This window comes from Spirillospora sp. NPDC048819, from assembly GCF_040650055.1.
In the GTDB taxonomy this organism is placed as follows: domain Bacteria; phylum Actinomycetota; class Actinomycetes; order Streptosporangiales; family Streptosporangiaceae; genus Spirillospora.
In genome coordinates, this window is sequence record NZ_JBEZGN010000004.1 from 344,659 (window position 1) to 398,720 (window position 54,062).

Sequence of the window (54,062 nt, forward strand, 5' to 3'; positions counted from 1 at the left end):
GGCATCCTCCCCACCGACGACGAGGCGTACGTCAGGGGCTACAGCATGGCCCGCCTCGGCGACCTGATCGTCCGCGACCTGGTCTCCGAGGAGTCGCGCCGCAGCGTCCACCTCTACGAGTCGCTCGACCTGCTGTTCCACATGGTCAACGAAGGGCACAACCCGCGCGGCGCGGGCCTCACACTCGGCTCGGACGGTGAAGGACTCCGCTTCGAACCCCTCAAGTCGGACCTGTTCGACCCCGCCCGCACCCGCCTCATCGGCAAGGCCGCGATCGACCTGGACGAGGACGACCCCGACTCCACGCCCATCGACACCCGCCTCCGCAACGAGGCGCTCTACAAGGTGCTGCGCCTCCTCATGCTCGCCAAGGGCAAGCGCAAGGAACGCGGCGGCTTCATCTCGTACGCGCAACTCGGCATCAACCAGCTCGGTGCGGTGTACGAGGGGCTGATGTCGTACACGGGGTTCATCGCGAAGGAGGAGCTGTACGAGGTCGCCAAGAACGGCGATCCCAAGGACGGCTCCTGGATGATTCCCGCCTCCAAGGTCGACGACTACGAGGACGCCGTCTTCGTCCGCCGCGTTGATGAACATGGCATCAAGACCGAGGACCGCGTCCGCTACAAGCCCGGCGCGTTCGTTTACCGGCTCGCCGGCCGCGACCGCCAGACCAGCGCGTCCTACTACACGCCCGAGTCACTGACGCAGGTCACCGTGCAGCTGGCGCTTCGCGAGCGCCTCGACCAGGACGGGACGACCACCAAGGCCCGCGAGATCCTCGACTGGACGATCTGCGAACCCGCCCTCGGCTCAGGCGCGTTCCTCAACGAGGCGATCAACCAAGTCGCCGCCGAGTACCTCAAGAGGCGCCAGGCCGAGAAGAACCAGAGCCTCGAACCCGACCGCTACGCGGAAGAACTCCAGAAGGCCAAGGCATACATCGCGCTCCACAATTCATATGGGGTGGACCTCAACGAGACGGCCGTCGAACTGGCCGAGGTCTCGCTGTGGCTGAACGTCATGCACCAGGGGCTTCAAGCTCCGTGGTTCGGCCTGCACCTGCGCCGGGGCAACTCCCTCATCGGCGCGGGCCGCCGCCTGTACGAGGCGCACCACCTGAAGAAGAAGGCGTGGCTGACCACCGCACCGAAGGACCACCCGTTCCGGGACGGCCCGATCCCCGACGGCCACATTCACCACTTCCTGCTGCCCGCCCAGGGCTGGGGAGCGGTGGCGAGCGAGAAGGAAGCCAAGAACCTCGCTCCCGACGACGCCAAGCGCCTCGGCGACTGGCGCAAGGGGATGCTCAAGGACCCGTCCGCCAAAAAGAAGCAGGGACAGAAGCTCACCCAGGTCCAGCGCCTCCAGGGCCTCGCCCGCCGCGCGGAGTACCTGTGGGGCTTGGTCATCAAGCGTTTGGAGCTGTCCGAGAAGGACATCAGCCGCCGCATCAACGTGTGGGGTGCGGACGACCTGCGCGAGCCGGGGGAGGAGGTCGTATCCCGCGAGCAGATCCTCAAGGACCTGATGTATCCGGGGACGCCCTTCTGGCGTCTCAAGACCTTGATGGACGCGTGGTGCGCGCTCTGGTTCTGGCCTCTCGACAAGGTCGGCCTGCTGGACGGTTCGGACGACATCTATGAGCGGTTGAAAGACAACGTCCTCGACAGCGTTCCGCCCGCGCTCGCCGAAGTAGAGGCACCGTACCCCGACCCGGCCGGATTCCCGCAGAGCTGGGAGGCGGCATCGCTCTTCGGGGAGGCCCCTGTCCAGATCTCAATCAACCAGTCGAAGTCGCGCCCCAAGCCACCCCGCAAGCCCGCCCGCGTAGAGCGCCGCTCAGTAATCCAGCTCGCAGACCTGGACGACTGGCTCGACTTCGCCGAGGCCCTGCTCGGTAGTGCCGATAACACGGACGGCACCCTGGGCGCCCAGGACGAAACGCTGGCGAAACTCAGCGCGTTCGAGGACCAGCTTCCCGGCTGGATGGGCATGGACTCGCCTGATCGGCTTTTGGTCCGGTTCCCTTGGCTCCGAACCATCACGGACCGTGAGGCGGGAATCGCGGCGCAGCAGGGCTTCTTCCACTGGGAACTCCAGTTCGCCCAGATCTTCCGCAAGGGCGGTTTCGATCTTCAGGTGGGCAACCCACCTTGGGTCCGCCCTCGCTGGCAGGAGAACCTTGCACTTGCTGAAGTTGACCCATGGTTCGTGCTTGCCGAGCGACCAACTTCCGCCGAGTGGCGCAGCAAGAAAGACCAGATTCTATCTGATGGTCTTGGTAGATCCGGATACATCAACGACGTCGCTGCCAATTCTGCAGCCGCACAATTCTTTAGTAGTGCATCGACATTTCCATTGCTGGTAGGCACGCAGCCAGACCTATATCGTGCCTTTATGTGTCGCGTTTGGTCGAACCTTAGTCCGTCTTCCATAGCTGCATTGGTGCATCCGGATTCGCATCTTGGTGGAGCAAAGGAAGGGCATCTCCGTTCAGTCACCTACAGGCACTTGCGCTTCCATGCTCATTTTCGCAACGAGCGTAGAGTGTTTGTGGATGTCCACAACAACGTCTCATTTGGCGTTCATGTCTATGGTCGTGAAGGAGAGATTCGCTTCTCTCACTTGAGCTACCTCTTTGACTCGGCGACGCTTGTTGGTTCTCTCGATCACGATGGCAGTGGACCTCTTCCTGGAGTGAAATACAAAGGCGATTGGGATATTCGGCCACACGGCCGCCGCATTATCGAGGTGGACGAGACCTTGCTCAGGCAGTGGCAGCAACTGCTGGAGATTACAGAATCTCCGTGGGACCAAACTCCTGTGCTATACCTTTTGACTACCGCAGAAGCGCGGGCCGTCGAAGCTCTGGCTTCGTACAGTGACCGACTGGGCAAATACCATCCATACGTCAGTCGAGGTTACCCGGAGCGGCAAGCGATTACCGACGGCCTGATCAGGTGGCGGACGGCAAGGCCCGAAAGCTTGGAGGAAGTCATCCTTCAGGGGCCACACTTTGTGCAGGCAACTCCGTTTAGCAAGCAGCCCAAGGACCCGTGCAGGAGTAACAACGATTGGTATTCTTGGGATCTATCGAAGCTACCCGTTGATGCCATTCCGATAACCAACTATGAACGCGCCTGCGATAAGGCCACCTTTGCTTCGGTGCGAGAGCGCTGGGAGGGGCGTCCATTCACTGAGTATTATCGCGTGGCTTGGCGAGAGATGATTCCGTTCGATACCGAGCGTAGTCTTTTTGCGTCCCTAATTCCCCCCGGCCCGACGCATGTAAAAGCTGTGCACACGATGGCCTTGCGGAGCAATTTGGAGACGGTCTTAACTGCCGGGTTTTGGTCGACTCTGGCCCTAGATTATATCGTGCGGATTATGGGCAGGTCCACACTTTATGGCATTCGAGAAATCGGTGCTATGCCCACTGGAGCGACCTCCCATCCCCTCGCGTCCGCATTGATATGTCGAACTCTCCGGCTCAACTGCCTTACCTCGGCGTATGCACCTTTGTGGCGCGAACTGTTCAATCTGTCCTGGCGGGACGAAACCTGGGCCGTTAGGTGGAACGCAATACAAACTCTTGGTGGCGGCGAAGTCAGTGCAGTTTGGGGCCCAAGTATTCCCTTGCGCTCTGAACACGAACGCCGGGCCGCATTGGTGGAACTGGACGCCTTGGTCGGAGTCTGGCTAGGCATCTCCGCTGACGAACTAGTGGCCATCTATAAATCTCGCTATGCAATACTTGCTGACCGTGAAGAAGAAACGTGGTTCGACGCGAACGGAAGAAAGCTGGCAGCTTCTTCTCATTATTACGGCTTCGGTCAGACTAAGGAGCATTACATCCAACTAAAGGCATACTTGGATAAGATTGACGATAATGTTGTGCCGGAAGGATATGAGGCGCCGTTCTATAAGGCAGATCGGGAAGCTGAGTATCGGCAGGCCCATGCTGTGTTCTCGGAGCGGCTGGAGCGGGCGAGGGCTGAAGGGTGGACGCCCGATGGTGGAGGCTCGTCCGCATGATGCTCGACCGTCGCGCTCTGGAGGTCTTGGCAAGAGTTGGGCAGGGACCGGTGCGGGGATGCGCATCGTGGCAGGCCACGGCTACGCCATGCACGGTGAGGCGGGCGTGCCAGTCTTCGGCATGGTCCAGGCCGAACTCGGACTTCGCGAAGGCTGAGAAGTGGGGCTCCTCCTCAGCTTGGTCGCTCGGCACGTGCTGTGGCGTCCTGCGTGAGGCGGGTGCTGGGCGATGCTGAGTGTTGAGTCGCAGCGGGCCGGATCTGTGTCGTCCTTGCAAAGGCGGACAAGTCAATGTTCGGTGCGGTCCCCGTTGGAGTGGGTGGGGGTTGAGCGGCGGAAACTCGGCGGCTGGGGCTCGTCCACATGATGGCGGGGCGTTGTGCTCGGGAGCGTCCTTCGGTAGTCGCGCAGAGAGGCGTCGGACAGCGACCTGCGGCATGTCGCCTCGATGAGACGTTCCATCAGAGCGACATGCCGCTACTCCACGGGATGAGGGTCAGAGTTTGAGCCGGGCCCAGACCCACTTGCCGCCGGACGGGTCGGGGGTGTGGCCGCACTCGGCGGCGAGGGCCGCGACGATCGGGAGGCCCCGGCCGCCGTTGTCGTCCCAGTGCTCCTCGGAGACGTCCAGCGTGTCGAGCGTCATGTCCATCAGCGGGCGTACTCGGGGGGCGGTCGGACTGGCGTCCCACACAGCGATGAGGACGCCGGCGGTGTCGCGGCTGCACTGGTAGCGGATCTCCTTGCCGGGCGTGGCAGTCACGGCGTTGGTGATCAATTCCGAGGCGATCAGGAATGCATCGTCCGAAATGTGCGTACAGCCCCATTTGTCGAGTCGCGACCGCGTGAGCGTACGCGCCAGTCCGGGAGCCGCTTGCGATGCAAGAATGGGCATCAACAGGCAGTCAGGCGTTGTGATCATCGTCGAGCCTCTCGGGCGCTGTTTCTTTGTTTCTCCTCCAAGGATGGGCAGTTAGAGCTACCGTCTTGTGTATCTCCGAAAACCGGAAACACGGGAGGTTGCATGGCCCGCGTCAGAGACCCCCTCGACCCCAAGATCTCGCTCTGGCACTTTCTGGCCTATGCCCTGCGCTTTGAGCGGGAGAAGCACGGTCTCTCGCTGGCGCAGTGTGGGGAGATCATCAACGCTGCTCGTTCTACTGTTTCCAACATCGAGGCAGGCAGGCTCAAGCTCGGCGATGACCAGGCAAGAAAGCTCGATGCGCGGTACAACACCCCGCACATGTTCGAGCTGCTGATCTACTTCGCGAACGCGTCCCATGATCCGGACTGGTTCCGGCAGTACACCGAGTACGAATCGAAAGCCGAAATCATCCGGATCTACCAGGGGCAGGTCATACCCGTCCCATTGCAGACAGAAGACTACGCCCGAGCGTTCCTTGGCGTGGCGAGCGTCAAGGATGTCGACCGGGCGCTGGCGGCGCGGGTCGCTCGTCAGGACGCGATCTTCAATCGTCCGAATCCGCCCGTCCTGTTGGTCCTGCTGGATGAGGACGCGATAGATCGTCCAGTGGGCGGCTGCGACGTGATGAGGGCGCAGCTTCAGCATCTACTCGATCTGGGGGAGCGATCGGATGTGATCATCCGCGTCGTCCCCAGGAAGGTCGGCGCGCATATCGGCCTCAATGGGCCGTTCCAGGTCATGAGCCACGAGTCCGACGTCGCCTACATCGGTGCGTTTCACGGTGGGCGATTGGTCCAAGATCCTGTTGAAGTGCGGGAGCTCGCCGTAGATTTCGAGATGATCGGGGCGAAGGCGCTGAGCGAGGACGCGTCCCGGACCCTGATCACTGAGATCATGGAAGGTTTCGCATGACGATCTACTGGCGCAAGAGCTCCCGCAGCGGAAGCGCGACCGATGAAGCATGTGTCGAACTGGCTGTGCTGCCCGAAGGAGTCGGGGTCAGAGACTCCAAGGATCCGGACGGCGGACGGCTTATCGTGAACCGGACGCAACTCGGAAGCCTGATGCAGGCGATCAAGGAAGGGGCTCTCGACCGGGCCTGATGTGAACGCGGGCCGGTCTTGGGGCGGGTGGCTTGCTTCAAGATCGGCCGGCTCGGCGGGGGAGTGACGGATGGAGAGGGGTGCGGGATGAGGCCGACGTTGGCGGCCGATGAGGTTCGGCGGAATCTGACGCAGTACCTCACGACGACCTTCGCGCTGGCGGACGAGCAGATGCGCGCGGGGATGCTCCCTTCCCCATCCTGAGCAGAGCATCTCGCCGAGCTGGCCAGTGACCGTACGACGATTCAGGCAGCTGCCGCGGTTCGAACCAGGACCGGCCGGCGTAGCCCTGCGGTGTCGACCGGCCCCGGTCATCGTCGCAGCGGGCGGAGTCGCTCACCTGAACTGACCCGTCCGGCGCGCGCACTGCCCTGGTGATGGCGCGGCGTCGGCTTGGAAAGCGCGCCCCGGCCGCCGCGTCGTCCCGCGCGGCCACTGCGAGCCCCTGACCGGTCTAGCCGCGCTCATCCGAAACTGTTCCGCGCCTTCCTCCACGCCTGGGACGAACGACACGACCGGCGCTGCGGCATCCAGTCGCTGGGCCCTCGCCGAACTGGTAGCCGCAATGCCCATCCCAGCCTCTTCGCGGTCGCCGGACACCTCCTGGACCCCCACCCGAATCGCTGGGCGGAGCGAGGCGAGACGATCCGGGCCCCAATCGATCATCTCCGGGTGGCAGATGTCTTCGAGACGAAGACGCCCCCCCCGCGACGCGCCTGCGCGTCGTCGCCCGCGAGATGTTCAGCGCCCACCCCTGATGCGCCTACTGGTGCGAGCCCGGCAGGTGCGGCTCAGCACCGCGGAAACGAAGCGAGCCCGCTGCTTTTACTAGATCCTCGACGAGGAGTACAACCGCGCCCCGCCTCACCTTCACCACCGCCGTCCCTGGACGCTTACGGTCGGTCGCAGCGGGGGTGATCCTGGCATTCCTCCTCGCCGGCACCCGCGCCCGCAGAACCTCAAGCCGCTGAGCACCGTACGGGCACCTTGCCGACCGTGCCTCGGCACATCGACGCGAGAAGCGTCGAAACCGCCGTTTGCCCCAAAGACCTGGCAAGTGTGGCGTATCGGTCAAATGTCTTCTTACTCGTCTGGACAGGGGTGGTTCGCTACCATCTCCGCGTGTCTGCCTCGGAATCGACGCGCCGAAAGCTGTTCGAGCTCGGTGGCCGACGATGCGCGATGTGCCAGCGGTCCCTGGTGATCGAGGCCGCGCCCAACGGCGCCGACTACAACATCGCCGAGGCGGCGCATATCGTCGCGGAGCAGCCCGGAGGCCCCAGGGGCGCCACGGACCGTCCGGCGGACATCGACGGCATCGACAACCTGGTTCTGCTCTGTCCGTCCGACCACCGCACCATCGATAAGGGTGACGGTCCGCGGCTGTGGCCGCGCCGCAAACTCCTGCAACTCAAACGCGACCACGAGTCCTGGACGGCCGTACTCGCCGAACGGCCGTCACTTCCCGCGAACAGCCACCACGTCCGGAAGAGACCGCCGGGCCCGGGTGACGTCATCGTCGTGGACGGCGAACCGTACCGGCTGTGCGGAGAGGACGCCGTGCGCCGGGACGTCGCCGACCACGCGGAAGCCGCCTACGAGACAGCGGGGCACCCAGGCGGGTCGGGCATCTGGTATCAGGGGCACGCGTACGGGGAGGGCGGGACCCAAGGGCATGCCTGGCTGCGCAGATCAGAAGCGCCCCCGGGCACTGGCCGCCTGCGGGCCGCGCTCGCCGACGAGGCCGCGCTGCTCCTCGACCTTTCCTTCCTCCCCGGCCTGCCGTCCCTGCTGGGCGTGGAGATGACGGTGGACGCGATCACAGTGGTGACGGTGATGCCGTCGCCGGTGACGCTCCACGACCGGCTCACCCGCACCCGGCCGATCCCCTCCCACGACGAACTGACCTTGCTGGCGGGCGCCCTGCAGCCCCTCGGCGACGTGCTCGGGTCACTGCACGACCGCGGCCTGGCCCATCGGGCATTGGGCCCCGGGACGATCCTCATGCCGGAACCGGGCACCGTCCTGCTCCGCGACCTCGGCCTCGCGACCGCCTCACCTCGCGCAGGGGAGCGGGACGACCGCCACCATGCGCCCGAGCAGGCGGCGGGCGCGACGCCGCCCGGACCGCCGGCCGACGTCCACCGCCTGGCCCGCATCCTCTACGAGCTGATCACCGGGCGCCCCGCAGGCCGGCGCGGACGGCACATGGCGCCCTCCGTGCTCAACCCGGCCGTCCCCGCGGCCTGCGACGAAGTGCTCCAACGGGCGCTGGATGCCGACCCGGCGCCCAGGCCCGGGGTTCGAGCGTTCGCGGCCGCCCTGCGGACGGCGATCGAAGCCCCCGGGTACGCGCGACCCTCCCGCCACCGCCGGAACTGAAAACCCCTCACAACGCACGATGGCCGAAACGGAGTGACGCGGTGCCTGAACGCCAAGTCGACCTGCCAGGCGCGATCCATCTCATTCCCTCGCTGCGCTTCGTCGAGAAACTGGCGGAGCAGCGTGCCCGCTACCCGTTCCTGCCTGACGCGGAGGGCATCCGGCGTGATCTGGGCGTGCTCGCTTCTCGGGGACCGATACCGGCGCGGGTGGAGAGCGGGCGCGGCGGCCGCGGCGACTTTCTCAAGATCTACATCGACGGCCGCTACGTCCTGACCCTCAACGTGACCAAGCGCGGGAACGGGTACTCGGTCAGCAGCGCCTTCCCGATGGGCTTCGAGCATCACGACGAGATCGTCCGCGGCACGCTGCGCCTCCAGGCCCCGGCTTGGATCCTCCACCACCGGATCCAGGAGATGCCGTTCGACGCCGGTGCTCATTGGGACCACCTGCAAGAGCAGTGGCGGCTGGTCAACCAGGACGGGCAAGCCTCGGTCGCCGGCGAGCCCTCGCTGCCGAAGGCGCACGAAGAGTTCCTGGACGTCCTCGACGCCGTGATCGAGGAGGGCCGCCGCGTCGAACTGGCCGCCGCCCGCACCGACGGCATGATCTCCTATCGCCGGGTGGAGGCGTCCGCCGCGCGCCGCAGGTCCGCCCGGAGCGTCCACGACTTCCAGCTCATCGGAAGCCACCGCCCGCTCGTCGGCGCTCGGCTGCACGTCCGCGGTGCGCCGGACCTGCGCGGACGCGTCGACTTGTTGCGCGGGACCCTGATGACCGTCCGCTTCGAACGCCCCGTGGACCTCGACGCGGTCCCCCGGGTGGGCGCCTTCGTCGAGTCGCCCTCGACCATCCCGTTCGATCGGCAGGCGGAGGCGGTGCGGCTGCTCCGCGACGGGCAATCGGCCAACCCGCACCTGCTGGACGTCCTGGCCGGGCACCGGTTCCGTCCCTTCACCCCGCCGACGGCCGAGCCCGCCCGCGCCCTCGATGACAGTCAGCGGTCGGCGTTCCGCAAGGCACTCGCGGTGCCCGACGCAGGGCTGATCCTTGGGCCGCCGGGCACCGGCAAGACCCGCACCATCACCGAGATCGCTCGCGCCTGCGCGGCGACGGGTGAACGCGTCCTCGTCACCTCCTACACGAACCGCGCCGTCGACAACGTCCTGCAAGAACTGCCCGCCGATCTGGTGGTCCTGCGTGTGGGTCGCGAAGACGGCGTCACGCCCGGCTGCGAGCATCTGACACTGGAGGAACAGGCGGCGACGCTCCAGGGGGAGATTCTGCGCCGGACCGAGGCCGCCTTCCGCTCCTATGCGCCCGCCGAACCGGGTCGGGGTGAGGCGGCCGACTGGCTGCGGCAACTGGACGCCTCAATCGGCGTGCTCCGCGAGGCCGAGGCCGCCGAGCGGCAGGCCGCCGACGCACTCAGAAAGCGGGCCGCCCAGCTCACCGCGGGGGTGGACGAGCGGGCACGCGGCCTGACCATTGTCGCCGACCAGCATCGTCGCGAACTCGCCGACCGTGACGCCCTCCTGGCCGCCCTGGCCGACAGGCGGGACCGTGCCGAGGCCAGGACCCGCTGGCCGCTCATCGGCCCCCTGCTGCGAGGACGCGTGGACCGCCTCGCCGACGAGCATCGGCAAGACCAGCTCCAACGCGAACACCTCCAGGACACGCTCGACACCGTCCTCCAGAACCGGGAAGCCGCCCTCGACGAAGCCCGCCGGATCCGCGAATCCTCACCCGAACTGCTGAAACTCCGCAGTTCGCTGGACGACGCGAGCACTGCGGCCGGCGATAGCGCCCTCGCGGCCGCCGCGGACGCCGGAGAACTCCGCACGCTGATCTACGGTGTTCCCGTTCCCGCGATGCCCGGCCGCGGCCTGCCAGAACTCGACGCGTTCCGCGAACATGCCGCGCGGGCGCTCGACCTCATGCGCCGCCGCCTGGACCTGCTCGCCGAATGGCGCGGGCACCTTGGCAGCCGCACCGAGCAGCTCTACCCGGAACTGGCCCGCTACGCCGACGTGATCGGCGCGACATGCATCGGCGCCGCCACCACCCGTGCGCTCAACGGGCTCGACTTCGCCCTCGCCATCGTCGACGAGGCCGGGCAGATCAGCACCCCCAACGTGCTCGTCCCGCTCGTGCGCGCGCGCCGCGCGGTCCTGGTCGGCGACCACAACCAGCTCCCGCCCTTCGTCGACGGGCAGGTGGAGCGCTGGGCGCGCAACGACCCCCGCGCACGGGGCCTCGTCACGAAGAGCGCCTTCGAGTTGCTGTTCCCCGGCGTCCCCGAAGGGCACCGCGAGATCCTGCGCTACCAGCGGCGCATGCCACCGGTCATCGCGCGGTTCATCTCCCGGCAGTTCTACAACGGCTTCCTGGAGTCGGACGTCGAGCGCCCGCACCGCGACGCGCTCTTCGACTCGCCACTGGCGTTCGTCGACACCGCGGGCCTGCCGCAGCGGCAACGCCACGAGCGACGGCCCCGCCCGGACGAGCGGTGGGCCGAAAACGGCTACGCCAACGACGCCGAGGCCCGCGTCATCACCGACCTCGTCGGCCACTACGACGGGAGGGTGGCCGACTGGGCGGTGATCCTTCCCTACCAAGCCCAGGTCGGACTGGTCACCGAGATGCTCGCCGGACGTATCGGCGACGATGAGCGGGCGGCCGCCGGCGTCGGCACCGTCGACTCGTTCCAGGGCGGCGAGCGCGACCTCATCGTCTTCGGATTCACCCGCAGCAACGCCTCCGGTGCCATCGGATTCCTCAACGAACTCCGCCGCGCCAACGTCGCGTTCTCCAGGCCCCGCCGGCTGCTGATCCTTGTGGGCGACTCCACGACCCTGATACGGGCCAACGACCCCGCCTTCCGTTCCATGGCCGAGTCGCTGCTCCATCACATTCATGACAACGGCGCCGCACGCGACGTCCGCGAGATCCGGCCGCTGATCGCACGGGAGGAAGGACGATGAGGGAACCGCTCTACGACGCGGCCCGTGCCGTGGAGGACGCCGCCGCCCTCCCGGACACGCAGCCTGTGCGCCTGCACCGGATCGCGCTGCCGCTGTTCGCCGTCGAGATCGACGCGCTCATCGAGGACCGCCAGCCCTACGACCTGCTCGACCGATTCATCGGCCGCGCCATCGCCGAGGCCGGGCTGCGGACCGTCCCGGAGATAGCGGCCTTCCTCGGGCTGGACGATGCGATGGTGGACCGCGTCCTGCGCTTTCTCAGCGGGGTGGGGCACATCGCTGGACTGCCCGACGGGACGTTCGCCCTCACCGACCTCGGCGCCCGGTCCGTTCGCGACGACACCCGCTACGTGCCCAAGCGCGACAGGCAGAAGCTCTACTTCGACGGAGTTCTCGGCGCCCCTCTCCCCGCCGCGTACTACGGGCGCAAGGTCGTCGTCTGGGACACGGCGCAGGCCACCGAGCAGAAGTGGCACCGCCTGATGAGCCACGCCTGCGCCTTCCGGAACGACGCCCTGCAGCGTCTCGCGGAGCGCCCCGACCGGCGGGACTTCAACGTTCCGGACGAGCTCCGCGAAGTGACCTTCCAGGCCCTCGACAACGCCTACCTCCCTTGCTACTTGATCCGCACCCTGACCTCGCGCGGGCCGTCCCTACTGGCGTACTCCGCCGTCTCCGACGCCCGCGACGAGCATCTGGAACGCCTCTGCCTCGGCTGGCCCGCCCTCACCGGCACCCTCGACTCGGGCGACTCCGGCGACGTCCGCGCCGAGTTCGGCAGCTGGCTCGCCGAGCGCGACATCGACCCGGCCCGGCTCCAATGGACCGACGCCGGGACCCTGCGCCTCACCCTGCCCGCCGCCCGCTTCAATGCCCGTACTGCGACGGGCGGCCGCAAGGGAACGTTCTCCCTGGTCCGCCTCGGCTCCTACGTGACGTTCCGCAGCCACGTCCTGCAACTGTGGTGCGACGATCCCCGCCTGCGCCGCGAAGCCATCCTGGAACGCACGCTCAACCGTGTCACCGCGTCCCGGAAGCTCGGCGCCGACGAGGCCGAAGACTTCTTGACCCGTCTCAGCGTCCAGTTGGAGACGTCCCCCGTCACTGTGGACGACCTTCGACGTCATGCCCACCACAGCGGGGAGACACCCTTGCCCTTCTGACCGGTGATGGCCAGCGTGACCTGCTCTGACGAACGGATCCGCCACGGGCGGTCGAGCGCCTGTCACGCGGTGGACGAGGGGGTGGTGTAGATGAGGCCGACGTTGGCGGCCGATGCGGTTCGGCGGAATCTGACGCAGTACCTCACGACGACGTTCGCGCTGGCGGACGAGCAGGTCCACGACAGCTTGTAACCCATCCTCAACATGCGGGCTGGGCTGCCAGGCCGCAACAACGCGCAACGGCAGGCAGGAGGTCGCGATGGCTGCTCTACGGTTGGTCGCAATCGACCCCGGTACCGACGGCGGGCACTGCCCCGCCTTGCTCGTGGATGACGCCACCGGCGACCTGCTGTTTCAAGGGCCGCAGGTGACATCCGAGGCCGAGCTGACGGAGGTCAGCGGGCAGAGCCCCATCGGCCCGAACGAGATAATCGGACGTATCCCGGCACGTATGCGGGATGTCCTGTTGAAGGCGCTGCTGGAGGAGGCCGATGCGAACACTGGAACTGAGAAGCTTTGACGAGCTGATCAGCGGGTGCACATCGCAGGCGCTCCACCTGGAGATGCGCGATGCCTACGTGCCCTCAGACCCTTCATTCCGTGACCCCATACATCAAGTTCGAGTACGCGGTCACTGAGTCGATGAACCTTGCCGCCGGCGAGCAGGTGCGGTGGCTACCTCGCCGCCAAGCCTCGGACCTGGCGCTTCCCGGTAACGACTTCTGGTTGTTCGACGACCGTCTGATTCGTTTTCACCATTTCGCCGGCGACGGCGAACACATCGTGGACGAGCTGACCGATGACCCGGCGGCGATCAAGCTATGCGCCACGGCCTTCGAGGCCGTCTGGGAACGAGCTGTCGATCACCGGAAGTACCGGATCAGCTAGAACGCCGCGATGCGGCGTCGCAGCCGACGTGACCTTGGGCGCCCTTCTCGTGCGCCCTCACCCGCAGGAACCCTCGGCGGCGAGGCACCGCACATACCGCGCCTCGGCGGCTCTCCACCGGCCACCGGCACAGCGTCTGCACGCGGTGGCGTCGCATGCCCACTGTGGCCAGGTCTTGGCGGCGGAATCCCGGCCGACGTGTCAGATGCGCCCATTAAGCTGCGGGGATGCGCGATAAGGAAGGGAATTTAGGCGAGGCCTACCCTTGCTGCCGACGAGGTGCGGCGGAATCTGACGCAGTACCTCACGACGACGTTCGTGCTGGCGGGCGAACAGGTCCCCGACGCGGGGATGCTTCCTCTGCCATCCCGACCCGGGGGATTTGGGGTCTCGCCTGCGCATTCGCGGGCCGTAGTGGGTCGCCGACCTGGTCAGCGACCGTATGCGTGGGGCGGGGACTGGCACGGGTTTGGGTCGGGGCGGCCTGCCCTGCGGTGGCGGCTGGGGCCCGTTATCGTCGACGTGCAACCCGTTTCCGTCCGCGCCGCATCGGACGGAGGAATCCGCCCGGAGGACGTCGATGCCCCTCGAACCACGTTTCCGGCGGGTCGCCGCTCTCCACCGTTCCTTCGTGGACAGAGAGACAGTGATCGCCGCCTTCGTCGAGGTGTTAAGCGTCCGGCAGGGCTCGCCGTGCGTGTTCAACGTGGTCGGGGTGGGCGGCATCGGCAAGTCCAGGCTCCTGCGGGAGCTGGGGGAGCGCAGTGCCGAGACGCACCGGATCGCGACGCTCGACCTCCAGGTCCCTGCGATGCGGCAGCAGGAGGACGCCCTTGCTGTCCTGCGCGTCGAACTCGGCCGCCAGGGCGTCCGGTTCGACCGCTTCGACATCGCCTACGCCGTCCTATGGCAGCGACTCCACCCGCACCTGCGCCTCTCACGTAACGACCTCCCGTTCGTGGACGAGAGCGAAGCACTCTCCCAGATCCTCGACGGCGCGTCCGGCGTCCCGGTGTTCGGCACCGGCGTCGGACTGCTCCGCCTACTGGGCAAGGCCAGGAGCGGGATGCGGCAGCGGCACCGGATCAAGTCCGACGAAACGCTCAGCCAGTTGGACGACCTCACCAACGCCGAACTCGCCGACGCCGTGACCTACCTGTTCGCCGAGGACCTGCGCGACGGCTCCGACCGCCCCTACGTGATCTTCGTGGACGCCTACGAGGCGCTCGGTACGTCGTCCGCCGGTTCCGGCCGGGCGGTGTCCCAGGACGTGTGGCTCCGCGACCTGATCGTCCAGCTCGACAGCGGAGTGGCCGTCCTGGCCAGCCGGGAGCCGCTCACTTGGACGACCCACGACCCCGGCTGGGCGGACGTGATCCACCACCAGCCGGTGGACGGCCTCCCGATGGCGGCCCGCCTGGAGCTCCTGGCCGACGGCGGCATCACCGACCACTCGGCACGCCACGCGATCGCGACCGCCAGCCAGGGCCTCCCCTTCTACCTCCACCTGGCCGTGGACACTCGCACGACGGCGCGGCAGTCAGCGGTGGTCTCGTCCGAGGAGATCCTGCAACGTTTCCTGGCCCACGTAGCTCCCGATGAGATCCGCACGCTCGAACTGCTGAGCGTGGCCCGGGTCTTCGACTATGAGATCTTCCAGGCGGTGGCGGACGCGTTCGACCTGCCCCGGCACCGGATGGCCTGGGAGTCACTGACCGCTTATTCGTTCGTCTACCCGGCCGGCCCCAACGGCTGCCGCCTCCATCAGCTCATGCGTGCCGCCCTGCACCGGCGGTTGTCGCAGGGCGCCGCTCAGGACGTGCAGGCCGTCCTCCGGAGAGTCTGGGACGCCCGGGCCGCGCAGGACCACGCGGCGGAGGATGGTGTGGCCACCCGGGCACGCGCCATCCGGGAGGCGGCCTTCTGCGGCCTGCGCGCGGGCGCGCTGCGCGGCGAAGACCTCCTGGCGTACGCGGACCGGGCCATGACCTCCGGCGGCAAGCACGGCGTGGACGGCATCGCTCAAGACCTGCGCGAACACCTGGACACGGGCGCCGGAGACGCGGGTGGCGACGAGGGGGACCTGGTGCAGACCGCCCGCTGCTTGGCGGCCGAATCCGCCGTCCTCCTCGGGGACGCGGAAGCCGCCACGCGACTGACTCCGTCCATCGACTGGCCGCTGGACGACGTCCCCGGTGCGCGCCTGGCGCTGGCGGGCGCGCACGGACGCCGCATCGCCGGGGCGACCGGCGAAGCCCAGCGCCTCTTCCGTCAGGTGTGGAACCAGCACTCGGGACCCGCCCGGCTGCGCGCGGGATTCTCAATGGCGGACCTCGACATGTGCCAGGGCCGCTTCGGTGACGCGCTGTCCATCACGCAGCAGATCCTCGCCGATGCGCCTGACGACGATCTCGTGCTGCGCGGCGACGTGGCCCGTCTCCAGCACCTCGGGTACCGGTTCGGGTTCGACCTGGACGCGTCCGCCCGGTCGCTGGAGACGGCCGCCGCGTTCTACATGCGGGCCGGCGCCATCATCGGCCAGGCCGACGTCAAGACCAATCGGGCGGAGCTGCTGGCCTGGACCGACCCGTCCGGTGCTCTCGACGCCGCTGCCGACGCCATCGAGGTACAGTCCGAACTCGGCGCCCATCACGAGATCGGCAAGGCGTTCACCGCCCTGGCCATCGCGCAGTGCCGGCTCGGGCAGCACGCCCCGGCCGCCGCGTCGTTCCAATCGGCGACCGAAGCCCTCGAACGGGCTCGCTACCGTTCCGGCCGCGCCCGCGCGGAACTGTTCCGCGCCTTCCTCCACGCCCGAACGGGCGACACCACCGGCGCCGTGGCATCCACCCGATGGGCCATCGCTGAGCTGGTGGCAGCCGAGGTCTATCCCACCCTCCTCATGGTCGCCGGACACCTCCTGGACGCCCTCGACGCGGCCGATGAGCACACCGCGGCGGTCACGGAGCGCGCCCGCGCCCAGATCAGCCCGCCGAACCTGCTCGGCTTCCTTGACGACCGGGCGAAGGCACTCGTGACGGCCATGCTGGAGGACGGATGAACTGGCGGGACGTCTACGATCGCGCGCAGGCGCAGGGAGACTCCTCGGCCGGCTACTACAACGACAACATCCGCGTCGACACCCCCGACGGCCCGGTCATCGTCCGGATACCGATCCACGGCGCCGACATGATGGATCTGCGGCCCTGGCGTGAAGACCGCGTCCTTGCCGCCATCACCCCGCACGTCCGCGACGCCCCGCGGCTGCTGCACACTTCAGTCGACCCGCCCTTCCAGATCCACGAGTTCATCCCAGGGCACGTCCTCAACGACGTCGCGCCGCGCGGTGTCCCCGTACCGCCGCACGTGCTGGACGACGTCGTGCGGCTGTTCACCCAGCTCACCCGCGTTCCACGGCTTCCGGACGTCCCCGCCTCCTGGCCGGCCGACCAGGACACGACCGCCTTCGCGCGTCTCCTGTCCGACCTGACGCGGCGCGTGTACGACACCTTCCGTGACAAGTACGCCGACCTCTTCGCCGCCCTCGTGATCCCCGTCGACCCCCTCGGGCCGGTGGACGACCTATGGCGCGGGCACACCCCTCGCCCCTTCACCTGCGTCCACGCCGACGTCCACCGCCGCAACATGATCGTCGGCGACGACACGACCACATTCCTCGACTGGGAACTCACCCTCTGGGGCGATCCCGTCTACGACCTGGCCGTCCACATACACAAGATGGGGTACTTGCCGGACGAACAAATCACGCTCACCACCCGATGGCAGACCGCCATGCCGTCCGACCACATCACCGGCTGGCAAAAGGACCTGGACGCCTACCTGACCCACGAACGCATCAAGTCGGCGATCGTCGACTCCATCCGCTACTCCCAACTCTTCGCCCGGAACGGCCCGTACCCATACCCGAGGCACCAGCTCATCGACTCCCTGACCGCGAAGCTGGACGCCGCCCGCCCCTACTGGGACATTTGCGAGCCCATCAACCCCCGAATCGTCGACGAGGCCCTCCGCTCGCACTGAACGCCCGGAGCGTAATGCGACGCCGCCGACCCAACGAGAGCCCGGAAAACACATCGGTGATGCTGGGCCGGACCACGGTTGTCCAGGTGCACGGTCTGAGCGGAGTTCAGGAGGCCACCCCGGCGCGAGCCGGTTCAGCGGTGCCGCTCTGTGGTCACGCCGGTTGCGAGGTCTGAAGATCACCACCGGTCTATCTCGTGCGAGTTCTCTTCAGACAGCGCCACCACCCGCCTGACGCCCCCGACTTGCTCGGCGTGCACTCGCATGTTGGCGAACGCCTCGCCGGCCGTCTTTGCCTCCTCGGGAGGGAACTCCGGAAACGCGAACAGAGCCAGCGTGACAAGCTGTGCGATCTCAAAGCGGCTGGATCCGTATCCGGTCACGGATCTGTTGGCGAAGTTCAATTTCAGGAAATTTCCTTCAGTTGATCTCACCGCAACCCGCCGGACTTGTGCGTTCGGCCCGGCAGTGGAAATAACCTGCATGAAGTCGTCGTCACTGAAGACGTCTCTGTCGCCCTCGGACTCGCACGTCCATTTGCGGCCCTCCTCGACGAACTCAATTGTTCGGACGGGAGTTCTGTCCCTCATGAGCAGCCGTAGCCGCTGCAGGACGTGCTCCAGTGGCACGCCTGTGGATTTCTCGGTCTCCGGCAACTGGTCGGCGCTACTGTACAGGCGAAGGAGGGCTCGGCGTGTGCGGAAGGCGAGGCCGCCGTCTTCGATGGTGAAGTACGCAAACCTTTTGCCTGGTAGGTCGTTTGCTTCGGAGGTGACTGCCGCACAAGCTCGTGCTTTCAGGCGGTCGGTGTTGGCCCAGATGAGTTCCTGTAGATTTTCGGTCGGCTCTGAAAGATCCAGGCTCACCAGCTGATCGAACTTCAGCGAGTAGGCCAGATTGCGCCAGAACAGGGTGTCTCTGATCCACTCCTGTTCGAGGAGGAAGAGCAGGGCGCTGCTGTCGAGATGATCCTGCTTCACGGCCGCTGGGAATAGTGAGGCAGGCTGCCCTGAGCCTACCCAAAGAGCCTGCAGAACCTGGAGGAGCCGGTCGGTGCGATCCGGATCCAGAACCCCTGCGATTCGGTCGGCCGCGCTGGCCGTCCGTTCGGGATCACCCCGCTTCGCGGATTCGAAGCCGTCCTCGAAAAGCGTCGCGGTATCGGCGGCCTCTCCTCGGTCGACGACTCCACGTCCCCCTTGGAGGACGGCGGCGGAGGCGAGGCCCAACAGGTCGCTTTGTCGCCTTCTGTCCAGGAACTCGTCGGCGCCGGCCGCATCGGTGATGAGTACACCGTGATCTTGTGCCTCGGATGATACGAGCGAATTGTGCTCCGCTGACGCCGATACCGAACCCAGGCCGAAGAAGATGGGTTGCCGATCTGGTACGAACCCGATGTCTTCTGCAAGATGCTCGGGGTTGGTGTCGGCGCGGATGAACAGCTCGCGTGGACGCTCCTCACCTGGCCAGCTAAGTACGAGATCGGGGACAAAAGTGTTGTTGAAATAATCCGTGCTTCTGATCCGGACCCGTGCATCCAGTGCGCGGACCCGGTTGATGACTTCGTCCTTCACCGAAGAGATGGAACGTGTGAGGTCCGCGATACCCGCGTACCCCTCGGTGTCCGCCGAAACACGATGACCAGTCATGACTGACCTCGCCTCCTGCGAATCCGCTCCAGCTCGCCGAGTTCCTCCGGGGAGATGACGAGCTTCTCCTGCCGCTCCGACAATACGATGAGCCAGAGACGATCGGCTACATCTTTGATTCGGCTGTCGTTAATCAGGGTTTCGGACTTGTCGTGATCCTCGGTGCCCAGGACGCGCACTCGTTCGTGGAGAACCCCTTCCCTGACCTTTGCTGGAGAGCAAAGCTCGTTCCAGCTCGTGACGTTGAAGGGGCACCAGGTGATCCACATGAAGTTCTGCGCGTTGCCGGGGTGTTCACCTAGCGCTACGTAGCATTTCGCGAGGTAGCTGAGGTAGTGCGAGCCCTGATCGGCGGGCGTCGAGTACCCCTTCACCTCGGCGAGAAAAGACTGATGTTCCAGCCCTTCTCCCCGCAGGATGCCGCCAAGGTCGAAGGAGAAGTTCTCGTCGTCGAACGGCCACGAGAACGTCAGCCGGTCGCCCCCGAATTGATCGGTGACCAGCCAAGATGCCCGGACGCGGGTCGTGTAGTCGAGCCAGAGTCTTGCTCGTCGTGCATGGTCCGCGCCACGGACATGGAGTTCTTCCCCGGGCATGGCGGGAGCATACCGGCTCGGTCCGCAATTCTCGGGCAAGCGGCAGGAATCGCCCATCGGTTCCCAAGTGCGGGCCTCCGCAGTCGAAGGGCTGATCCGTGCTGACTCGATCGCTTGCCGCTTTCATGGAGTGGGTCAACTTTCGTGCCGACCTGGGCGATTGACCGGTGGCGGTCACGCTGGCCTGCCCCGAACGGCCGCGGGACTGTCCCCAGGCGTAGATAGCCTGTCGCAGGTGGACGAAGGGGCGGTGTAGATGAGGCCGACGCTGGCGGCCGATGAGGTTCGGCGGAACCTGACTCAATATCTGACGACGACGTTCGCGCTGGCGGACGAGCAGGTCCGCGAGGGCTTGGAACGCTTCCTCAACCATCCTGAGCAGGGCATATTCCGTGGCCCTTACCTGCGCATCCGTACTCCCTTCCGCATGGAGGGCGACGGGTGGCGGGGCCTGCTCCAGTGGGCGCCGGCCGGGTTCGTCCCGTACCGCCATCAGGCCGCCGCGTTCCGGCGCCTGACGACGTTCAACCACAGGGCGGAGCCGACGCTGATCACCACGGGGACCGGCTCCGGCAAGACCGAGTCGTTCCTGATCCCGGTGCTCGACCACTGCCGCAGGGCACGCGCGCAAGGCAAGACAGGGGTGAAGGCCGTCCTCCTGTACCCGATGAACGCCCTCGCCACCGACCAGGCCCAGCGGCTCAACGAATACCTCCAGCAGCCCGGCCTCGGCGACGTCACGGCGGGCCTCTACATCGGTGACACCCCGGAAACCGGCTACGCGCGCGTGTACACGCAGCGGGCGGAGATCCGGCGGTCGCGTCCCGACATCCTCATCACCAACTACAAGATGCTCGACCTGCTCCTCCAGCGCGCCGACGACCTGCGGCTCTGGGAGGGCGCCGACCTCGCTTTCGTCGTCGTGGACGAGTTCCACACCTACGACGGCGCGCAGGGCACTGATGTGGCGATGCTGCTCCGGCGCCTCGCGGCGGCGATCGGGCACAGCGAGCCGGGCAGGCCGCTCGGCAAGATCTGTCCAGTCGCGACGAGCGCGACGCTGGGGGAGAGCGGGGACGGGGCCGAGATCCGGCAGGTCGCCGAGGCGGTGTTCGGTACTCCATTCGACCCTGACTCGGTGATCGGGGAGGACCGGCAGAGCACCGACGAGTTCATCGAAGAGGCCGGGATCGACTACACGCTCCCCCTTCCCGACCCGCAGGAACTCGCGTCCATCCCCGACCCGCACGGCGACGACGGCGCCATGGCGCAGATCATGCAGGCCGTCACCGGGCGGGACTCGCTCACCCCGCAGGAACTCGGCAAGGTACTGCGGCAGCACATCCTCACCAGCGCCGTCCTGGAAGTCCTCGACGGGAGACCGCACACGCTCGGGGAGATCCTCGAACTCCTCCCGCGCAAGGGCGCCTACAGCTGGGGCACGGCGATACGACTGTCTCCCATGCATGCGGCGGCGGCACTCGCGCGGTTCGTCGCCCTGCTGTCCGAGGCGCGGGACCCTGACGACGCCGACCGTCCCTTCCTCCACGTCGAAACGCATCTGTGGGTGCGGTCGGTGACGCGGCTGCTGCGTGCGGTCGGTCCCCGGCCGGGGTTCGGCTGGTACGGGGAGGCCCCTCCGGTCGACGCGGAGACCACGGCCACCGGCGGCGGCAAAGAGATGCTTCCCGCCGTGTACTGCCGCCACTGCGGACGGTCCGGATGGGCGGCGATCTCCCCGGAACGCGACCCGCACGACCTGGTCACCGACCCGGCCCGCATCTACCGGTCCGGCATCTCCGAAAAGCGTCTCGTCCGGCCGCTGATCACCGCGACGCGGCGTGAGGTGGAGGCGCAGGCGGCGGGGGAGCAGGGCGGCCCGAAGGTCCTCGTCCTGGCGGCGAACGGGCAGCACGTCCGGCCGCTCGATCCCGAAAAGGACCTGGAGAACTCGACCAGGGCCGACTTCCGGGACGTGTTCGTACTCACCGACCTCTCCCACAGCAAGGAGAGCAACCGGGACGCCGAGAACGACCGCTGCCCCGCCTGCGGCATGGAACAGGGCACGCGTTTCCTCGGCTCCGGGCTGGCGGCGCTCGCCTCCGTCGCGGTGACGGAACTGTTCACCGGCGGCCAGCTCGAGAAGCAGGAACGCAAGACCCTCCTGTTCAACGACTCGGTGCAGGACGCCGCGCACCGGGCCGGGTTCGTCGCCAACCGGTCGTTCGGGTTCTCGCTTCGCCTTCTCCTCGCGTCCCAGCTGGACGGCGCCGACGGGCCGAAGCCGCTGCACGAGCTGATCTCCGACACCGTCAAGGAGGCCAGCGTCCCCGAGTACCTCCCCTCGGTGGTGCCGCCGGACCTGCACGACCGCGACGACGTGGACGCGCTCCTCGCGGGCGAATCCGAAGGGTCGGCGCGGACCTGGACGCTGATCGGGGAGCGGCTCGCGTTCGCGTCCGTCCTGGAGTTCGGCCTCCGCTCCCGGCAGGGCCGCACGCTCGAACTCACCCGGACCGTCGCCGCCGAGGTCGCCGTCGATGACATCGACCGCATCGCCGACCTCGCCCGCGACCTCCAGCTCGCCGGACCGGCCGCGCTGACCGGCCTCCCCGGCCACGACACCTACGTCGCGTACGTGCGCGGCCTGCTGGAACGCATGCGGATGCGCGGCGCCATCAAACACCACTGGCTCGACGCGTGGATCGACGGCGCCGGAACCAAGCGGTACATGACCATCTGGGGCAAGCGCCCTGACGGGATGCCCGCGTTCCCGCGCGGGCTGGCCGCGCCGCGCTTCGTGCTGGGCGCGCCGAAGAACCGCAGCGAGTTCGACGGGATCACCGGGCGGCACAGCTGGCTCCAGGACTGGACGGCCCGCTGCCTCGGCCTCGAACACGGCGCGTCCGGCCACTACCTGTCCCGGCTGCTGAACGTCCTCACCGACGAGGACGTCATCGCGCGCCGCACCGCCGGGGACGGCGCCACACCCGTCTTCGGCCTGCGGCCCGGCCACGTCCAGGTGCGCAAACTCGACGACGACCAGGTCGAGGGCGCCGGCGTGTACTGCCCCGTCTGCAACTGGCAGCAGACCGTCCACCCCGAACGCCTGCGGGAATGGGTCGAGGCGCACTGCCCGCGCTACCGCTGCATCGGACGCCTCGACACCGACACCCGCCGCAGCGACCTGTACGAGAACGACTACTACCGCCGCCTCTACCGCAGCGCCCGCCCGTTCAGCGTCATCACCGCCGAGCACACCGGTGCCCTCACCCGGCAGCAGCGCGAGACCGTCGAGCAGCAGTTCCGCGACGGCACCCGCTACAGCGACCCCAACGTCCTCGCGTGCACGCCGACGCTGGAACTCGGCATCGACATCGGTGACCTGTCCGCCGTCGTCCTCGCGTCGCTTCCACGTTCCCCGGCCAACTACGTCCAGCGGGCGGGACGGGCCGGACGCAAGACCGGCAACGCCTTCCTCCTCACCCTCATCGGGCGGAACCCGCGCGACAAGTACTACCTGACCGACCCCACCGACATGATCGCGGGCGACATCGTCCCGCCCGGCTGCCACCTGTCCGCCGTCGAGATCCTCCAGCGCCAGTACGTCGCGCACCTCGCCGACCTCGCCGCCCGCGAACGCTTCGACGGGCTGCCGCCGATGCCGCGGCTCGCGTCCGCGCTGTTCGGCGAGTCCGGATGGCTGACCGCGTTCCAGGACGCCGTCCTCGCCCAGGCCGACGCCCTCGCCGACGGGTTCCTCGCCCTGTTCGCCCAGGGCGACCCCGAGACCGGCGTCACCGAGGAGGCCGCCCTGCGGCTCCGCGACTTCGCCGCCACGGGGCTGAAGGAGGCCATCGCCGCCGCGGCCCGCGTCTGGGACGAGCGGCTCGCCGACCTGCGCGCCCGCCTGGATGTCATCGACGCCGCGATCGCCGCGATGATCGACTCCGACCAGCAGCAGCGGAACCGCCGCAACGAACTGCGCGCCGAACGCCGCGCCGTCCAGGCGCGCATCGGCGAGATCGGACGCAGCGACGCCCACGGCACCCTCGTCGAACTCGGGCTCCTGCCCAACTACTCGCTCATCGACACCGCCACCGCGCTGGAGGCCACCCTCACCTGGGAAGAGCGCGTCGGCGACGAGACCGGCGAGGGCCCCGCGCCCGCCGACCGGCAGCGGACCGACCGGGCCCGCGGCGACCGGCGCTTCCACAGCGAACTCCGCGAATACGAACGGTCCGCGTCCCTCGCCCTCACCGAACTCGCCCCCGGCAACCACTTCTACATCCGCGGCTACCGGCACGAGGTCACCGGACTCGACATCGGCACCCCGCAGCGCCCCGCCTACCAGCAGTGGCGCGTCTGCCAGGAATGCGGCTACGTCCGCACCACCGCCGCCGCCGAGGACCACAGCCCCTGCCCGCAGTGCGGCAACGAACGCATCGGCGACAGCAGCGGCCTGCACACCGTCCTCATCCCCACCCGCGTCACCGCCCACGACCTGCGCGACGACGCCCGCATCCGCGACGACCACGACGACCGGCAGCGCCGCTACTACGAGACCGCCGTCGCCGTCGACATCCCCCGCGAAGAGATCGCCCCCGGCGCCTGGCGGCACGCCAAACGGGTGTTCGGCGTCGACTTCACCCGCCGCGCCGTGATCCGCCGGTTCAACCTCGGGTCGCTGCGCATGGACCGTCCCGCAGGCGACCCGTTCGCCGGGGACCTGCGCCGGCTGAACCCGTTCTACGTGTGCCGGACGTGCGGCGGCGCCACCGCCGACGGCCCGCCCGACGGGGACGGGCGGCTCACCGGCACCAGCTCCGGGTACGACACGTCCCGCAGCCACCACCGCCCCTGGTGCCCGCAGCGGCGCGGCGGCGACGTCGAGCACGAACCCCTGATCCTCGCGCACGAGCTGCGCACCGAGGCGCTGCGGATCCTCGTCCCCATCGCCACCACGATGATCCCCGAGCGGACCGTCACGTTCGAGGCCGCCCTGATGGCCGGGATCGCCCGCAAGTACGGCGGCGACCCCGCCCACCTGCGGATCGTCACCGCCACCATGCCCGACCACCTCCACCACAGCGGGCACCGGCGGCGCTTCCTCGTCCTGCACGACACGCTGCCCGGCGGCACCGGCTACCTGCACCGCATGTCCACCGAGGCGGGCTTCCGCGAAGTCCTGCAAGAGGCGTACGAGGTCGTGTTCAACTGCCCGTGCGCCAACGAGGAGGACGGCAAGGCCGCCTGCCACCGCTGCCTTCTCCGCCACGTGCGGGGCGAGGAGTTCGACAAGGCCGACCGCGGCCTCGCCGTCGAGATGCTCGCCGACCTCCTGGAGGAGTGGGACACCGCGTCCGTCGCCAGCACCGACGACATCTCCCTCGTCAACCAGGTCGAAAGCGAACTGGAGGCCCGGTTCCTCGACGCGCTGATGCGGTGGGCGCGCAAGCCCGGCGGCGGCCGCGCTCTCAGCTCCGGCCCCCGGCTCAACGACCGCCGCACCGCCGACCTGCGCATCACGTCTGGAGACGACGTCGTCCACTGGCAGGTCATCCTGCAGAACACCATCAAGGAGACCCGGCCCGACGTCTACTTCAAACGGCTCGACGGGGCGCCTCTGGAAGTCGCCGTCTACCTCGACGGCTACAACTACCATGCCGCCCCGCACGCCAACCGGCTCGCCGGAGACGCCGCCAAACGCGCCCGGCTCCGCGCCCACGGCCGCGTCGTCTTCCAGATCACCTGGGACGACGTCGAACACTGGGAGAGCGGCCTGTTCCCCGAATCGCCCGCCTGGGTCCCGTACCAGGGCATCGCGCAGGGACGGGCACGCGAGGGCTACCTCCACGGCGGCGGCGACCCGGCCGAGCTGGCCGACCTGATCTGGGCCAACCCGATCCAGACACTGCTGGCCTTCCTGTCCGATCCCGAAGGCGACCGCTGGCGGCGCCGCGCCGAAGCGGCGGTGACCGGCCTCGTGATGCCCGGCGCGGAAATGCGGCGCGCCTCGCCCGACGGGATCGGTGACCTGCTCACCGCCGCCGTCCGCGGTCACGCCCTGCCCGAGCCGCCGCCCGGCGACCTCATGCTCGTCCGCACCGACGACGCCGCCGGCTGCCCCCTCACCGTCGTCGCGAACGCCCGCACCCGCGCCTGGACGGCCCTCGCCGTCATCGACGACCGGACCGCCGCGATCGAGGCCGACGAGGACGCCCACCGCCGCCGCTGGCACGCTTGGCTCTACTGGGGCAACCTCCTCCAGTTCCTGTCGTACGGGGAAGGCGACGGCGTCCAGCTCGCCTACACCGACCTCTCCGGCTTCGACCCCGCCGCGCTCGCCGTCACCGGTGGTGCGGGCCTGCTGCCGGCCCTCAGCCTGCTGCCGCCCGACACCGACGACCTGCCGCCCGGCAGCGTCCAGGAAATCCGGCCGGAACCCGAACCCACCCGGCCCGACCCGCAGCAGGCGAGTGCGCAGCCGGCCCCGGCGGACGCCGAGGCGTCCCCGCCGCCCGGCGCCGCCGCGCCGGGCCCCGCCTGGGCCGAAGCGCTCGACCTGCTCGACCCCGACGAACCCCACCTCGCCGACCTGGCGCGCTGCCTGATCGCGCACGGCGTCCCCGCCCCCGAGGTCGGCTACGAACTGGGCGAACAGGCATGGCAGGCCGAACTGGCCTGGTCGGACGCCAAGGTCGCCGTCGTCCTCGCGGGCAACGACGACGAGGCCACCGGCCGCTACCACGCCTACGCGAAGGCCGGCTGGGAGACCCGCTCGGCCGCCTGGTGGGACTGTGACGAACTGGCCGAACGAATCAAGGCGGCGAACCCATGACCACGCAGGGCGAGGCCACGCTGCGGCTGCTCGACAAGGCCGACAAGGAGATCCAGAAGCTGCCGCGCGTCGTCAAAGGCGCGATCTACGAATTCCAGCACGACTTCCGCAAGAACCCCGACGCGCGCGGCCTGCGGCTCAAGCAGCTTCAAGGCCACAACCGGCTGTACTCCGCCCGGATCAGCGCCGAGTACCGGGCGCTGCTGCTGCACGCCGGCAACCGCGACTACATCCTCGTCGCCGTCAGGCACCGCAAGGACGTCTACGACAACCTCGACCGCTACCAGTACAAGATCAACGATGTGACGGGCGGGATCGAGTTCGTCGACCTCGTCAGCGTCGAGGAGAACGTCTCCACGCCCCGCCCGGCCCGTCCCGCCCCGGCCGTCACGGCGCAGCCGCCCGCGGAACCGCCCGCGGAACCGGCCGCGTCCCCGCCGCTGTTCGCCGCCCTCACCGACGACCAGCTCCTGCAGCTCGGCGTCGCCACCGCCCTGCTCCCGCTCATCAGAAAGATCACCACCGAGGACGAACTGCTCGGCCTCACCGAACTCGCCCCGGCGCTCACCGAGGAAGTGCTCCTCGAACTGTATTTCGGGAAGACGTTCGACGAGGTCCTCGACAAGATCACCGCACCGGTCCAGGCCGAGGACGACGTCGACACCGAGGACTACGCCACCGCCCTCAGCCGTCCCGCCACCCGCGTCACCACGTCCGACACCGAACTGCAGGCCGTCCTCGAAGACGACTTCGGCCGCTGGAAGGTCTTCCTGCACCCCGGCCAGCGCAAGCTCGTCGAACGACGCAACAAGGGCTCCGCCCGCGTCAGCGGCGGCCCCGGAACCGGCAAGACGATCGTCGCGCTGCACCGCGTCAAACACCTCGCCGACCGGCTCCCGCCGGGCGGCAAGCCCGTCCTGCTCACCACCTACAACAAGAACCTCGCCGCCGACCTCCGCAAACGCCTCCTCGAACTCGGCGGCCCCGAAACCGTGTCCCGCGTCGAGATCGTCAACATCGACAAGCTCGCCGCCGACGTCGTCGCCCGCGCCGAACCCGGCGGCAAACGCCGCTGGATCGACGACGCCAAAGCCGTCCAGGAATGGCGCGACCTGCTCCTCGAACTCGGCGAAAGCCGCTGGGACCCCGAGTTCCTGCACGCCGAATGGACCCACGTCATCCTCGGCATGGCCGGCAACTCCCGCGCCGACTACTTCCGCACCCGCCGCCCCGGACGCGGACGCAGCATCGGCCGCGCCCAGCGCGCCGAGATCTGGCGGCTCGTCGAGAAGTTCCGGCTCCGCCTCGACGAGAAGAACCTGTGGACGTACCGGCAGGTCGCCGAACACGCCGCCCGCCTCGAACAGGAACGCGCCGAAAAGATGCGCCGGCATCAGGAGGGCAGCCTCAACGTCCACCGCGAGGACGCCTCAGTCGCCCGACTGCGCCCGCGCTACTCCCACATCGTCGTGGACGAGGCACAAGACCTCGCCGCCGCGCACTGGAAGATGCTCCGCGCCATGGTCCCCGAAGGGCCCGACGACATCTTCCTCGTCGGCGACGTCCACCAGCGGCTCTACGACAACTACGTCTCACTGAGCGTGCTCGGCATCAACATCCGCGGGCGCCGTTCGTCGCGGCTCACGCTCAGCTACCGCACCACCCACGAGATCCTCGGCTCCGCTGTCCGGCTCCTCGGCGAAGAATCGTGGGACGACCTCGACGGCGAGACCGACGAACTCACCGGCTACCGTTCCGTCCTGCGAGGCTCCCGTCCCGCACTGCACGGCGCCACGACGTGGGAGGACGAGCAGGACTACATCGCCTCCCGGGTCAGCGACCTGATCGACGGGCCCTCACCGTCCATCGCGATCAGCGTCCCGGAACGCGCCATGGTCGCCGAGATGGAGGCCCGCCTCGCCCGCGCCGGCATCCCCGCCGCCTCCATCGGGCCCGGCGGGCCGCGCGCCGACGACGTCGTCCACGTCGGCACCATGCACCGCTTCAAGGGCCTCGAATACCAGCACGTGATCGTCGCCGGTGTCTCCGACGGGCTCGTCCCGCAGGCGTACCTGCGCAAATGGGAGCAGTCCGACCCGGCCCGGTACCGGCGGGAACTCCAGCGCGCCCGCTCCCTGCTGTTCGTCGCCGCCACCCGAGCCCGCGACACCCTCCACATCACCTGGCACGGCGACCCCAGCCCCTTCCTGGGGGACCGGTGAAGATCGGCGACCGCTACACGCGCGGCAAGCCCCTCGGCATCGGCGGCATGGGAGAGATCTGGGAGGGCACCGACGACCGCCTCAACCGCAAGGTCGCCATCAAGGTCATCCGCCCCGGCCTGCTCGACCGCTCCGCCGCCCGCCGCCGCTTCTACCGGGAGGCCCGCATCCTCGCCCGCCTCCGCCACCCCGGCATCCCCGCCCTGTACGACTTCGGCGCCCACGACGACGACCTGTTCATCGTCATGGAACTCGTCCCCCGCGCCGTGAGCCTCCGCGACCTCATCGCCGAACGCGGCGACGACCTGCTCCCCGTCCCCTGGGCCGCCCTGATCGGCGCCCAGTTCTGCGCCGCGCTCGCCGCCGCGCACGCGGCCGGGCTGATCCACCGGGACCTCACCCCGTCCAACATCGTCCTCGCCCCCGACGGCACCGTGAAGATCCTCGACTTCGGCGTCGCCGCCGCCGTCGACCGCGCCGAATACTCCGCGATCACCCAGCCCGGCGAGGTTCCCGGCTCCGCCCACTACATCGCGCCCGAACTCGACGGCCACGCCGGCGCCGACGTCCGCAGCGACCTGTACTCGGCCGGCTGCGTCCTCCACGAACTCCTCACCTGCCGTCACCCCGCCGAAAGGCCCGCCGGGTTCCGCGACGACCTCCCGGAAAAGTTGGCGCACATCGTCGACGCCCTGCTCGCCGACGACCCGTCCGCCCGCCCCGCCACCGCCGCCGACGTCGTCCGCGCGCTGCTTCCGCACGCCCGCGACCTGCCCCCGCTCCCGGGCTACTACACCCCCGTCCCGGACGACCCGACCCGCCTCTACGCCACCGCCCTATCCACCCTCCCCGACTAACCGCGCGAAAGGTCAACGATGTCCGAAGGAAGGCTGCTGAGCGACGCGTCGATCGGTGCGATCGCCGACCTCGCCCGCTCCGCACCCGACGTGGAACGCGTGCTCGCCGACGTCGGCATCGCGCTGGAGGTGCTGCCACCGGTCCGAGACCACGGCGCGGTGATCGTCCCGAACGTCAGCCAACGGCTCGGCAGGACACTGAAGGCACTCGACCTGACGGACCGCTCGACGGTGAACTCGGTGCTGGCCGCCGCGACGAGGCTCGCCGAAATCTACGGAAACGCGCCGAACTCCAAGCCGGGGAGGCTCGCCCGGCTGCGCGACTGCCTGGCCGCCGACGGATACCACGTCAACAAGGCGGGCGATCCCATGGCCGCGATCCGCGCACTGGCCGACGCCGCCGGGCGGGAACTCGCGGACGCGTCCGCGATACGCGCCGAACTCACCCGCCTGGAGCGGAACCTCGACGCCGACCCGAGCCAGGACATCGGCGCGGCCAAGCGGCTCATCGAATCCACCGCCAAAATCGTCCTGGCCCGCACGGGAGTCTCCGTCGGCCGCAACCCGAACATGCGCGATCTGATCCCGAAGGCGATGGAAAGCGTGGACGCCTGGTCGGCGACCAAGCCGCCGGACGTCCAGGCGATGATGAACAGCCTCCGCGACCTCGCGTTGAAGGTGAACGCGTTCCGCAACAAGGCGGGCGACGGGCACGGCGGCGTCACCGCCGTGACGGGCATCGACGACCGGGACGGCCGCCTGGCCGTCCGCGTCGCCATCGCCTGGTGCGCCTACCTCCTGGACGCCCTCGGTGACCTGCCCGCTCAGTCCGCGGACTGAGCCTGCCCCGACTGGCGCATGTACTCGGCCCTGAGAACGGACAGGGGACGCAGCACGTCGTCGACGGGGGTATGCCAGAAGTCCCAACCGTTGGCCTTCACCCCCACGACGGCGGCCGCGGCGGCGGACGGAGACTCGTAGATCTCGCCCTCGATCTCGATGAACCCCTCGGACGTCACCAGCGCCGTCGCGTTCTCACCGTCGAGACGTCGATCGATGAGCGTTGCGCCGACCTCCAGGAGACCCCGCTCGACAAGGTCGGAGACCTGAACCCCGTGAAAGGTACGGCGGAACGGGACCTTCACCTGGCCGTCGGGGGCCGGATAGTCGGGGGAGTAGCCCGGGTCGCCGAGAAGCGCGAACCCGTCCCGGATCACCTTGGCCATTCCGGCCTGCCGCGCCGATAGGAAGTCCTGATATCCCATCTCCTCCCACCCGTCCGGCAGAGCGTGCAGCGACTGCTGCCGGAGGAGCTCGTCCTCGGTGAGGCCGGCCGCTTCGACCTCCGCGGGCCAGAAACGGGCCGGGTCGTCCTCACCGGAGGTCCTCGTCCAGTCGACGAGGGTCATGTTCGCGATGCGGTTGCTCATCTGCGTCTGCGTGATCTGACCGGTGTTCCGCAGATGTGCCCGCGGGAACAGATGATCCCGCCGGATGCCGTTCTTGCTGGTCTTTGCCGGATCGAGGACGGTGCGCACGCTCCTCCGCGAAAGAAGCACCGGCGCGTCATGGATGTTGAGGGCGGCCAGATAGGCGGACAGACTTGGCGACTTCGACGCCGATGTCGCCAGCTCGTTCGGCAGTCCGATGCTCCAGAAGTCGTTGGTCAGAGTCGAGTCGATGACCCGGTCGAGGGCGGCACAGAAAGCGTTCGCGTCACCGTCGGGAAGATCACCGAGCATCGCGAAGTCGCGTTCGGCCTGGGTCTCGAAGTTGCCCGAATAGCGGGCGGTCATGTGGGCCATGAAGAACCAGCGGGCGATCACCGCCTCCAGCCGCCGCGGCGGCACCGCGAAACGGCTCCGCCCGAACAGCCAGATCGCATACGTGAACAGCACGGCGTTGTCGCTGGAGACCATCTTCGCGCCACGAAAGCCCGCACGCTCCAGGCACTGCAGGAAATCGTGCCAGTTCCCGAGGTCGAGCACGTGGGACTGCGCCTCCGCCAGAATCGCGAACTGCTCGTCCCGGCTCAGACCCGGCCCGCCCTTGCCCCGCAGAAGCTGGTAGACCTGCTTGAGGACCGCGCGCCGGAACGCCAGCGCCACACTGACGCGGAGGAGCTGGTCCGGCTGCGGCCGCAGATACCAGTTGAACGCCGTCTCGCCGTCGAAGGTCGGCTGCCTGGCACCCCGGCAGAACTCCTCGAGATCGATGCGCCCCTTCTCCCAGAAGACGCTCATCAAGGTGAGGATGAAGTCGGCCTGGTTGAGCGTCACGCCCTCACTGTTGATCCGGACGAAGATCTCGGCGACCTGCTCCTCGTCGATCGACCTCGACAACTCCATCACCTTGAAGGAGTAGTTGCTCAGATCGCGGCAGCGGTCCAGGGATTCGGTCAGCCGGTCCTGCTCCTCCTGCGGGACCTCCCGGCGTGACGAAAGCCGCTCGATGAACTCCCGGACGACGCCATGGAATCCCCGCCCGGCCCACAGGACGCTGATATCGGGAATGAACTCGGGGTCTTTCTCGATGGCCGCGTCGGTGACCTCGAACCTGCCGTCCGCCGGACGGAACGCGATGCGGATCCGGGTCCTGTCGTAGTTCTCGCGGATGACGTCGATGCCCTTCATGACCGCGTACAGGGAAGTGAGCCGCTGCTGCCCGTCGACGATGAGGTTGCGCGGCACGGCGTCGCCGCTGCCGATCCGCCGCGCCCCGGGCTCCGCATCCGTCTCCCAGAACAGCAGGAAACCGACCGGGAAGCCCTTGTACATCGAATCGAAGAGCGACCGCACCTTGGTCGCCTTCCACACGAACGGACGCTGAATGTCGGGGAGGGCCACATCTCCGCGATCGATGGCCTCGACGAGATGGGTAACGGAATAGTCCGTAGTCCGGAACAGCATTGAAGTCACGATCACCTACCCGCTCGGCTTTCCTGGCACCACAACCCTAGGTGCGGAACCCTGTCCTTCGCCGCCGCTTCGGAGAAAGGCTTCATCCAGCACGCCAAGATGAAGATCCTTTTCTCGCGCGCGATATACCTATTCCCGGCGCCCGGCCGCCTACGGCGCCGGTTCTCTGTAATGATCGGTTCGCTTGTCACGGGCCCGGTATCCGGGTGAGGAGGGCAGGGTTCGCGCGGAGGGCGTCCAGGCCCAGGCGTTCCTGCGGAATCCGCCGGCGCGCGGACAGGAGTTCCCCGGCCGCGCCGCGCAAGACCGCAGGCAGCCACGAGCACAGGGCGTCGTGGTCGGCGGCCGCGCCGAAGTTGCTCGCGTCGGGGCGATGCCAGGCAGGCCCTCCGCCGAGGAGGTAGCTGTAGCAGCAGGTCGCCGGGCGGACGGCGGGGAGGCGGTGCGCGGCTGCCGCGCCCGCTGCACCCACGGCCGTCCGCAGGCCCGCGAGGTCGAGATCGCCGAAGTAGTGCAGCTCTCCGGGCTCGGGATCCAGCAGCGGCACACTCAGGATGCTGCGACTGAACTCACCTCCGTGGCCCCATGCGATATGGAGGTCGGGGCGCGCCTCCCGGGGAAGTTCGCGGGCGGCGGTGACGAAGGACGTGTAGGTGGCGAGGTTCTCCAGGACGAGCAACCTGGTCATCCCGGTACCGGGCACGTACTGGGAGGCGAAGGGGAGCGGCGGGGCATAGCAGGCGAGAAGCCCGAAGGTGAGGGCGCCGGAGGTGAACAGGCGCGTCTTGACATGGCGGTCGAGTGCCTTCTCGTCCCCGAACAGTTCGGCCGAGCGCTCCTGGACGGGGACGGGCGCGGGCTCCGGGTTGTCGCGTAGCCACTCGGCGATGCGTTCGAGGAGCCGATGCTCGTCCTGCCGGGTGGCGAGGCGGCCGGCCTTCTCCAATGCGTGAGGCCAGACGCGTCGTTCCGGTTTGACGCTCCGGGATGCCGGCGCCTCCGTGCGGTTCACCCACAGCGGCATCGGGGGCCGGGAGCGGGTGTCCCAGCCGGTGCGTGAGGCGGACGAGGGGAGGGTGACCTGACCGGCCGCCACGAGTTCGTCGAGGGCGTCGCGAAAGCGCGACGGGCCGGCCGGGTCGCCCAGCAGCCCGGGTTCGACGGCATGGGCACGGGCGAGGAGTTCGTCGACGCTGACACGTTTCACCTTCGCCGCGGTGAGGACGCTGCCCAGCTCAGCCGCCATGCGTGACAGTTCCGCCATCAGCCGTCCCACGGGTGATCGGTGTGCGCGACCCGGACGCCGTCCACGCCACCGTCCGTTTCTTCGCGGACGATGTAGCGGCGGCTGCGGGTCCGGCCTTCCCGGTTCTCGAGGCGGATCACGTTCGGGAACTGGATGACGGCCGCGGGGTCCTTGACCCCGGTCGTGTAGACGAGCTGGACGCCGTGGGCGGCCGCGACGTCCCGCTGGAGCCGGACGAGGGGCGCCGACGACGCGCGGCCGATCGGGTTGTCGAGCAGCAGCACGCCACCGGACCGGCCCCGCCGTCCTCCCGCGCGGAGCGCCGCGAGGGTGCAGTACAAGGCGACGCAGACGGTGAGCTTCTCACCGCCCGACCACTTCGCGAGCCGGCTGATGTCCTCGGTGGTGGAGACCTGGTCCGTGGCCGGTTTCAGAACCTTGACCGTGAACCCCCGGGGCCCGGCGGACTCGTGCAGGGCCGTCTTCAGCAGCGGCATCCCCTCAGGGCGCAGGCCCTTGCCGAGGTACTGGTCGATGACGCGCTCGGCGTAGGCGACGAGGTCGGCGTCGCCGGGACGATCGAAGGCGATCCGGAGGACCTTCTTGCCGGCCCATGATCCGTGAGACGTGGGCATGCGAGAGGCGCGCTCCGCCTTGCCCAGCATGTCGAAGCCGTCCTTGACCAGATGCGCCAGGGCCTCGGCGATGATCGTCTGATCTGCGGCGATCGCGTCGATCTCGTCGGTGAGCGTCTGGGCGCGGAGCCTCAGACGCCGGGCCAGGTCCGCTGCGTGCGGTCCGATCACCTCGGCCGGGTCGTGTGCGGCGCGATCCTTGACCGGTCCCGCGACACCGGTGAACTGCGTGGTGGTCTGGCGGAGCGCGTCGACCGCGGAGTTCAGCTCCTTTTCCCGCTTTGCGCACGCGTCGCTCGCCTCGATGAGGGCGTCTTTCATCTCGCGTGCCGCGAGCCGGCCTGCTTCGGTTTCCGCGGTGAAGGGTGCTTGCGGGCCGCCGGCGGGGGCGGGCAGCGACTCCAGCAGGATGGTGAAGTGGTCGGAGCGGTTCTCGGCGCGGCCGATCTCGGCCTCGATCCCGCCGATGACCGACTCGGCCTGCGTGACGCGCTCCTGCGCCTCCTGCCCCTGCGTTTCCTGTTCGAGGGCGAGCACGTCCGCCTCGACGGCTGTGGCGGGGACGGACGGAAGGGCGCGGCGTGGCGGCTGCCGGTGGCGTTTGTCCACCTCTTCCAGCCGGTTCTTGTAGTCGTCCAGCCTGCCGCGTGCGGCGCCGTGGTCCCCGACGGCGGCGTCCTTGTCGTGTCGAGCCTGCCCAAGGGCGACCGCCCGCAGATGCGGTTCCTGCCCTTGCGGACTCGCCAGCGCCGCTTCGGCCCGCCGCCTCTCGTCCGGGGTGATCCCGGCCAGATCGCCGCGCGCCTGTGTGACCCGGTCCGTCAGATCCCGGACGCGATCCGCCAGAACGGACTGCGCCGCGCGGTTCTCCAGCGCCCTGGCCGCGGTCTCCCACCGCCGCCGCAGCGTGTCCAGCGGGACGGTGGGGTCGTCGATGCCGTCGGCGGGCGCCAAGGACAACTCGGTCGCCTCCCGCCGGTACCGCACGGCCAGGTTCGCTGCGTCTTCGGCGTCCCTCTCGTGCCGCTGGGCGTTGAGGCGGGCCTGGGATGCCGCCTTCGCATGGTGATCGCGGCGCTGCTCCGCCTCCCGGCCGCGTGCGCGGGCGTCGTCGCGACGTTGCGTCCAAGTCCCGCGCTCGGCGAGGACGGGCAGCAGGTCATCGATCCAGTCGATGGTCCTGACCAGCCGGTCGCGCTCGTCGCCGAGTTCTTCGCGGAGGGACTCGTCCAGCAGCTCCGCATCGTCCAGCGCCCCGACTTCGTCACGGTTGCGACCTTGTTCGGCTTCGATCTCGCCGAGCCGTTCGTCGTGCGCGTCGGCCTCCGCTTGGAGCGCCTCCAGGCGGCCCGCCGGGCAGTCCCGTAGGAAGCGGTCGAGAATCCGGTGCAGCTCGCCGTCCTCCTCTTGGCGTGCGCACAGCTCCTTGTAGGCGCGCTCAAAGGCTTGGGCGCGTTCCTTGAGCAGCCGGACGGCCGCCTCGGCGTGGGCGGGGTCCACCAGCCCCGGTTCGAGCCGGCTCCACGCGGGACCGGCCGCGACGGCGGCGGTGCCGTCGGCGGCGCGGGTCAGCCGGTCCGCGTCGGCCGTGGAGTACAGGCCGACCAGCGATGTCGTGACCGCCGACTGCGAATCGAGGAGCCGGACGGCGTCTTCCATCGACGCCGTCTGGACGATCACGCCGCAGCCGAGCCGCGCGATGTGCGGGACGTCGAGGGCGGCGACGAGCCGGTCCGCCGGCAACACGTTCCGCAGATGGGACCAGCCGGACTCGGCGGCGATCCCCGCCGCGGTGAGGAGCCTCGCGACGCGCTCGGCGTCCAGGCTCGTCGGCAGGACGGCATCGCGCTGCTGCGCCTGGATCGTGCGCCGGTCCGACTCCTGTTCGGCGCGTCCCCGGACGCGTTCCTCGTCGGCGGCCAGCACGGCGTTGTCCAGGCGGCGCAGCAGGGCCGCGCCCTCACCCCACAGGTCCAGCGGCTCGTCCGCGGTGGCCTCGGCAAGGTCGCGCAGCCGGCCGGACGCCGTCAGCTCCGACAGCCGTTCCGAAAGGTCCCCATGCCGCGTCGCCGCGTCGGTGAGTGCCGTGGTCGCCTCGCTGTACTCCCTGACCAGTTCGGCATCGCGGACCGCGATCCGGTTGCGCCGCTCCCGGCGCACCGTGGCCTGTTCCTTCAGCGTTTCGAAGCGCCGGTCCAGCTCGTTCCGCCGCTGTGCGAGCGCGTCGCGATGGCCGGCGAGGTCGACGGTGACGGACGGCAGGTACCCCTTGCCGACACCGGACCGCAACCGTTCGTCCATCGTGCCGAGCTCGTGCTCCGCCTTCGTCGCGTCCGAGATGGCCTGTTGAAGGTCGGTGTTCGCTTGGCGGCACTCGCCGTCCTGCTCATTCGCCCGGATCTTCGCCGTCCCCTGGCTCGCCGCCGCGGTCGAGGCCTGCTCGTCGGCCTGCTCGGCGAGCGTGTGCAAGCGCCCACCCAGCGCTGCGGCGTGGCGGTCGGCCTCCGCCCGCAATGGCGCCAGCTCCGCCTCTTCCGCCTCGGCCTGGATCTCGGCCTGGTCGAGCCTTCCCTGTAGGTCCGAGAGCCCGGCGAGATCCCCGGCCAGCTCCCACGTCCGCACCAGCGCCGCGGCCTGGACGACGCGGTCGTCCGCTTCCTTCAGGGCCTCCTCGGCCTCGCCGACGCGTAGCCGCGCTGCCTGGCGCCGGTACAGGTAGGCGAGATCGTTGGCCGCGGACTTGTCGGTGTTCGCGCTGCTCAGGATCTGCTGCGCGGCCTCGCGCTCGGCCGCCAGGTCCTCGGCCTTCGCCTTGGCCTCCGCGACGGTTCCCGCGAAGGCGGACGCGAGGCGCCCGGCCTCGCTCCGGCACTCGTCGAGTCGCGTGGCCGCCTCGCCCAGCCTCCCGTGCCGCTCCGCGACACGATCGAGGGCGCCGGCGGCGGCCGTACAGAAGTCGCGCTCCAGAAGCTTCTTCGGCTTGGACGTGAGGACGGCGGCGACACTCTCCAGCCGCTGTGCGATCCTGTTCACGGCGTCCGGTTGGGTGGTCAGGTCCAGCAGGAAGTCGACGAACTCCTTGGCGGAGGAGAACTTGAACAGGTCTTCGACACCGCCCTCGACATGGTTCATCTGCTTCTGCGTCCGGAAGATCTCAGGGTCGAGGTGACGGTCCGTGAGCACCTTGGCCCACTGGTAATGCTTGTCTGTCACCGCCAGCGCCGCCTGCCGCGAATACGGCTCCGCGAGTTTCTCGAGTTCGTCGAGGTAGCCGGTGAGGCGGCGTGTCCGGCCGCCGCCGTCGGTGAACGGCAGCGTGCCGAGCCCGATGACGTCCGGGACGGCATGGCAGGCGTAGAAGGTGCTGTTCAGTCGCTCCCGAGCCTTGGCCGCCTGGACGGGACGGCGCAGGTCGGCCCATTCATGGACGGCTCCGGTGATCAGCACGTCCTCGGCATCGCCGAGGAGGGTGCGGGACCCTTCGCGGGGCTGCCACACGGCGATGACGTGAGAGGTGTCGCCCGAGTCGATGTAGTCGGTCAGGCTCCGCTGCACCGCCCTGCCCATGAAGTCGTTGGCGCCGGGCAGGAGCATCGCGTACAGCAGCGACAGGATGCTGGACTTGCCGCCGCCGTTGCGGAGCCAGACGATCGAGTCGTTCGGCGCGGACCCGTCCTCGGTCGGGGCGGTCAGGTCGAGGGTGAGGTCGGTGAACCGGGCGGACCGCTCCCCGATGGAGCGGAAGCGCAGCGCGGAGAGCTGGTACGTCATGAGGCGTCACTCCCGTCGTAGGTGCCGTTCGCCGATGCGGCGCGGCGCTGGATCTCGGCGATGAAGGTGTAGGCGCGCTCCAGCGCGATCTCCTTCGCATGGACGCGGAACCGCTCGGTCAGCGTCCAGCCGCCCTCGGACGCGGTGTCGGGACGTGCCATCCCCTGACCGTTGAGCCAGCCGAGGACATTGCGCACCCAGTAGCGGGTGCAGGATCTGCGTAGCTTGCCGGGCTTCCCGCCCGCGTCGCTCTGGACGACGGAGGGCATGTCCAGGTAGACGCGCCAGGCGTCGTCGAGGCCCTGCTCGGGTATCGGCTCGCCCGCCGCGTCGTGGGAACGCAGGCGTCGGCACAGGTCGCGCAGCCACAGGTCGAAGTCCAGCTCGCTCACCCGGCGGACGCGGTCGTCCTCGACCTCTTCGGCGCTCGGATAGGCGTAGGCCGCGAGCCCGGTGAGGATGAGGCCGGCGAGCAGTTTCTGTCGATCGTCGGTGATACCCGCCATGTCGGATATCCGGAACGCGAGCGGCGATTCGGGTTCGACGCCGAGCACAAGGCCGTAGTCGCCGTCCGACAAGACGTGGACGCTGAGGCCGTGGAGGAACGCGTCGGTCGCGGCTCGCAGCTCGTTCTCGCTGCGGTACCGGGAGAGCACTCGCTGGTACTCGGGGGTCCGGCCAGGGCGCTGGGTCGGGCGCATCGCCCAGCCGACCAGCGTCCCGATGTCGGTGTAGTCGCTTTGCGTCAGGCTCATCGCGGTTCCTCCTCGATAAGCCGCCCTACGGTCACGCGGGCGGGGAAGGCGGGCGGGGCGGACGAGGCGGTCAGGAGAGTCGGCGCCGGGGGCGTATCGGCGAGCGTGTCCGGGTCGGGGGCGACGATGAGGTCGTCGCCGGCCCACGCGGGCGGCGGAAGGCGGGTCCCGTCGGTGTCGACGGCCACCCGGGGCCCGAGAACACTCCTCATCAGGTCGTCGGCGAGGGCCGTGTCATCTCCGGCGTCCTCGGGGGAGTACGCCCAAAGGACCGCGAGACAGAGGAGTTCGCTGCCTTGACGGCGCACCTCCGCGGACTCTTCCTCGGTGTCGTGGTGGCAGGCGTGGATCAACGTGGACAGCCGTGCGGGCAGCCCGGCGGATGTGACGGCGCGGGCGGCGACACCGGTGACCGCCGGCCCGACGAGGGGAGCCGCGGCCTCCGCGAGTTCGATCTCCTCGATCGCCTCGTCCGCCTCCTCCCGGCCGGCGGGACGCGTCCAGAGGTCATTGATCAGCCGGTAGAGGCGGGGGAGGCGCCGGACGTGCGGCCCGCACATGTCGGTGACGAAGCGTCGCGTCAGAGCGGAGGCGTCGTCACACCCCAGTTCAAGGGTCGGCTGCAGCACCTGCCGGTGCGGGTCGGGGCGGTCGACGGGCGCCGGGGCCCGGAAGGACTGGCGTTCCTGCTCGTCCAGGAAGACGCCCCTGGCGCCGATCACTCGTTTGTGCAGATCCTCGTGCCGCCGCTGGCACTCGCGCAGGAGGCGATCGATGCGCAGCGCGGCGGTCAGAACCTTCGGGTCCTGGCTCGCGAGGGCGGACTCCACACTGTCCAGCAGGCGCCGTTCCGCGCGCAGCCGTTCGCGTATGTGGGCGCGGGCGGAGTCGAGACGCTCGGGGACCGTGGAGGTCCACTCGCTCTCCACCGTGCGGAGGTCGCGGCGGGTCTGCTTGAGGACACGGTCGAGGTCGTCGGCGAGCCGGACCGACAGCAGCCGCGCGCGCTCGGCGGACTTGCGCGCGGAGTCGAAGGCCCCGCGGGTGAGCTGGCGCTCCAGGATCAGCTCGGTGGCGACCTGCTCGTCCTCAACGTCGAAGTCGAGCCCGCCGATCAGCGCGTTGATCGCGTCCGGGGTGGCGCGCAGCACGTTCTCGTCCCGGCTCGCGTCGTCGTGCTCGACCAGCAGCGAGAAGGGCACCTGACGACGCAGATGCCCGCCTTCCCGTGCCGCGTAGTCGCTGGTGACGTAGCGGAACGGCCCCTCGCGGCCGGCCCTGTTCAGCAGGGCGTCCAGCACGAACGCGCCGACCTCCGAGTGCTCTTCGGCGGGACGGTCCGGGGCCGCGCGGCAGGCGAGCTCCCGGACGGCGGCGTGCACGTCGCCGCGCGTCGCCTCCAGATCCAGCCCCTGCCGCGCGACGACCATGTCGATGACGGCCAGGGCCAGCGTGACCACGTCATAGGTGTCGGGCGGCCACTCCTTGTGGCGCGCGGCGCGGACCGTTTCGATGATCGGGGCAAATCGGAGGAATGCCGCAACTCGCGCCGGAAAGGAGGGTTCATAGACACTCAATCCGGCGGATTCGAACTCCAGCGGCCGTTCGTCCTCCAGTGGCCGCCCATCGAGCCGTCGCGCGGGTTCACCTGCGGGTTCGTCTTCCTCTTCGAACAGAACGTCCATACGGGCACCTTCCGTTGTACGGCCGGGCGCATCGGGTGAGAGGAGCGTAAGAGGGGCCTCTGACATAATCCGCGCCGCAAGTAAATGGATCTTGACTGGGATGCTTATCGAACATTTGGGCGAATTGATGGGTTTGAGATCTCGATGGCGGTCACAAGAGGGGCGAGGCGGTCGAGGACACGGTGGAACTCGGCGTGGTCACGTGTCTCCCACGTCCAGGACTCAGGCCAGCCGGAAGGGGCGCGGTGCAGTGCCCCCACGTCGAGGAGGAGGAAACGGTCCCGGAGAGCGGCGAGGAATGCCTCGACGATCCGGGCGGTCACGGGCGAGCGGCGAACGTACGCCTCCGGATCGGCGGCGTCCGCTTCCCCGGCCAGCCGGCGGACGGCCCGCGCCGTCGACCCGATCAGATCCACCGTTCCCGTGCTGGCCGGGTCCAGGAGGTTGCCGAGGGCGAGCCGTCCGTCGTCCAGGAGGCGTTCCCGGTCCGCCCGCTCCGGGCATCCGTTCAGGATCGCGCGGACCGCCTCCCAGACGTCGTCCCGGAGGCGGCCGGCGATCTCGTCGCGGCTCGCGAAGGTGACGGTGGCGCGCACGTCCCGGCTCCGGTCAGCGGTTTCCGAGCGGGACGGTGACGCCGCCGGAGAACATCGAGTCGTGCAGTTCGATGGCCTTGAGCCTGGTTCCGGGCGGGACGTCGTAGATGAGCTTGCCCTTGACCGAATTGCCGGGGTTGATCTGCTGCAGGAACGACTTGCTGTCCTGGGTCGTCCACAGCGAAGCCTCCGGGTCGGCCTCGAATTCACGTTCCTTGGTGTCGATGAGCGTCTGGTTGTGGTGGGTGAACGTCCGGGCCTTGTCGCCGATGTTCTTCACCGTCACGTAAATGATGACGAACTGCCCCTGGGCCTTGTCGCCGAAGTATTCGTTCCCGACCTTCTTCACGCCCTTCTTCACCTTGGTGACGGTGAAGGCGAACTTCCCGTCCCGGTATTCGCGGCCGATTCCGTTGGTGACCGCCTTCTTCGGCTTCTTCTCCGTACCCTGGTCGCCGCCCGCGGTGCCCTTGGCCGGGGCGGACGCCGCCGGCTCGTCGCCGGACGTGGCCGCCGGGTCGGACGTGCTGCCGCCGGTGGCCACGATCGCGGCGCACGACACCATCAGGAACAGCGTCGCGACGCCCCCGATGAAGGCGTACAGGCACCCCTTGCCGCGCTGCTTCTGCGGCGGCACCGCGTACGCGGGCATCGGCATCGGCGGGGGCGGGCCGGGGCGGCGGCCGCCGTACGGGCCGTACTGGTCATGGCTCATCTCGTTCTCCTGGAAGTTCAGGCGGCGATACCGCCGGTGCGGTGCCACGCGTGCAGGAACGCCTCGACGAGGCCCTCGGCGCGGGCGTTGGAATCGAAGGTCTCGGTGACGCGGCGCCGGGCGATGGACGCCAGGGAGTCCGCGGTCTCGTTGAGCGGGTGGCCGGAGTGGCCCTTGACGTGCTCCAGCCGCAGCCCGGGCCGTCCGACGACCTGCCGGGCCAGCCGGACCAGCGACGGCGCCGCCCCCGATCGCCGGGGCGACAGGTCGTAGCCGTCCGGCATCAGGCCGGTGTCGCCGCGCCGCCACGCCCGCAGGAAACGCAGCGCGGACAGGCTGTCGACGAGCAGCACCAGGTCCCGGCCGTCCTCGACGCGGTCGAGCAGCAGGCCCACGGCGCGCAGTTCGCTGACCAGCACCCTGCGGGGCCCGGTCGGGTCCTGTGGGCCGAGCGTCCAGCCGCGCATGCCCCACCGGCCGTCGCTGACGACGTAGCCGATCCCGCAGGTGCCCCGCTTCCAGCTCGCGTCCGTCGCGGCGACGAGCGCGCCCGGGAACCCGGACCAGCCGGGCACCCGCCCCTCCGCCGGCGCCCTCCGACCGCGCACCGCGGGTTTCGGCGCCTGCGGGCAGGTCCGGGGGTGCCGCCCGCCGCCGATGTAGTGCTCGGCCTCGGTGACGAGCATTTCCGCGATCTCGTCGTCGCCGTGCCGGACGGCGGCGAAGCACAGCCACAGCAGCCGGCGCGCGACGCCGCAGCATCCGCACCAGGCGGCACGGGTGGCGCAGGCGCGCATCCGCTGGGTGCGCTCGGCGAGGCCGGGCGGCATGCGGGTCTGGGCGTCATCGAACTCTCGCAGAGACATCGTCGGGACGAGCATCGGGATCAACTCCGCTGATCTCGGGGGAAGCGGATCGGCTGTACACAGCAAACCACATAGATAGCTGTGAACGCAATCAACCGAAAAACAATCGTTCACAACAGCTTCATTGGACGACGGGTGTGGCGGCGGCGTGAACGAGATCAACCGGCACATCAGCCGTGGTAGGCGCTAGGGTGGAGATCATCGAGGCTTGTCCGCTGATGGGAGTGCCCGTGCCGAACGACGCGACGGTGACCGCGGCCGATATCGCGCGGCTGGCCGCGGTCGGCCGGGCCGCGGTGAGCAACTGGCGCCGCCGCCACGACGACTTCCCCCAGCCGGTCGGCGGCACCGCGGTCAGCCCGACGTTCTCCCTCGCCGACGTCGAGGACTGGCTCCGCGGCCAGGGCAAGCTCACCGACTCACCCGTCCGCGAACGCGTCTGGCAGACCCTCCGCGCCGCCGCGTACGGCGACGTCGAACTCGCCGACGTCCTCACCTTCGCCGGTGCCTTCCTTCTCTATCTGCGCGCCGACCCCGGCCACTGGCGGGACCTGTCGTCCGCCCCGGACGAGAAGATCGCCGCAGCCCTCCCCGACGCCGTCCGCGCCCACACCGTCCTGATGCCGGACGGCCCGCCGTCCGACGCCGTCCCCCTCGTCCGCGCCCTCTCCCAGCTCGTGGACGAACTCGGCGTCGCCGAGACCTTCGAATTCCTCCGCACCCGCTACCTGGAGCACCACAGCCGCCGCGTCTACCTCACCCCCGAGCCGGTCGTCCGGCTGATGCTCGACCTGGGCGGCCCCGCCCGCACCGTCCTCGACCCCGCCTGCGGGACGGGCGCGTACCTGGGCATGGCGAACGAGCTCTTCAAGGACGTCGAAGAACTGCTCGGCCAGGAGATCGACGACACCACCGCACGCCTTTCCGCGATCCAGCTCGCGTTGCGCGGCGCCCCCGCCGAGATCCACTCGGGCGACTCCCTCCTCGCCGACGCCTTCCCCGGACGGACGGTCGACCTGGTCGCCACCAACCCGCCCTTCAACGACCGCGGCTGGGGCTACGAGCAGCTGACCGGCGACCCCCGCTGGGAGTACGGCCTACCGCCCCGCATGGAATCGGAACTGGCGTGGCTGCAACACGGCCTCGCACACGTCAGACCCGGCGGAACGGTCGTCCTCCTCATGCCGCCCGCTGTCGCGAACCGCCGCTCGGGACGCCGCGTCCGCTCGGAACTTCTCCGCCGCGGGGCGCTCAGGGCCGTCATCGGCCTCCCCTCAGGCGCGGTGCCGAACATGGCGGTCGCGCTCGCCGTGTGGGTTCTCCGCCGTCCGTCCCCTGGCGACACCCCTGCGGACGACGTCCTGATGGTCGACACCTCGGCCGATGCGGAGAACTTCCCGAAGGTCGCCTTGAACGCCTGGCGCCGCTACAACAAGGGCAAGGGCGATGGAACGGACGCAAGCGTCGTCATACGTATCATCGACCTGCTGGACGACGAGGTAGACCTCACGCCTGCCCGCTACCTTCCCCAGCGGACCGCACCCGCCTCCGAGGGCTCGTTCACCGCCGCACACGAGGTCCTGCTGACGAAGACCGCCGAACTACGGGAATCGGTCGCCGGGCTCTCTGCCCTCACCCAGGCCGAGGCGCGCGACGACGTCCCGATGACGACGATCGGTGAACTGGCCAAGGCGGGCGTGCTCCAGATACTCCGTCCCCCTCCCAAGGTGAGGATCGGCGAAGGAACCGTCCCCGTCCTGACGCTCGAAGACGTCGCCCAAGGCGGCGCACCCACGGGAACGGCCGCACCGGACGGCGACCACGTGACGATCACCGCCGGCGACGTCGTGGTGTCCCTCTCCGCCCGCCACCCCGTCGCCCGCGTCATGACGGAGGACGGCCCCGCCCTCGGCATGGGGGAGGGCGGCCCCGTCCTCGGCCCAGGGGAGGAGGCCCCCGTCCTCGGCCCCGGCCTGGCCCTGGTCCGGGTCGAACCGACCCGCGCCGCCCCCGATTTCGTCGCGGGCTGGCTGCTGCTAGGCGCACAGGGCGCCCGCCTCCGCAGCTCCACCTCGTCCGCCCGCTTCGACGTCCGCCGCGCCCGCCTGCCCCGCCTCACACTGGACGAGCAGACCGAACTGGGCGAGGCGTTCCGGCGTCTCACCGACCTGGAGTCCGCCCTCCGCGAAACCTACGACCTCGGCGCGGACGTCCTGCGCCTCGGCCTCGAAGGACTGGGCGCCGGCACCCTGCGCCCCTCCGATTGACCCTGCGCCCCTCCGATCGACGATGTTCCCCGCCACCCCGCGCGGGACGCTAGTACGCTGCGGGCGGGCACGGCCCTGAGGAGGTGGGTTTTGCGGCGGGGCGATCTCCTCGGGGAACGCGAACGGTACGAACTCGATCAGGCGATCGGGCGCGGCGGGATGGGCGAGGTGTGGCGCGCCTACGACCGCTTCCTCGACCGGCGCCTCGCGGTCAAGTTCACCCGCGTCTCGGACGAGTCACTCGTCGGGCGTTTCGAGCAGGAGGCCCGCAGCACGGCCTGGTTCGAGCACCCCGGAGTCCCGACCGTCTACGACTTCGGAAGCCACGACGGCTGCTTCTACCTGGTGATGCAGTACGTCGAGGGCATGACGGTCGACCACGTCCTGGACGCGGAGGAGAAACTCTCCATCTCGTGGGCCGCGCTCATAGCCGCCCAGGTATGCGCCGTGCTGAACGTCGCACACCGACGCCCTTTGGTGCACAGGGACCTCAAACCCAGCAACCTGATGGTCTGCCCAGACGGCTCGGTCAAAGTCCTCGACTTCGGTGCCGCGGTGGGCCTCGGCCCTGGCGACGTCCGCCGAACGACCACCGGCCTGGGCGCGCCCTACACCCCCGGCTACACGGCCATGGAGCAGGTGTACGGCACCCCAAGCCCGCAGAGCGACCTGTACTCCCTCGGCTGCGTCCTCTACGAGATGCTCACGGGCCGCCGCGTCTTCCCGGGCAACACCCCGTACGAGGTGATGCGCCGCCACGAAGACGAGGACCCGATCCCACCCCGCCACCTGCGTCCCGACGTCCCGCCCGGTCTGGACGTACTCGTCCTGCAGCTCCTGGCCAAACAACCGGCCGACCGCCCGGCGAACGCCGACGAGGTCTACCGACGCCTTCTGGAGTTCGTCTCTTCTCTCGAACCCCTGCCAGGCATCGTCGACACAGTCGCCCCGCCCCACCTCTACGCCAACGCCATCAGCCGGATCCAGATCACCGGCACGGCTCCGCGCCCGCAAGCACCCACGGAACGAGTCGAACTCCCCACCTTCGACGAGATCGTCCAAGCGCGCGCGGAAGCAGGCGACCTGGCCGACGAGGGCCGCTACACCCAGGCGGCGGAACTCCTCTCCGACCTGACCGAACCGGCTCGCGTGGCCCTCGGCGAAGAAGACCCGGAGTACATGGGGCTTCGCCTGGACCTCGCCGATGTGCTCTTCCGGGGCGGCGACTACCGCCGGGCCGTCCACGCCTACCGCGTCGCCGCGGTCGCCTTGGCCGAGTTGTACGGCCCGGACGACCCCCACGTCCTGAACTGCCGCGAACAAGAAGCGATCTGCCAGGCTCACCTCGGCGCAACCGTCACCGCGCTCAGCCACCTGCAGGAACTCCTGGACGACCTTTCAAGCGGCAGCCCCTACGACACCCTGACCCTCCGCATCCGCGAACGAATAGCCCGCCTCAAACTCGCCGCAGGCCACACGGACCAGGCCCGCAAAGAACTGACCGACCTCCTGGCCGACCTGACCGGCCTCTACGGCGACGACCACCCACAGATACCCGGCCTCCGGACCCTCCTGGACGACCTCAATCAGGCAGGAACGGGCTAGGCGAACCCGCGTACGACACGTACAGATGGTCCCGTGCCCGCGTGGAGGCCACGAACAGCAGGCACCGCTCCTTCTGGATGTCCTGCGCGTGCGCCTTCGCGTCCTCGCCCTCCGGCGTGATGGCCTTCGCCGCAGGCATCGACTTCTCATCGGCACCGATGACCGCCATGCACCGGAACTCCAGGCCCTTCATCTTGTGCATGGACCCGACCTGCACCCCCGGCGACTTACTGGGCACCTGATATGCCGTGATGCCCTCTTCCTTAAGCCGCTTCGCAGCCTTCTTCGCCACCCACACGTACCGGGCCGCTACACCGATCGCGCTGGGCTCCACATCGGCGTCCAGCCAGGCCCGTACCTGCTCAACGAGCCCGTCCATCTCCGCATCCTGGTCCGGATAATCCTTCACGACCGGACGCCGCCCATGAATGGGAGACCGATACCCGTCCAACGTGTCCGCGGAGTCGTCAAGCCCCTGAGCCGGCGACAACCCCAGCAGAGGTACCGACCAGGACAGAATCTCCTGCGTGGTCCGGTAGTTCAGCTTCAGCTTCGTGCTGCGCCCTCGCACATTGATCCCGAGACTCAGCAGCGACACATGACTGTCGTAAATGCGCTGATGCGGATCCCCGACGATGAACAGGTCATCGGGCCCCTCCGCGACGAGCCGCCGCAGCAGCCGCCACTGAGCCGTGTGCATGTCCTGCGCCTCATCGATGATCACATGGTCGTACTCGGGCCCCACGACCAGTTCCGCCGCCTCGTTGGCAAGCTGCGGAAACGTCGACTTCCCCTCGGCCGCCAGCCCGTCCACCACGTGCCGGACCGCGCGCCACACCACCGACCGCTGCGCCTTCCCCAGCGGAACCCCGCGCCCCGCCCGCGTGCACGCGAGGTACTCCTCCTCCGTCTCCAGCCTCTGCGCCAGGATGATCTGCTCCCACTCCCGGGTGAGGAACGACGGTGAGAACGGCGTCCCGTCCGCAGCCTCCTCCTTAAGCGGATCGAGCACATCGGCCCCGGCGACCACCGGCTTGTGGTGCCTTCCCACAACCTCGTAGGAAACGGAGTCCACATTCTTGACGTGGACCCTTTCCCGCACATCAGGGTCGTCAACGAGCAACGAAAGCTGCTTTTCCAGTGCTTCCGCCAGGTTCCGTGTGAACGTGGTCAGCAGAACCCGCCCACCCTTGGACGCGAGAAACCTCGCCCGATGCAGAGCCGCCACGGTCTTCCCCGTCCCGGCCCCACCCGTAACCTGCGCGGGCCCGCTATAAGACGGCCTCAACGCAACCCGCCGCTGAACCGGATGCAGGAAGATCCGCCAGGTGTCAAAGGGGTGCGCGAGAATATCCCGCAGCTCCTCAGGCCCATTGACGAAAACAACCTGCCCAGGCGTCCGCCGCATGGCGGTGACCAGGTCATCGGGATCGACGGCTTCCGGCTTCTCCTCAGCCGGCAAGCACTTGGCGACCTCTTCCCACGCCTGCTGGACGTTCATTCCCTGCGCCAGCGCCAGCAACGCGATGTACTGCGGCTCCGGCAGCAACTTCTGCAGGGCCAGCAGATGCGAGTCCTCCGTGAGCAACTGGACGATCGGGATGATCTCCTTGTCGACTCCCAGCCGCACGAGATCCTTCTCGAACACATGCCCCAGCAGCCGGAAGACCGTCCGCTCAGCGGCCTTCTCCAGCGCCGGTGACATCTCCTCCAGCGCGACCTGGTCCCGCACCTCCAGCACACCGATCGCCTGGTTGACCGAGAACTTCTTGCTCCGCGCCCACCCGATCGCGTCATCGTGAGGCATCACCGCGAGCAGGCAGTACACATCGCCCTTCTCCGGCGCCAGCACCACCCCGCGCCAGAACTGGTCGATCCGGATCGTCCGGATCCGCGGGTCCTTCGCGTTGTTGAGCTTCTCCAGATGCAGCCCCGCATGCGTGTGCTCGGCGAACTTCCCGATCGCCGCGTCCACGCCCTTGCGCACCTTGGGCTCCAACTTGGCGTACTGCGGCATGAACGAGTCCGCAATAGCCAGCTCAGCCACCCCGCACCGCCCTTTCACCCAACCTGACCCGCCGTCAGGTCCGAACATCCTAGGAGCACCCCACACCCCAAGATGATTGAACCCCGTACAACCCCCCGACCACCTCCGGACAACCACGGATTCCTGCGGAGCGTGGTGTACGGTCGCCCCAGGCGACCGGTTCATCAAAGAGCCGTGCCACCAGGTCGCGCTGCAAGCGATCGGCGAACCGGAACATGCGCCGGGACGCTCCGGGCCGTCCCGGGCGGCACCCCGCGCGAAACTGATCGCCGCCGATGAACGAGCCGTCCTTCTCGGAAGCAGGGCTCTCACCGGCCGAGCCCTCCACGGTCGAAGCTCTGCCTGATCGGTGGACCAGTTGGCGATTTGCGATGTTTGGGGTGGTGTGGCGAGGTGCATGCCTGGAGCTGCGTCAAGCGTTCGGTACTGATTTGTCGGTGCAGTTCACTAGGGTTCCGTGGGAACCGTTCGGCGCCGACAGGGCCCACCGCCGTCGTGGCGGTTCACCTCCGGCGGATGCGATGAAGGAGTGCCCCATGGTTTTCATGCCCCCGATAACCGTTGAGGATGCACTGGCGAAGATTCACAAGAAGGCTTGGATGCTGCCCGCGATCCAGCGCGAGTTCGTGTGGAACACCGATCAGATCCGTGCCCTCTTCGACAGCTTGATGCGCGGCTACCCTCTTGGGTCGTTTCTGCTGTGGAGCCTGGAGAAGGAGCAGGCGGGCAACTTCACTTTCTACGACTTCTTGACCGACTACCACGAGCGAAGTAACCCCTATGCACCAAAGGCAACAGTTCCCAAAGGGTACGATGCCATTGCTGTCCTGGATGGACAGCAGCGGCTGACGGCCCTCAACATCGGGCTCTACGGAAGCCATGCCGAACGCCTGCCGCGCAAATGGGTCGACAATCCGAATGCCTATCCGAAGAAGCGGCTCTTCCTGAACCTGCTCGGCGAGCAAGGGGACGAGGAACTCGGTCTCAGCTATGACCTCCAGTTCCTTGTCGATGAGGATGCGACCAAGGAGACCGAGGGGGCCCTCGCCTGGTTCAGAGTTGGGGACGTCCTGTCCCTCGCCGATAGCGGCCCCGCCATCATGGCCGAACTGGAGAAGCGCGGCATCAACGGTACCCCGGGTTCTTCGGGAGCTTTTAAGCGGCTCTACGGACTTTACGAGGGAATCCGAAAGCAACCGGTCATCAACGCCTTCCAGGAGAACAGCCAGGATCCTGATCGGGTGCTGGACATCTTCGTCCGCGTGAACAGCGGGGGCACCAAGCTTTCGAACTCGGACCTGCTGTTGTCCATGGCCACGAATCAGTGGCAAGAGCGGGATGCCCGCGAAGAGATCCGCTCGCTGGTCGCTGACCTGGCGGACGGGCCGGGGCAGTTCGAATTCAGCAAGGACCTGGTACTCAAGACCGGGCTTATGTTGACCGAAGCCCCTGATTTCCAGTTCAAGATCTCCAACTTCACCCAGGCCAATATGAGCCGCTTGGAGAAGGGCTGGACAGAGATTCGCGCCAGTCTTCTGCGTGCGGCCGGCCTGCTCGCGTCCTTCGGCCTTACCGGTCGCAACCTGAGCGCCGGCAGCGTTGTCATCCCAGTCGCGTATTACCTGCACACACGTGGGCATGAGGATGGATACCTCACCGCGAGCGCACACGCAGCCGATCGGGCCATCGTACGTGCATGGGTGTTCCGCAGCCTGCTGAAGCGTGGCATCTGGGGCTCCGGGCTCGATACATTGCTCCGCCATATCCAGGGAGCCATCCGGGACAACCCGGGCGGTGGCTTTCCGCTCGCCCCGATCGAATCCGTGATGGCCTCGCGCGGCAAGGAACTCAAGTTTACCCCCGAGGAAATCGACGAGCTCCTCGAATTGAGCTACGGAAAACCGCGTACGTTCCCCGTCCTGGCGATCCTCTATCCGGGCCTCAACCTGGCCCAGGAGATTCATGAGGACCACATCTTCCCCCGATCGAGGTTCACCAGGAGCGCCCTCACTAAGGCCGGCATCCCGGCCGAGCAACTTGATGAATACGCCTCCCGGGTCAACGGCCTGCCGAACCTCCAACTTCTCGCCGGAACGCCGAACGTGGAGAAGAGCAACCGCTGGCCGTGGGAATGGCTCAATGGAAATCACTTCCCGACCAAGGCCGAACGAGAGCAGTACAAGGCACAGAACGACCTCGATCTGATGCCTGAAAACCTCACAGGATTCGTTGACTTCTACGAGGGCCGCAAACAGCGCCTCGCTCACCGCCTCGAAAAACTGATCAACAGCGACCGGCTACCGACGTCCGAAACTGCTTCATAGCCGGTCCTGCGTACGGCGTCCTGATAAAGGGATGGGGTAGGCGGCCGTCACCCGTCGGGATCGCCGAACAGTAGGAAGCCACCGAGCTGGATCGGGAGGCTAGCCGCACCCCTTGGGCAGTGCCGCAAGGTCGATGGACGAATGAGGTGGATCTCCGCCCAAGGATCGGGGACGTCGACGGAAAGCATCAGCGGACCGCCCAAGCAGCCCCACGGCCAGCCGCTACACTACAAATACATTGCGAAGCACTCGTAGTCCTCAAGAAGGTGCCGGTAATGCCGCTCCCTGCCTCGCCTGGTGTTCGGCTCATTTTCGGGTTGAGTGCGGTGCTTGCTCTCCTGCTCTCTCCGATAACGACGATCTTTGCGGTGGTCATCGGGCTGGCTGGATTCCTCGGCGCAAGGCTCATGCCACAGAGCCGAAGAACGAGCATCGCCATGGCCGTCCTCGGAGGTCTCGTCGTAGGAAGCACGCCGTACCTCGTGGCCGGTCTCCTCATACACCTGTCAACGAATTGACCGCCACCCGCTTGCGAACCCCCTCGGCGCGGGCCAGGCGGCGGCGGTTCGTGATGCGGGCCGAGTTGGATGCCGCGTACTTCCACCTCTACGGCCTTGGCCACGATGATGTCGACTACATCATGGACAGCTTCGGGGCCTTCCAGCGCAATGATCCCGACCGGTTTGCCCGAACGAAGGCGCTGATCTTGGACGTCCATGACGCAATGGCGCGGGCGATGGAGACAGGGGAGCCGTACAAGACGATCCTAGATCCGCCACCGGATGAAGGGCCGCGGCATCCGAGCAGATGAGCGCGGACGGCCAAGGAAAACACGAGCGGCCTTGAGGCGAGAGGCTCGCCTCAAGGCCGTTGATGTTCTTGGGGGTCAGGGAGTTTCCGTACGGATCTTGTGGAGGAGCATCCGCCATTCGTCCCTGGTGAACTCCAGGGTCGGGCCGCTGCCATGAAGCTTGGTATCGCGGACGCCGATCGTGCCGTCGGTGGCACGGCCCGCCTCGACGCATCCGCCGTCCGGGTTGCTGTGACCGGACTTGCGCCAGCCGTGAAATTCCTTGGTCATGTCTCCGATCCTGTCTCGTCGGTACGCCGGTTGGCTACCTGTTCGAGGAAGGCGATGCTGTCTTCCCGGGACAGCGCGGCCTGTCGGAGGCGGTCGTACATCCTGGTATATCGGTCTACCTCGCCTCGCTGGGTGAGTACGAGGTCGGTGGTAACGGTGTCGACTACCGCCATGGGTGAGTCGCCTGGCTCAGCGAACGTGTAGAGGTAGAACGACGACTGCGGGAGAAAGCCGCCTGGGATGCCGGCGTCGTGCAGGAGCACGCGGATGGAAATGCGGTTCTGCTCCGTGACGACCCGGATCATGTGACGAAGCTGGGCAATCATCGCCTGTGGCGGCACGACGAGTCGATGAATCACACATTCGTCGAGGACAGTCTCGTAGGACGGGCCGCCCGGCCGGAGTAGTTCGCGTTGCCGCCGCATCCGGGCCTCAGCCATGCGCTCGGGGACGTAGTTGAGCCGCCCCTGGCACTCGTCCAGCTCAACGAGCGCCGAGATGAATTCGGGGGCCTGCAACACAGCAGGCATCGCGGTCTGGTTGTAGTCACGTACAGAATTGGCGCTGTACTCGAGGTCCGCGTAGAGCTTCTGACGGGGCCCCATGGACACGCCGTAGCGGTCCCACCAGCCCTTCTGTCCCGCTTCGCGTGCCAGTTGGCAGAGCCGATCGTACTGGCCGCCGGTGATTTCGAGGGCATCCAGGATGTCCATGATCTCGGTCAGGTCTGGTCGGCCCTGGGCGTTCTCCAGCCGGGAGACCTTCGTGCGGGAGTAGTACAGGAGACGGGCGAGGCCATCGGTGGTCAGGCCACGGCTCTCGCGGAGTTTGCGGATCTCGGCCGCCAGCCGGCGGCGTCGGACGTAGGGGCTCGGCATTGCCGTCCTCCCGATATCGCGTCTGTCACGGTCCGTTCGGATCACTAACTCTCTGTGTTCGACCACTATCGAGCAATCATAAGGTCACGCTCGGTCAAACACTCGACACGACAACGCCCCAGCCAATATCCGCACGTGCACCTTTCGCACGTGACGGATTCACCCGCCCGAACCTGGCGGAAACCTCAAGAAATGAGCCCAAGTATCCAGGTCTAGCCGGATTCGCGAGTTACGTCCGCAGGTCGCCCCGCCAGCGCCTCGCGAGCAGGACAAGTCGCAAGCCGACGCGGAGCGCGGGGCTTTGCGGCCGCAGGACGCTCATGGTCACCCGCCCTGGCCACCGACGTCAGCGAAAGGATGGTCCACCCAGCTTTAATCACCACGGTGCGCCCAAGTCAGGGTCGGCCAACACCACTAATCACGGGCGGTGAGTGGCCTTGCGCGTCGAGACGACTCCCAGCTCCCACGTCCCGCCGGATCTGTGGCGCCGTCACATACGACCCACGCCGACCGCCACCCGTCCAGCATCCGAACGCTGCACGACCCGGACCCGAGTACGGCGCCTGCTCCGCCTGCCGTCCTCGCCTATCTGGCTCACTCATCGCATGCAGCCAATGAAGCCCTGTCAGGACCAGTGCCGCCACGAGCAAGTGGGTTCCCTCCACCGGAGGCAGCCTGCCCACGATCTGCCCGTTCCCGGACTCGCCCGCGCGGTCGACTTAGGATGTCTCCCAGCCGCCGCCCGCTCCCCGCGACGGCTGTCGGCCATCGCCCCGCCTCTCAGTCTCGCCCGTCTCACCGTCACGTTCGCGTTCCAGGTGCGGCGAACCGGGGCTCTCGCGAACGAGCGCGGACCAGTCGAACTGCCCGGCATTGTCCGCGGCTTCATTGATCTAAGGAGATCTTGGGTTTCCAGACTTGAGGGTCGTTTGCCCGTCATGTGGTGATGTAGGCCAGGTGCGGGTCGGCGAAGAAGGACAGTAC

The 54,062-nt window shown here is 68.2% G+C and carries 33 protein-coding genes (1 of these 33 running past the window's edge); 18 read left to right on the top strand and 15 right to left on the bottom strand.

What is annotated here, in order from left to right; all coding sequences use genetic code 11:
• Window positions 1-4,038: the 3' portion of a class I SAM-dependent DNA methyltransferase gene (locus AB0C35_RS09275; protein ID WP_358452353.1), read on the top strand. 990 nt of this gene lie to the left of the window's left edge; 4,038 of the gene's 5,028 nt are visible here — the last part of the coding sequence; the start codon falls outside the window, past its left edge; its stop codon occupies window positions 4,036-4,038.
• 496 nt (window positions 4,039-4,534) lie between these two features.
• On the opposite strand, the gene AB0C35_RS09280 is transcribed toward AB0C35_RS09275, so the two are convergent.
• Window positions 4,535-4,960 carry an ATP-binding protein gene (locus tag AB0C35_RS09280; RefSeq protein WP_358452355.1) on the bottom strand — a complete coding sequence of 142 codons (426 nt, stop codon included), beginning with the start codon at window positions 4,958-4,960 and terminating at the stop codon, window positions 4,535-4,537.
• 102 nt (window positions 4,961-5,062) lie between these two features.
• On the opposite strand from AB0C35_RS09280, the gene AB0C35_RS09285 reads away from it, so the two are divergent.
• The 5 genes from AB0C35_RS09285 (at window position 5,063) to AB0C35_RS09305 (ending at window position 12,595) form a co-directional block, all read left to right on the top strand.
• Window positions 5,063-5,875 (top strand): helix-turn-helix transcriptional regulator, encoded by an 813-nt coding sequence (locus AB0C35_RS09285; RefSeq protein ID WP_358452357.1) that lies wholly within the window; start codon window positions 5,063-5,065, stop codon window positions 5,873-5,875.
• Window positions 5,872-6,066, top strand: a complete 195-nt coding sequence (locus AB0C35_RS09290) for a DUF397 domain-containing protein (protein ID WP_358452359.1) — start codon at window positions 5,872-5,874, stop codon at window positions 6,064-6,066. Before AB0C35_RS09285 ends, AB0C35_RS09290 begins: the two co-directional genes overlap by 4 nt.
• Window positions 6,067-7,188: 1,122 nt before the next feature.
• Window positions 7,189-8,448 (top strand): hypothetical protein, encoded by a 1,260-nt coding sequence (locus AB0C35_RS09295; protein ID WP_358452361.1) that lies wholly within the window; start codon window positions 7,189-7,191, stop codon window positions 8,446-8,448.
• Window positions 8,449-8,489: 41 nt separating this feature from the next.
• Complete coding sequence (locus tag AB0C35_RS09300) at window positions 8,490-11,432, top strand: AAA domain-containing protein (protein WP_358452363.1); 2,943 nt, start codon at window positions 8,490-8,492, stop codon at window positions 11,430-11,432.
• Complete coding sequence (locus AB0C35_RS09305; RefSeq protein ID WP_358452365.1) at window positions 11,429-12,595, top strand: hypothetical protein; 1,167 nt, start codon at window positions 11,429-11,431, stop codon at window positions 12,593-12,595. The genes AB0C35_RS09300 and AB0C35_RS09305 overlap by 4 nt, the downstream gene beginning before the upstream one ends.
• Window positions 12,596-12,657: 62 nt before the next feature.
• Here the strand turns inward: AB0C35_RS09305 and AB0C35_RS09310 are convergent, their stop codons facing one another.
• A complete protein-coding gene (locus AB0C35_RS09310; RefSeq protein WP_358452367.1) occupies window positions 12,658-12,792 on the bottom strand; it encodes a hypothetical protein in 135 nt (44 codons plus the stop codon).
• A 62-nt stretch (window positions 12,793-12,854) separates the two neighbouring features.
• On the opposite strand from AB0C35_RS09310, the gene AB0C35_RS09315 reads away from it, so the two are divergent.
• From AB0C35_RS09315 to AB0C35_RS09330, 4 genes are all read left to right on the top strand, one after another.
• Entirely contained in the window at window positions 12,855-13,115 is a 261-nt protein-coding gene (locus AB0C35_RS09315; protein ID WP_358452369.1) for a hypothetical protein, read from the top strand.
• 80 nt (window positions 13,116-13,195) lie between these two features.
• Window positions 13,196-13,483: a DUF6879 family protein gene (locus AB0C35_RS09320; protein ID WP_358452370.1), complete on the top strand. Its 288-nt coding sequence runs from the start codon at window positions 13,196-13,198 to the stop codon at window positions 13,481-13,483.
• 631 nt (window positions 13,484-14,114) lie between these two features.
• Entirely contained in the window at window positions 14,115-16,544 is a 2,430-nt protein-coding gene (locus AB0C35_RS09325) for a hypothetical protein (protein WP_358452372.1), read from the top strand.
• Window positions 16,541-17,524, top strand: coding sequence for an aminoglycoside phosphotransferase family protein (locus AB0C35_RS09330; RefSeq protein ID WP_358452374.1), 984 nt, complete (start codon window positions 16,541-16,543; stop codon window positions 17,522-17,524). The genes AB0C35_RS09325 and AB0C35_RS09330 overlap by 4 nt, the downstream gene beginning before the upstream one ends.
• A 179-nt stretch (window positions 17,525-17,703) precedes the next feature.
• Here AB0C35_RS09330 and AB0C35_RS09335 read toward each other — a convergent pair whose 3' ends face one another.
• Window positions 17,704-19,098: a hypothetical protein gene (locus tag AB0C35_RS09335; RefSeq protein WP_358452376.1), complete on the bottom strand. Its 1,395-nt coding sequence runs from the start codon at window positions 19,096-19,098 to the stop codon at window positions 17,704-17,706.
• Between the two features lie 71 nt (window positions 19,099-19,169).
• Entirely contained in the window at window positions 19,170-19,769 is a 600-nt protein-coding gene (locus AB0C35_RS09340) for a hypothetical protein (RefSeq protein WP_358452378.1), read from the bottom strand.
• Between the two features lie 256 nt (window positions 19,770-20,025).
• Between AB0C35_RS09340 and AB0C35_RS09345 the strand changes: the two genes are divergently transcribed.
• Genes AB0C35_RS09345 through AB0C35_RS09360 form a run of 4 tightly spaced genes read left to right on the top strand, consistent with a single transcriptional unit; the run spans window position 20,026 to window position 30,529 of the window.
• Complete coding sequence (locus AB0C35_RS09345; protein ID WP_358452380.1) at window positions 20,026-26,610, top strand: DEAD/DEAH box helicase; 6,585 nt, start codon at window positions 20,026-20,028, stop codon at window positions 26,608-26,610.
• Window positions 26,607-28,832 carry a UvrD-helicase domain-containing protein gene (locus AB0C35_RS09350; RefSeq protein WP_358452382.1) on the top strand — a complete coding sequence of 742 codons (2,226 nt, stop codon included), beginning with the start codon at window positions 26,607-26,609 and terminating at the stop codon, window positions 28,830-28,832. The genes AB0C35_RS09345 and AB0C35_RS09350 overlap by 4 nt, the downstream gene beginning before the upstream one ends.
• Window positions 28,829-29,689, top strand: a complete 861-nt coding sequence (locus AB0C35_RS09355) for a serine/threonine-protein kinase (RefSeq protein WP_358452384.1) — start codon at window positions 28,829-28,831, stop codon at window positions 29,687-29,689. Before AB0C35_RS09350 ends, AB0C35_RS09355 begins: the two co-directional genes overlap by 4 nt.
• A gap of 18 nt (window positions 29,690-29,707) precedes the next feature.
• Window positions 29,708-30,529: an abortive infection family protein gene (locus AB0C35_RS09360; RefSeq protein WP_358452386.1), complete on the top strand. Its 822-nt coding sequence runs from the start codon at window positions 29,708-29,710 to the stop codon at window positions 30,527-30,529.
• Here AB0C35_RS09360 and AB0C35_RS09365 read toward each other — a convergent pair.
• From AB0C35_RS09365 to AB0C35_RS09400, 8 genes are all read right to left on the bottom strand, one after another.
• Window positions 30,514-32,598, bottom strand: coding sequence for a DUF262 domain-containing protein (locus tag AB0C35_RS09365; protein ID WP_358452388.1), 2,085 nt, complete (start codon window positions 32,596-32,598; stop codon window positions 30,514-30,516). The genes AB0C35_RS09360 and AB0C35_RS09365 overlap by 16 nt on opposite strands.
• Before the next feature lie 196 nt (window positions 32,599-32,794).
• Window positions 32,795-33,871: a hypothetical protein gene (locus tag AB0C35_RS09370; protein WP_358452390.1), complete on the bottom strand. Its 1,077-nt coding sequence runs from the start codon at window positions 33,869-33,871 to the stop codon at window positions 32,795-32,797.
• Window positions 33,871-38,259 (bottom strand): hypothetical protein, encoded by a 4,389-nt coding sequence (locus AB0C35_RS09375; RefSeq protein ID WP_358452392.1) that lies wholly within the window; start codon window positions 38,257-38,259, stop codon window positions 33,871-33,873. The genes AB0C35_RS09370 and AB0C35_RS09375 overlap by 1 nt, the downstream gene beginning before the upstream one ends.
• Complete coding sequence (locus tag AB0C35_RS09380; RefSeq protein ID WP_358452393.1) at window positions 38,256-39,014, bottom strand: hypothetical protein; 759 nt, start codon at window positions 39,012-39,014, stop codon at window positions 38,256-38,258. Before AB0C35_RS09380 ends, AB0C35_RS09375 begins: the two co-directional genes overlap by 4 nt.
• Window positions 39,011-40,474 carry a hypothetical protein gene (locus tag AB0C35_RS09385; protein ID WP_358452394.1) on the bottom strand — a complete coding sequence of 488 codons (1,464 nt, stop codon included), beginning with the start codon at window positions 40,472-40,474 and terminating at the stop codon, window positions 39,011-39,013. The genes AB0C35_RS09380 and AB0C35_RS09385 overlap by 4 nt, the downstream gene beginning before the upstream one ends.
• Before the next feature lie 329 nt (window positions 40,475-40,803).
• Window positions 40,804-41,295, bottom strand: coding sequence for a hypothetical protein (locus AB0C35_RS09390; RefSeq protein ID WP_358452396.1), 492 nt, complete (start codon window positions 41,293-41,295; stop codon window positions 40,804-40,806).
• 13 nt (window positions 41,296-41,308) lie between these two features.
• Window positions 41,309-42,010: a DUF4352 domain-containing protein gene (locus tag AB0C35_RS09395; protein WP_358452398.1), complete on the bottom strand. Its 702-nt coding sequence runs from the start codon at window positions 42,008-42,010 to the stop codon at window positions 41,309-41,311.
• 17 nt (window positions 42,011-42,027) lie between these two features.
• Window positions 42,028-42,876, bottom strand: a complete 849-nt coding sequence (locus tag AB0C35_RS09400; RefSeq protein WP_358452400.1) for an RNase H family protein — start codon at window positions 42,874-42,876, stop codon at window positions 42,028-42,030.
• A 230-nt stretch (window positions 42,877-43,106) separates the two neighbouring features.
• Between AB0C35_RS09400 and AB0C35_RS09405 the strand changes: the two genes are divergently transcribed.
• Window positions 43,107-45,143 (top strand): N-6 DNA methylase, encoded by a 2,037-nt coding sequence (locus tag AB0C35_RS09405; RefSeq protein ID WP_358452402.1) that lies wholly within the window; start codon window positions 43,107-43,109, stop codon window positions 45,141-45,143.
• A 90-nt stretch (window positions 45,144-45,233) separates the two neighbouring features.
• Window positions 45,234-46,748, top strand: a complete 1,515-nt coding sequence (locus AB0C35_RS09410) for a serine/threonine-protein kinase (RefSeq protein ID WP_358452404.1) — start codon at window positions 45,234-45,236, stop codon at window positions 46,746-46,748.
• Here AB0C35_RS09410 and AB0C35_RS09415 read toward each other — a convergent pair.
• Entirely contained in the window at window positions 46,726-48,795 is a 2,070-nt protein-coding gene (locus AB0C35_RS09415; protein ID WP_358452406.1) for a UvrD-helicase domain-containing protein, read from the bottom strand. The two genes, AB0C35_RS09410 and AB0C35_RS09415, sit on opposite strands and share 23 nt — an antisense overlap.
• A 275-nt stretch (window positions 48,796-49,070) precedes the next feature.
• Between AB0C35_RS09415 and AB0C35_RS09420 the strand changes: the two genes are divergently transcribed.
• Together AB0C35_RS09420 and AB0C35_RS09425 are read left to right on the top strand one after the other, a co-directional pair.
• The gene (locus tag AB0C35_RS09420) at window positions 49,071-51,119 is read left to right on the top strand and encodes a DUF262 domain-containing protein (protein WP_358452408.1); all 2,049 of its coding nucleotides are present in this window, start codon (window positions 49,071-49,073) and stop codon (window positions 51,117-51,119) included.
• Between the two features lie 514 nt (window positions 51,120-51,633).
• On the top strand, window positions 51,634-51,930 hold the full coding sequence (locus tag AB0C35_RS09425) for a hypothetical protein (RefSeq protein ID WP_358452409.1): 297 nt from the start codon (window positions 51,634-51,636) through the stop codon (window positions 51,928-51,930).
• Window positions 51,931-52,005: 75 nt separating this feature from the next.
• Here AB0C35_RS09425 and AB0C35_RS09430 read toward each other — a convergent pair whose 3' ends face one another.
• Window positions 52,006-52,200, bottom strand: a complete 195-nt coding sequence (locus AB0C35_RS09430; RefSeq protein ID WP_358452411.1) for a DUF397 domain-containing protein — start codon at window positions 52,198-52,200, stop codon at window positions 52,006-52,008.
• Window positions 52,197-53,078 (bottom strand): helix-turn-helix transcriptional regulator, encoded by an 882-nt coding sequence (locus AB0C35_RS09435; RefSeq protein WP_358452413.1) that lies wholly within the window; start codon window positions 53,076-53,078, stop codon window positions 52,197-52,199. Before AB0C35_RS09435 ends, AB0C35_RS09430 begins: the two co-directional genes overlap by 4 nt.
• Window positions 53,079-54,062 lie beyond the last annotated feature (984 nt).

Coding starts and splice junctions, on each gene's coding strand:
- AB0C35_RS09280 (WP_358452355.1), bottom strand. CDS start 4,960: ATGATCACAACGCCTGACTGCCTGTTGATGCCCATTCTTGCATCGCAA.
- AB0C35_RS09285 (WP_358452357.1), top strand. CDS start 5,063: ATGGCCCGCGTCAGAGACCCCCTCGACCCCAAGATCTCGCTCTGGCAC.
- AB0C35_RS09290 (WP_358452359.1), top strand. CDS start 5,872: ATGACGATCTACTGGCGCAAGAGCTCCCGCAGCGGAAGCGCGACCGAT.
- AB0C35_RS09305 (WP_358452365.1), top strand. CDS start 11,429: ATGAGGGAACCGCTCTACGACGCGGCCCGTGCCGTGGAGGACGCCGCC.
- AB0C35_RS09310 (WP_358452367.1), bottom strand. CDS start 12,792: ATGGGTTACAAGCTGTCGTGGACCTGCTCGTCCGCCAGCGCGAACGTC.
- AB0C35_RS09315 (WP_358452369.1), top strand. CDS start 12,855: ATGGCTGCTCTACGGTTGGTCGCAATCGACCCCGGTACCGACGGCGGG.
- AB0C35_RS09330 (WP_358452374.1), top strand. CDS start 16,541: ATGAACTGGCGGGACGTCTACGATCGCGCGCAGGCGCAGGGAGACTCC.
- AB0C35_RS09340 (WP_358452378.1), bottom strand. CDS start 19,769: ATGCCCGGGGAAGAACTCCATGTCCGTGGCGCGGACCATGCACGACGA.
- AB0C35_RS09345 (WP_358452380.1), top strand. CDS start 20,026: ATGAGGCCGACGCTGGCGGCCGATGAGGTTCGGCGGAACCTGACTCAA.
- AB0C35_RS09350 (WP_358452382.1), top strand. CDS start 26,607: ATGACCACGCAGGGCGAGGCCACGCTGCGGCTGCTCGACAAGGCCGAC.
- AB0C35_RS09360 (WP_358452386.1), top strand. CDS start 29,708: ATGTCCGAAGGAAGGCTGCTGAGCGACGCGTCGATCGGTGCGATCGCC.
- AB0C35_RS09365 (WP_358452388.1), bottom strand. CDS start 32,598: ATGCTGTTCCGGACTACGGACTATTCCGTTACCCATCTCGTCGAGGCC.
- AB0C35_RS09370 (WP_358452390.1), bottom strand. CDS start 33,871: ATGGCGGAACTGTCACGCATGGCGGCTGAGCTGGGCAGCGTCCTCACC.
- AB0C35_RS09375 (WP_358452392.1), bottom strand. CDS start 38,259: ATGACGTACCAGCTCTCCGCGCTGCGCTTCCGCTCCATCGGGGAGCGG.
- AB0C35_RS09380 (WP_358452393.1), bottom strand. CDS start 39,014: ATGAGCCTGACGCAAAGCGACTACACCGACATCGGGACGCTGGTCGGC.
- AB0C35_RS09395 (WP_358452398.1), bottom strand. CDS start 42,010: ATGAGCCATGACCAGTACGGCCCGTACGGCGGCCGCCGCCCCGGCCCG.
- AB0C35_RS09400 (WP_358452400.1), bottom strand. CDS start 42,876: ATGTCTCTGCGAGAGTTCGATGACGCCCAGACCCGCATGCCGCCCGGC.
- AB0C35_RS09420 (WP_358452408.1), top strand. CDS start 49,071: ATGAACGAGCCGTCCTTCTCGGAAGCAGGGCTCTCACCGGCCGAGCCC.
- AB0C35_RS09430 (WP_358452411.1), bottom strand. CDS start 52,200: ATGACCAAGGAATTTCACGGCTGGCGCAAGTCCGGTCACAGCAACCCG.
- AB0C35_RS09435 (WP_358452413.1), bottom strand. CDS start 53,078: ATGCCGAGCCCCTACGTCCGACGCCGCCGGCTGGCGGCCGAGATCCGC.